The sequence below is a fragment of the Pseudodesulfovibrio hydrargyri genome, assembly GCF_001874525.1.
Lineage (GTDB): Bacteria > Desulfobacterota > Desulfovibrionia > Desulfovibrionales > Desulfovibrionaceae > Pseudodesulfovibrio > Pseudodesulfovibrio hydrargyri.
Genome location: NZ_LKAQ01000004.1, coordinates 1,467,560 through 1,525,022, shown reverse-complemented (window position 1 = coordinate 1,525,022; position 57,463 = coordinate 1,467,560). Strand labels below are relative to the sequence as shown.

The following is a 57,463-nucleotide window of genomic DNA, read 5'->3' as shown; positions in this document are numbered from 1 at the left end:
ACAGCGTTCCGGGGGTGTCCACGCCGCCTTGCCGGACGGTCACGTCTCCCTTGTAGGAAAACGAGAGGCACTCGTGGCCGTCCACCACCTTCATACCGTCATAGACGTAGGCCGGATTCGGCTCCGGAAAGATCAGCTCCATCTCCCCGGACCGCAACGCCGCGACCTGGACGGGCATCGCCCGCTCGCCGACGGCGGTCTTTCCAAGGGGCAGGGCGAGCCCCTTCAGTACGGCGCCGCCCAGGTGGAGCACATCCTCAAAAGCCACGTCGTGCTCGACCATGTCGGCGATATTCCGGCCCTTGGCGTCGGAAGTGAATGACACGGAATAGAAGGGGTAGGCTTTTCCCTTGGACTCGCCGAACAACCGCAGATTGTCCAGAACGACGTCCCAGGCAAGGCGCGAACCATCGGCCCTCCGCACCGTGTAATGCGCGTCGTAGGAGACCACCGGGGGTGTTTCCTCCTCCCCCTCCCCGGTCGCCGTCCTGGCGATTTCCATATGAATGATCGCCGCTCCATAGGAGTATTCGAGATTCACCGAGGTGTCCGCCGCCGGACCTTGCAGGCTTCCGGGGTTGTGTCCGCAGGACGGCAGAAAGATGATGAACGCGAAAAGGAGCGCGGCGATGCGGGAATTCATGGCTGATCCTTTGGATTGGAGGTAGAGGTAGCGGTTAAGCCTGGCCCGATCGTCCCGGAAACGGAGAAATGGAATTTCCGGCGACAGGCTTGAAAAACGCGCGACCCGCAACGAGCGGACCGCGCGTTTTATCGTAGGCCGTGAGTGTCGGACAGGAGCGCGGGGCTAGTCCATGATCCGGGTCAGGCTGCCCGTGGTGGTCACGCTGCCCTTCACCATTTCCATGACCACCTTGCCGTCGTACCAAAGCGGCATCATGGTCGCGAGGTCGTAGTAGCGCACCATCGACAGGCTGCCGTGATGCACCACTTCAGCCCCTTTGGCATTGGCCGTGAAGTGGGCGATATCCGCAGTGAACACACCCACCTTCATGGAATCGACCGTCTTCACCCCCTGAAAGACGAAGCCCTCGCCCTCGGGGAAATCATACTGCAGATTCGCCGCCTTGCCCTTTATCTTTACGGGCATGCACACGTCCCCGGACCTGTACGCGCCCTCGGGGATGATGAAATCGCTCTCTATGTCGGCCACGCTAAGGACGCCCGTCCCGGTATTGTCCTGAAAGCCCTGGATGTCGCGGCCGCTCGCATCGGTGGTGAACGCGAACCCGATGGCTTCCGGCATCTCCAGCGGCTGGCCCAACACCTTGAAGTCGGACATGGCGACATTCCACGCCAGCCTCGGCGACTGGGCGGCGGTGTCGATCTTCATGACGAACTCCATGAAGGGAAGCTTGACTGCCGGCTCGCCCTTTTCCGCGGGAGTGAGGGTCGCCTCGGCCTTGAGCCGAACCGAGGCGGGAACATAATGGAAAGTCATGGGCTCGGTGACCAGCTGGAGAGGAGCCTTGTCCAACGCGGTGCGCAGATCGTGCATGGCCTTCGCTTCCTGCGCCGCAGTCGACGTCGCCATGTCCTGCGCCGTCAGCTCACGCACCTTGCCGACTATTACCGTGACCATGTCCTTCATAGGGCCGTTCATGGTCAACTCGCTGTCCGCGCTCACCGGAAGCATCTCTTTGGTGCAGGTGGTGGAGACATGCATGGAGCCGGGATATTCCTTGCCGTACTGCCTGACGGTCAACTCGCTCTCGTAGGAAAACGCATAGCACTCCTTGCCGCCGACCTCCTTCACCCCGTCAAAGACATACTTGGGGGACGGTTCCGGAAAAAGAATCTGCGTATCCTTGGACTGAAAGGCCTTGACGGGCAGGGCAATGGACGGATCGCCCACCGCGACCTTTTCCAAGGGGAGCTCGAGGCCGTCCAGGATGGTCTCGCCCAGCCCCAGTTCGTCCTTGCCCGGCACCTCATGCACGACCTTGTCGGCCATGTTCCGGCCCTTGACGTCGGTCGTGAAGGACACCGAATAAAACGGCTCCGGATTCAGGGAACCGCCTGAATTCTGGTTGTCCAGGACAACGTTCCAGGCAAGACGCGAGCCGACCTTCTTGATGACGTAATGCGAGTCGAAGACCATGACCGGGATTTCCGTCCCGTCCATCCCCTTCATGCCGACCGTCACATTGACGGTCGAGCGCAGGTCGAAGGAGCCCGGCCCGTAACGCAGATCCACCGGCCCGTCGGCCTTCGGGGCGGACGTGTCGCCGAGATTGTGCTGGCAGGACGGCAGGAACAGGAAACAGGCGAAAAGGAGCACGATGAGACGTTTGTACATGGCAAACCCATTGGCTAAAGCGTTACGGCGGAGGGGCGATTCCCGGTTCGGCCGGGAAAAATCCTCCCGGGCCGAATGTGCCCGGTATGCCGCCGGACCGCGTTGAGCAAGTATTCTTTTATGTTATTCCACAATTCAATAACATTTGAACAGACTTGCATATTCCATCAATATTGGCCGAACCCGGGCCCCTGGGAGATGGTGACGCCAACCTGTTCGGCCCGTACCGCGAATGAGAAAAAATAAGCCCGGCCGGGGAGGGAACTCCCTCCCCGCCGGGCGGTTGGCCGCCGTTTTCGGCACATGCCCGCGAGCCTAGTTCGCCAGCCGGGCGAGGTCCGCCTCGCGGATTTCCTTGCGTTTGATCTTGCCGGAGATGGTCTTGGGCAATTCGTCCACGTAGTCGATGACGCGCGGGTACTTGTAGGGCGCGGTCAGTTCGCGGACGAACGCCTGGAGCTGTTTGGTCAGCTTCTCGTCGCCCACGTAGCCCGGGGCGAGCACCACCGTGGCCTTGACCAGCTGGCCGCGCACCTCGTCGGGCAGGCCGGTGACCGCGGCCTCGATGACCGCCTCGTGGGCCACCAGGGCGGACTCCACCTCGAACGGGCCGATGCGGTAGCCTGAGGATTTGATCAGGTCGTCGGTGCGGCCCATGAACCAGAGGTAGCCGTCCTCGTCGGCCCACGCCTTGTCCCCGGTGTGGTACCACCCCCTGCACTTGACGCAGGCGGTCTTTTCCGGCTCGTCCATGTAGTTGTCGAACAGGCCGAGCACCGGCGATTCGATGTTGATGCAGATCTCGCCCTCCTCGCCCTGGGGCACCTTGTTGCCCTCCTCGTCCATGAGCGCGATATCCCAGCCGGGCACGGGCTTGCCGATGGACCCGGGCCTGGGCTCCATGAACTTGAAAGTGGCCACCTGCAGGGTGGTCTCGGTCTGGCCGTAGCCCTCGTAGATGGGCATGCCCACACCCTTTTGCCAGGCGTGGAAGACCGAATCGTTGAGCAGTTCGCCCGCCGTGGTGCAGAAGCGCAGGGAGGACAGGTCGTACTGGGAAAGGTCCTCGCGCACCAGGAACCGGTAGATGGTCGGCGGGGCGCAGAAGGTGGTGATCTTGTTGTCGGCCATGACCTGGAGCAGGTCGCCGGGGTGGAACTTGCCCCGGAAGTCCCAGACGAAGATGACCGCCCCGGCCATCCACTGGCCGTAGAACTTGCCCCAGACCGACTTGCCCCAGCCCGTGTCGGACACGGTCAGGTGCACGTCGCCCTCCTCCAGGTCGTGCCACAGCGCGCCCGTGGTATAGTGGGACGCGGCGTACTTGTGGTTGTGCAGGACCATCTTGGCCAGGCCGGTGGTGCCGCTGGAAAAGAAGATGACCAAGGGGTCGCCGCCGCCCGGGGAGTCCGGTGTGCGCGGAAAGCTCGGGCCGCCCGAGGCGAGCAGCTCGCCGTAGTCGAGCCAGCCGTTTCCGGCCTCGCCCTCCACCTGGATGAGCAGATTCAGGCCCGGGCAGTCGGGCCGGGCCTGGTCCACCCGCTCCACAATGGAGTCCTCGCAGATCATGGTCGAGATGCCCGCGTAGTTGACGCGCTCACGGATGTCCTTTTTGGTCAGCAGGGACGGGGACGGGATGGGCACCGCGCCGATGCGGTGCAGGGCAAGCATGACCACCCAGTATTCCAGCCTTCGGTAGAGGATGAGCATGACCCGGTCGCCCTTCTTCACACCCTGGGAGACCAGCGCGTTGGCCAGCCGGGACGAGGACTCCTGGAAGAATCCGAAGTCCAGTTCGCGCCGGTTGTAGTCGTCGTCCACGTGGATCAACGCCGGGGCTTTGGGATCCTTGGCGTCCAGGACGTCGAAGGCGAAGTTGAAATTCTCGGGGCACTCGGGCGTGTATCGTTCGCAAAAATCTTTGTAATCGGCGTATTCTTCTTTGGTAAACATGAGTTATCTCCGTGATTCAGATCAGTTTTCGTGATTTTTTCCGCAACAAAAATCGGTCAACTTGTTCCGGGCGGGTCGGGGAATCCCCGGCCGACCCTATAGAATCACGTCGAGAAAACGGACGGACTTGCCGTCCAGGCCGCGCAGGGCATGGGGGGTCTCCGAGTCGAAATAGAGCGAGTCCCCGGGCTCGGCGATGATCGGCTCGCCGCCCAGGCGGACCTCGAGGCGGCCTTCGAGCACGTAGATGAACTCCTGGCCGCGGTGGGAGGTCTCGGTCATGTCCTCGCCGGACTTGGCCGGGACCGTGATCAGAAAGGGTTCCATCTCGCGCCCGGCGAACTTATAGCCCAGGGACTTGTAGTCGTAGTCCTTGCGCCGGTCCACGGCGAACCCCTCGTCCTTGCGCACCAGCGAATAGGATTTGAGGTGCGGCTCGCGGCCGGAGATGAGCGTGGTCAGGTCCACCCGGCAGAGCCGGGAGACGTCGAGCAGGTAGCCCACGGGAATCTCCACGGTCCCGGATTCGTAGGCCGTGACCTTTTCCTCGGGCACCCCGAGCAGGTCGGCCAGCTCTCCGGGCGTCCAGCCGACGCCCTCGCGCACGCCCACCAGACGGGGCGCGATCTCCTTGTACTGTTCCATTCCATACCTCCTGGAAGGATGATGACGCCGGGGCCGGGCTCCACCCCGGACCGGCACAGACGTCCGCCCGGCCCCTCTCCGAGCCGGGCGGACGCGTCCACATGGCCTACCCCTTGCCGCCGTCGGGGGCAAGGGGGTTCCGGGGGGACCTCCCAGCCAGAAGGTCCTCCCGGAAATTCTTCACGCGATCGTTACGCGTCGGGCCACAGCTCGGCGGCCATGTCGCGCAGCTTGTATTTCTGGATCTTGCCCGATGCGGTCATGGGGTAGGCGTCGACAAAGGTGACGTACTTGGGGATCTTGTACCGCGAGATCTTGCCCCGGCAGAAGTCGATGATGTCCTCGGCCTCGATGTCCGCGTCGCCCTTGCGGATGACGAAGGCCCCGCACTCCTCGCCGAACTTCCTGCTCGGCACGCCCGCCACCTGCACGTCCAGGACCCCGTCCATGGTGTACAGGAACTCCTCGATCTCGCGCGGATAGATGTTCTCGCCGCCCCGGATGATCATGTCCTTGAGGCGGCCGGTGATGGTCAGGTAGCCGTCCTCGTCCATGACCCCCAGGTCGCCCGAGTGCAGCCAGCCGTCCTTGTCGATGGCGGCCCTGGTGGCCTCCTCGTTATTGTAATAGCCCTTCATGACCAGGTAGCCACGGCAGCAGACCTCGCCGACCACGCCCGGAGGACACTCCTCGTGGGTCTCGGGATCCACCACCTTGACCTCCACCTCGGGCATGGCCCGGCCCACGGTCTCGGTCATGTGCCTGAGCGAGTCGCCGACAACGGTCTGGCTCATGACCGGGCTGGATTCGGTCAGCCCGTAGCAGATGGTGATCTCGCGCATGTTCATCTTGTCGATGACCCGCTTCATGACCTCCACCGGACAGGGGGAACCGGCCATGATCCCGGTGCGCAGCGACGAGTAGTCGAAGCGCGTGAACAGCGGGTGGTCGAGGATGGCGATGTACATGGTCGGCACGCCGTACACGGCGGTGCACCGCTCCTGGTCGACGGCGGCCATGACCTCCAGCGGCACGAAGTCCTCCAGGATAACCATGGTCACCCCATGGTTGACCGCGGCCATGACCCCGAGCACGCAGCCGAAGCAGTGGAACAGGGGCACGGTCAGGCAGAGCCGGTCGCCGGGCGTGAACTTCTGGTTCGCGCCGATCCAGTAGCCGTTGTTGACGATGTTGTAGTGGGTCAGCTGCACGCCCTTGGGGAACCCGGTGGTGCCCGAGGTGTACTGCATGTTGACCACGTCGAAGGGGTCGAGCTGGGCCTGGCGCTCGGCGTACTGCTCGTCCGTGACCATGGCGGCCATGGCCTGCAGCTCGGGGATGGAGTACATGCCCCGGTGCTTCTGGTGGCCCAGGTAGAAGACCCGTTTCAGGTGCGGGAACTTGTCGGTCGAAAGCTGGCCGCGCTCCTGGTCCCGCAACTCCGGGATCAGGTCGTAGGTGGTGGTCAGGTAATCGTGGTCGCGGTACTGGCCGATGAGGAACAGGTTCTCGGTCTCGGAGTGCTTGAGCAGGTACTCCAGCTCATGGGACCGGTAGTGGGTGTTGACCGTGAGCAGGACCGCCCCGATCTTGGCCGTGGCGAACTGCAGCGCCACCCAGTAGGGCACGTTGTTGGCCCACACGGCCACCTTTTCGCCCTTTTTCACGCCGAGTCCCATCAGCCCCTTGGCGATGGTGTCGGTCAGGTCGTCGAACTCCGCATAGGTCAGGCGGAAATCGCGGTCCACGTAGACCACGGCCTCGTTGTCCGGATATTTGTCGGCGGTCTCCTTGAGCAGGTTGCCGAGGGTGATTTCTCTCAGTGCGCTCATACACCCCCCTTATTCCGGGAAATACAGGACGGCGTAGATTTCGGCCTTTTCCTCTCCGCCGCAGGCCACGTTGTGGGGCACGATGGAGTTGAAATAGATGGAGTCGCCGGGTTCGAGGATCTGCTCCTCCTGCCCGTAGCGCACCCGCAGCCTGCCGGAATGGACCACGATGAACTCCTCGCCCTCGTGGGAGGACATGGCGTCGTCCCTACACGATTCGGGCAACAGCTCGACAAAGAACGGCTCCATGTGGCGGTCGGTCTTGCCCTTGCCCAGGGAATGGAAGATCAGCCCGGTCTCCTTGCCGTCCGGATGCATGACCAGCTCCTCCTCGCGCTCGGCCAGACGGGTGATCAGCGGATCGCTCGAGACCTGGTCGTCCAAAAAGGTTCCCAACCTTACGCCCAGGGCGCGGGCCATCTTGACCAGGGGCCGCAGGGAGGGGTACATGTCCTCCTCCTCCACGGCACGGATGAAGTCCTCGGACAGGGTGGTTCTGTTGGCCAGATCCTCGATGCTCAGATTCTGCTTCTCCCGATAGGCGCGAATCCTCTTCCCGATAGTACTCATGTGGTTTTCTCCGTTGTCGATGGCACAAACGCTGGCGCGGGGCCTCCTCCGATGCTGACGGAAACGTTGGGGACGGGCCGTCGTCCCTGCCTGTAGCGGATATAGGGAAGATTGTCACCATTCGGGAAAACCTTCCCACTCAACCGTTAGACCGGTTGCCATCCGCATGGGCCGAGTGTATCGTTTACTCTCGCACCATTTTTGAGAACGCGAGGCTATGCCGTGACCGCCGAAGAAATCCTGACATTGGGTCCCGCCCCCAAGAAAAAAAACGGCCGGAAGAAACGCCCCAAAATCCCCGAAGATGTTCGCGTGGAGAAGATTTCCGGCGCGTTCTCCACCGAGTCCGTGTCCCAGGTGGGCACCGGGACCACCCAGCGCAAGACCGTGCAGAAAGCCTACTGGTTCGCCGAAGAGGGCGAGCCGGACGAGGACGGCACCCGCATCATCCTGGTTCGGCCGCTGAACAGCAAGAACGTCCCCACCGGCCCCAGGGAGCCGGTCACCCTGCCCGACTTCCTCTCCCGGTTCAGCCCGGAGATCGAATTCTACCACGCCGAGGTCTTCCCGCGCATGCGCGAGCTCAAGGACACCATCGTGCGGGCCGAGGAGCAGCGCGACCAGGGGGCCTACTACTCCGCCCAGTTCGAATTCGAGGCCGCCCTGGGACTGGACGTGCAGAACGTGCGGGCCAACTTCGGCCTGGGCTTGACCTACATGGCCCGGGGCGACGCGGAAAAGGCGGACGACATCTTCAAACGCGTGGTCTCCCTGGACGCGACCTTCGCCCCGGAGCACAAGCACCTGTTCAACGAGTTCGGCATCAGCCTGCGCAAGTCCGGACTCACGGACCAGGCCGTGGAGTACTACTCCCGCGCGCTGACCATCACCGAGGACGACGAAAACCTGTTCTACAACATCGCCAGGGCCTACTACGAACGCGGTGACGAGGCCGAATGCCGGGAAAATCTGCAACGCGCCCTGGAGCTCGACCCGAACCTGGACGTCGCCCTGCAATTCATGGAATTTCTCGAAGGAAAGACGGGCTAGGCGCCATGTCCCTCGCCCTGGAACGGGTTTCCTTCGCCTATCCGGACGGCCCGTCCATTCTCGAGGACGCTTCGCTCATCCTCGTCCCCGGCGGCTACCACCTCCTGCGCGGCCCGTCCGGTGCGGGCAAGTCCACCCTGCTGCGCCTGCTCTGCCGCCTGGAAGAGGCCCGGTCCGGGACCATCACCTTCAAGGGCGCGCCCATCGACGCCATCCCCCCGGCCGAGCTGCGCCGCTGCGTGGCTTACGTGCAGCAGCTGCCCACGCTGTTGCCCGGCACGGTGCGCGACAACCTGCTCCTGCCCTTCTCGTTCAAGGCCAACGCCCGGCTGACCCCGCCGTCCGACGTGGAGATGGCCGCCCAGCTGTCCGGGTTCCTCCTGGACGGCGTGACCCTGGACTCGCGCGCGGACAAGCTCTCCGTGGGCCAGGCCCAGCGGGTCTGCCTGACCCGCTCCCTGCTCCTCTCGCCCGAGGCGGTCCTCCTGGACGAGCCCACCGCCTCCCTGGACGCCCACTCGGCCCGGGTGGTCCTGGACCGCACCCGGGGGCTGGCCCAGAGCGGCGTGACCGTGGTCATGATCTCCCACTCCGAGACCGTGCCCGAGGGCGTGACCCATTTCATCACCCTGGAGGATCGGAGGCTGGCCCTGGCATGACCCCGCACGTCATCGAGATAGGCCCGCTGCAGCTGGCCCTGTGCCTCGGCTTCGTGCTCCTGGCGGGCGCGACCTCGTTCGTCCAGAAGCTCGGCCTGGGCCGGGACCTGGCCGTGGGCACGGTGCGCACATTCGCCCAACTCTTCCTCATGGGATTTGTCCTCAAGTTCGTCTTCGAGGTGCGCCTCTCCTGGCTGGTCCTGCTCCTGTACGCCTTCATGGTGGCCGCCGCCGTGCACATCATCCGGGGCCGGGTCAAGGAGCGGGCCATCCCGTTCACCGTGCCCACCTTCCTGTCCATGCTCGTGTCCTACTCCCTGGTCACCATGGTGGTCACCGGCGTCATCGTGGGGGCCAGGCCGTGGTGGACGCCGCAGTATTTCATCCCCCTGGCGGGCATGATCGTGGGCAACTCCATGACCGCCATCTCCATCTGCCTGGACCGGCTCTTCTCGGACCTCAGGGCCCGCCGCGGCGAGGTGGAGATGAAGCTCGCGCTCGGCGCGGACTATCGGGAGGCCTCGCGGGAGATCATGGCCGGGGCCGTCCGCGCGGGCATGATCCCGTCCATCAACTCCCTCATGGCCGTGGGGCTGGTCTCCCTGCCCGGGATGATGACCGGCCAGATACTGTCCGGCACCGACCCGCTGATCGCCATCCGCTACCAGATCGTGGTCATGCTCATGCTGGTCGCCTCCACCGCCGTGGGGGCGCTGATCGTCACCAACCTGGTCCGCAAGCGGTGCTTCTCCAAGGGACAGCAACTGCTGCTCCGGTAAGCGCCTTCCTCCTGCTCGGGGAGGGAATCCCCTTCAGTCTTGAGTTGTCTGAGATATCGGCAAGTTACCGGTTTTCATCCGTGAGCCGAAGAGGGCGGCTGCGCCGCGAGAGCCGCTGCCGGACGCAAGCGTCCGAATCGCTCCATCGGCCGCCAAAAGGAATTCCTGCCGAACCCTATGCCAAACCAAACGCCATGGCCCAATCCATCCATGCGGAGCGCAGCAATCGGAAGCGGCCCCTAGAGCCCGTCTCCGGCGGCGAAGAGAGGCCGGATCGCGGCTGCGCGGCAGACCTTCGATCCGGCCAGCGAAAGCCGCCTACGGGCTCTTGGGGCCGTTTCCGCCGCGCTCGCGCCACAGCGCAGTTTTTGCTTCCTTTTTTCTGCGCCAGCAAAAAAGGAAGTCGCCGTAAAGGCGAAATCGAAAATAAGGCGGACAACCGTAAGCCCGGACGCGGATGCGCGGACAATGCAAAGAGCGCAGTCAGGCCCGCCGCAAGGCGCCCTCCTTCTCCCCGCCGCAGGCGGTCCCCCCCTACACCCCTTCGAGGTAGTCGAGCTTTCCGGTCAGGTCGGCCTCGAGCAGGGCCTGCTCGGCCCTGAGGGCCTCGGCGATGTCGGCGCGGGCGTGCATGGTCTGCATCTTGTACTTGTTGCCCAGGGCGTTGCCGCGCTCCTGATCCGAGGTCAGGGACGCCGCCCCGGTGCGCTTCCTGTGGCGCACGGCCAGATGGCCCTGATAGACCGGGAACAGGCCCGCCTCGCACAGCCGCAGGTCGTGCTCCATGTCGTCGTACTGGGACGGGGAAAGCTGGATGGCGAAGTCCCCGGATTCGAGCAGGACTCTGGTGCGGAACAGGTGGCAGCAGCCGGTGACCGACGCGCACGGACGCAGGAAGTCGAAGCCGCCGGTGTCCAGGGTCTGGACGTGCAGGCCGGTGAGCGAGAACGGATTGGGGGCCGTACGGCTCAGGTCGACGCGGGCTTCAGGGTCCATGGCCAGGTGGTTGTCCGCGCTCTGGATGCATAACGGGTTGGCGTGGTCCACCACCTTGCAGCCCCACACGCCCGCCTCGGGATAGCGCCGGACCGCCGCGCCGAGACGAAGCAGCCAGTCGGACGGCAGATCCACGTCGTCGTCGAGATAGCAGCAGAAATCGTGCTCCCGCACCGCGTCCAGGTGGAGCAGCCAGTTGCGCGCGGCGGCGGCCCCGACGTTTACCCGCAGGGGTATGACCGTGAACCGGTCCGCGCCGATCACATCGGCGAACCGCGAAGCAAAGCGGTCCAGGACCCCGGCGGTACCGTCCGTGGAGCCGTTGTCCAGGACAAAGACCGAGACGCCGGCCAGGTCCGAGGCGAGCAGCGAGGACAGAGTGGCGTCGAGTTCGTCCGCCTTGTTCCAGGAATAGAGCAGCACGGCGGTCCGGCCCGGCAGCGGGCTGCGCTCCCCGGCCGCGCCCGAGAGCGCGTCAAAGGCGCGCAGGACCAACCCCGCGTTCCACGGAGACCGGCGGGCGGCGGCCAGCAGCTCCTCCGGGGCGGGAGGTTCGGGCGGGAAAAAAAGGGTCCGGGTGCACTCTTCGGCGGCGGCCAGGACCGGGGCGGCCGCTTCGGGGGCCGAAGCTTTCAGGCAGGCGAAGACGAAGTCCGGGTCGTTCTCCACCGTGCCCGTGGTCACGGCCTGCTCGCGCCAGAACAGATTGCCGGGCTCGTCGCGCACGGCTTGATCCAGGAAGGCGCGGGTCCGCGCGAAGTCGCGTCCGTTCAGGAGATCAAGCAGCGGCGCCATGTCGGCCGGGCGCACCCAATGGGCGGCCAGGACGCGCAGCCGGGCAACGGTGTCGGGGGCCAGGAGCGTGGCGGCCGGTTCGGCGGCCAGCAGTTCGGCGGCCAGCCCGCCGTCCAGCGGATGGTCGGCGGCCAGGATGTTCAGGGCGTCCCCGGCTACCTCCGCAAGGTCCGACCGGCCCGGGCGCAGGCAGCGGGCGGCCACGTCGAGCAGATGGGCCTTGCCCATGAAGCCCAGGCGCAGCAGCGCCTTGAGGTCTTCGGGCAGGGCGCGCCAGAAGGCGGCCGGGGCGTCAGCGCGGTCCGTGCTCATGGGGAAGTTCCTCCTGGTTTCCGGAGGGTTCGTCGAAGAATCCGGCGGCCGGGTCGGGCACGGCCATGTCCTCCACGGGCAGGGGCTCGTACAGCCGCTCGCCCATGTACACGCGCATCAGGTTGCGCCCCTTGGCCTCGGGCGTGAGCAGGGTACGCACCAATCGGCGGCCCGCCAGTCCCAGGGCGAACCGCTTTGGCGGGTCCTCGGCCAGCAGGCGCATCTTTTCGGCCAGGCAGTCCGCGTCCCCGGACGCGCAGAGAAAGCCGTCGACGTTGTCGCGGACCACCTCGGGGATGCCGCCCACGCGGGTGCACACGGCGGGCAGGCCGAAATCGAACCCCTCGAGCAGGGCGTTGGGCAGGCTCTCCTTGCGCGAGGAGACGACCAGGACGTCGGCGAAGCGCAGTTCGTCCAGGACCTCGGCGTGGGGAATCTCGCCCGCGTTGCGGTAGCGCTCGCGGACCACCGGGGTGAAGACATCGTCGAATTTCGAGAGCTTGTTGTCGGGCACGCCCACGCCCACGAATTCCAGGTCCCGCGCCCCGCCTTCGCAGAGGCGGTCGGCGGCCTTGAGAAAGACGTCGAACCCCTTGATGTCCACGGAGTTGCCCACGTAGATGTAGCGCGTGCCCCGCTTCCTGCGCGGCTTCGGCTCGCCGAAATCCGGCCCGGCATAGGCGTTGTAGACCACGTTGAGACGCTTGCCGCGCACCCAGTACCGGCGCATGACCTCGGCGCACTGGGCCGAGTTGGCGATGACCCCGTCGGACAGCGCGGTCCACAGGAAAAACACGGCGTTGGGCCTGGAGATGACCCCCCGGTTGATGAACAGCCTGAACTTCGCGCCCAGCAGCCGGGCCAGCACACCCATCTTGTACGCCCGGTTGTGGAAGGTGTGGACCACGTCGATGCCCTTTTCCTCGATCAGCGCCTTGAGAAACTTCCCGGCCTCCGCGTACCGGCTGAAGCCGTCGAAATGGAGGACCTCCACGTTCTCGCCCTTCAGCGGTTCGAGGGCCCCGTTGATGGCCGTGTCCGGGGTGACCAGGGCGTAGACCTTCAACCCCATGTCGGCCATGGCCTTGACGTTGTTGACCATCTGGCGGCTGCCGCCGGACAGCTTGTTGGAGTCCGTGGCGTAGAGCACGGAGGATACTTCCGGCTTCTTGTGGAACTTCTTGAAAAATACCCGGGCCGATGCGGTTGCGCCGTACATGCGCAGCCGGGTCTGCACCCACCTGCCGTCCTTCTTGGCGGCCACGCCGAGGCGGTTGAGCCGGAACGGGTCCGTGCCCCGTGTGTTGGCGCTCCGTTCCAGGGTGAAGGCCCCGGCGAACCCCGCGTCCTTGAGCTCGGCCTCGCTGACCGGATCGAACTGGCCCCACGGCCAGCAGAAGAGCTGCTCATCATAGCCGTTCAATTCCCGGATGCGCTCCATGCTCCGCCTGAAGTCCCGACGGCAGAATTCGCGGCGTTCGGCCTCGGTTCGCTTGACGAAGCGCGGGCTCTCCCCTTGCTCGAAGCGGGGCCAGAATCCGTCGTAGACGTATCCGCTGCCCGGCTTGAAGGTCGGCCAGAAGTCGTCGTGCCCGGGGTAGATGGACCAGCCGCCCCAGTGGGTTATCCCGTCCCCGAGCCGTCCGTCCGGCGCGAGGCTCCTGAAGGCCGCCTGATGGCGGCAGCCGTGGGCGAAGACCTCCATGCCCTTGTCGAGCATGGCCCTGATTTCGGCTTCGTTGATGAACTGGGAAAAGTCGTTGTCCACGAAGGCGGCCCGGAAGGCCCGCTTCATGGGCAGCATCCCGGGCGCGGTCTCTGGCGCGCGCGCCCCACCGGGCGCGGTGAAGTCCGTGAGGGCGAAAAAGGTCCCGGTCATGTTCCGCTTTTCCAGCTCCGGAACCACGGTGGTCCAGTTGGACACGTGGCCGTCGTCGAAGGTCAGGACCAGGGACTTTTTCGGAGGCTTCATCTCCCCGCGCGTCACGGCCAGCAGATCGCGGGCCGTGATGGTCCGCCAGCCCGCGTCGGCCATGGCGTCGAGGTGCTCGCGAAACATTTCGGGCGTGTGCCCGTTCACGTCGGACACGTTGTGGTAGCAAAGGACGGGTATGGATATGCTCATCGTTTTTTCTCGTTTGCGCTCAGGCTTCCGAGAAGTAGCAGATGGGCGGGACCTGGGCAAGAAAGGAAGGCACAAGCCAGGCCCGCGCGGCAAGTGTGCGAACCCCTTGTAAACTCTCCGAGATACCGCTAATAGAAATGACCATGACGGCAAGAACTGTCCTTTTCATCGCGGAGCCGCAGTCCGTGACCGCCATCTTTCCCACCTTGCAGAAGGCCGGGTTGCAGGCGGGGTTGGCCGACAACCTCAACGGGGCGCTCGGGTTCATCAAGAAATCCCGGCCCTGCCTGGTCTTCTGCCGTCCGCGATTGCAGGGGTTCGACGCCAGGGCGTTCCTGGCCAAGGGGGCCGAGACCCCGGGCTTCCCGCCCGTGGTCATCTTCTCGGCCTCGGGCAACGCCGAACAGGCCACGGAATTCCTCGAACTCGGAGCGCGCGACTACTGGATCGAGCCCCTGGCCTGGGAAAAAATCCAGCTGGTCCTGCCCGAGGACCAACCCAAGCCGGAACCCGAACCCGAAACCTGCCCGCCCAAGGCGCACGCCGCGCCCGCGGGCAACGGCTCGCCCCAGGGCAGATTCCAGATCATCGGCCGCCACACCGCGGTGCTGCGCGTGCTCGCCCTGGCCAAGCAGGTGGCCGGGTCCAAGGCGACCGTGCTCATCTCCGGCGAGTCCGGCACCGGCAAGGAGATGTTCGCCCGCTATCTGCACCACAACTCCGACCGCGCGGACCGGCCCTTTGTGGCCATCAACTGCGCGGCCCTGCCCGAGCACCTGCTGGAGAGCGAGCTCTTCGGCCATGAAAAGGGCGCGTTCACCGGGGCCATCCAACGCAAGCTCGGCAAGTTCGAACTGGCCGACGGCGGGACCATCCTGCTGGACGAAATCACCGAGATGGACCTGGGCCTGCAGGCCAAGTTGCTGCGCGTCCTGCAGGAGTCCGAGTTCGACCGCGTGGGCGGCGTGGACACGGTCAAGGTGGACGTGCGCGTCCTGGCCACCACCAACCGGCGCATCGAGGACACGGTCAAGGAAGGCAAGTTCCGCCAGGACCTCTACTACCGGCTGAACGTCATCCCCCTGGCCCTGCCCGCGCTCAAGGACCGGGGCGACGACGTGCTCCTGCTGGCCGAATTCTTCACCAACAAGTTCACCGCCGCCTACGGGCTGGCCAGGCTCGCCTTCACGGACGAGGCCAGAAAATGGCTCATGGACTACGACTGGCCCGGCAACGTGCGCGAGTTGCAGAACCTCATGGAACGGGCCGTGCTCCTGGCGGGCCAGGGCCCCATCCGGCCCCGCCACTTCCTCATGGGCGACGAGCAGTGGACCCCGGACGACCTGTCCGCCATCGACGCGGACCAGCAGGCCGCCTGCGAGGCCGCGCCCCCTTCCACCCCGGACGAGGCCATGTCGGTCATGCCCCTGCACGAGATGGAAAAGCGGCTCATCCTCAAAAGCCTGGAAGAGACCACCGGCAACCGCACCCGCGCGGCCGAGCTCCTGGGCATCTCCGTGCGCACCCTGCGCAACAAGCTCAACGAATACAAGAAACAGGGCCTGGACGTGTAGTCCTACCTGGCCGGGGCGTAGAGACAGTCCTGGCTGAGGACGTCCATGGGCGTGTAGGTCACCTTCGGGATGGTCCCGCCGTCGGCCAGCCTGGCCAGATACCGGTAGGCCAGCCGCCCCATCTCCTCGAAATCCAGGCCGATGTTCACGTGGCCCAGCTTTTTCGCGAAGAGTTCCCGCTGCCGGGGATGCGCCCCGGCGAAGACCAGGACCTTCTCGCCCCGGCTGAGGGAGCGCCGGTAGCGTCCGACCAGCCCCTCATAGCCGTTGGCCATCTGCGCCCACCAACCCACGGAGATGATGACGCTCACCTCAGGGTCGTCGAGCAGGACCTCCAGCTGGCCCAGCGCCTGGTCGTAGTTGTCCCTACACGGGATGGGCGACCGGGCGAGCAGGGTCCATCCCGAGCCGGACAGGCCGAGGCCCAGTTGATCGCGCACTCCCCGGATGCGGTCGTTCAGGTTGGTGTCGTCCAGCCCGCCGGTCATGATGGCGACCATGCCGCCCCGGGGCCGGATCTTCTGCGCCTGCCGGGCCAGTTCCCGGCCCAGCTCCACGTTGTCCACGCCTATGTACCCGGCGCGCAGGGAGAGATAGGGTTCGGCAAAGTCCGAATCGAAGGTGACCACCGGGATGCCCGCCGCGTGCACCACCTTGAAGGAATTCTCGGCCAAAAATTCGCTGTGCAGGACCGAGACGGCCAGCCCGTCCGGCTCTTGGCGCATCACTTCCCGTATGGCCTCGTTCTGACGGCGGAAATGGGCCTTGTCCTTGCCGCCGGTCAGGATCATGCGGTCGCCGTGCGCCTCGGCCTCGGTTTTGGCCGCATTGTAGACCCGGACGAAATTCCGGTCCGACTCCGATTTGGCCACGATGACGAAGAGCCTGTCCTTGGCCGAGCACGGCGCGGCAGCGCCCAGAACCGCCGCGAAAACGAGGACGGCCGCCAACAGCCCGAGAGGACGAAAAATTGTCGGTCTTTCTATCATGCATCCAAATTACGCCCCCCAATATGCAATGCACATTATTTTCGAGAAGGAATGGACGTCCCGGATTCTTCAGCCGCGAGGACCGATCAGGGGGGCGAATGCCGGATGGAGGAGAACGCCGCCAGGCGGTTTTTACAGCACGGCCCGCAGAAGCCAGAGCGTCCCCATCCCGCTGAGGATGGTCGCCAGAATGCTGCGGGTCTTCCAGGCCGCCAGGACGGCCACCAGGGCGGCCACCGGACGGGCCAGGGAGACCGGGCCGCCGTCCGTGCCGTGCAGCAGCACGGCGGGCACGATGATGGCGGGCAGGACCGAGGCCGGGATGAAGCGCAGCATGCGGATCACGGCCTCGGGGAACGTGACCTTGTCCACGATGAGGATGAAGGAGAAGCGGATCAGGAACGTGCCCAGTCCGAGCAGCGCGCCCACCACCCAGAAGCCTGCCGTATCAGTCACGGGAGAGCCTCCTTTCGGCGGCGTACCCCAGGAGGATGCCGGTCACGGCCCCGGCCATGAGCCCGAGGTTGTAGGGCAGTCCGTCGGCGAGGAAGGCCACGGTCCCGGCGGCCACGGCGGCCAGGGCCGTGGGCCGGTCCTTGATGGCGGGCACGACCACGGCGATGAAGGTCAGGGGCACGGCGAAGCCCAGGTCCCAGGCGGGCGGAATGAAGGCGCCCACGGAAGCCCCGAGTACGGCCCCGACGGAGTAGGAGGCCCAGATGGCCAGACCCACGCCGAGGTAATAGAACGGCTTGTCGATCTCCGCGCCGTCCTCCCGGTGGAAACGGGCGATGGACAGGGCATAGGCCTGGTCCGACAGGATGAACCCGAGCAGGGCCCGGCCCGGCAGGGACATGGTCCTCAGGTGGGGAGCGATGGATGCCGAGTACATGAAGAAGCGCAGGTTGATGACCAGCCCGGTGAGCACGACCACGGCCAGGGAGGCGTGATGCTCCATGAGCTGCAGGGCCGCCAGCTGGCTGGCCCCCGCGTTGATGGCCCAGGTGAAGCCGAGCGCCCCCCACAGGGACATGCCCCCGCCCGCGCTGACCGCGCCGCAGATGAGCCCGAAGGGCACCATGCCGAGCAGGATGGGAATGGAGTCGCGCGCCCCGGACAGAAAGGATTGCCTGATGTCTTTCATTTAGATTGATCCGCCGATCAATGGCAATACAGCCCGGCCCGGCCGCCGTCAACGCATTAATTGTGCAGCCTCATTCCCGGACTGGACTTTTGCCCGCAAATGGCGGGATACTCAAGAAATGAAAACCAAGGAAACTTACAGGTGCGCCGCCTGCGGCGCGCAGTCCCCCCGCTGGCAAGGCCAGTGCCCGTCGTGCAAGGAATGGAACACCCTGGAGGCCGTGACCGTGTCGAAGAAGACCTCGGTCCCGGTGGGCGCGGCCGCGTCCCAGTCCACGCCCCAGCTCCTGGAGGACCTGGAGAGCGAACACCTCGGAGCCCGGCCGTCCGGGCTGCCTTCCCTGGACCACCTGCTCGGCAAGGGGCTGGTGCCCGGCGCGGCCATCCTGGTGGGCGGCGAGCCGGGCATCGGCAAGTCCACCCTGCTGTTGCAGCTGGCGGGCAGCCAGGCGCGGCTCGGGCACACGGCGGTCTACCTGTCCGGCGAGGAATCCCTGGCCCAGCTCAAGTCCAGGGCGGGCAGACTCGGCCTGCTCGGGCCCGGCCTGCTGGCCATGGCCACCAACAAGGTCGAGGACGGACTGGCCGTGCTCGAAGGGCCCAACCCGCCGGAACTGCTCATCGTGGACTCGGTCCAGACCCTGGCCTCTCCCCTGGCCGAAGGCATCCCCGGCTCGGTCAGCCAGGTGCGCGCCGTGTCCAGCGAACTGGTGGAAAAGACCAAGAAGTGCGGGACCACCCTCATCCTGGTGGGCCACGTGACCAAGGACGGCCAGATCGCCGGGCCCAAGCTGCTCGAGCACATGGTCGACACGGTCCTGTACCTGGAGGGCGACCGCAAACATTTCTCGCGCATCCTGCGCGTGCTCAAAAACCGGTTCGGGCCCAGCGACGAGTTGATCGTCTTCACCATGAAGGAACAGGGACTGGAGGTGGTCGAGGACCCGGCGACCTTTTTCCTGGGCGCGCGGGACCCGTCCCTGTCCGGCACGGCCATGGCCCTGGCCGTGGACGGACAGCGTCCATTCGCCGTGGAGGTCCAGGCCCTGGTGTCCAAGTCCTTTCTGACCATCCCCAGGCGCACGGCCCTCGGTTTCGACACCAACCGGCTGAACCTGCTCCTGGCCGTGCTCGAAAAGCGGCTGCGGCTGAACCTGAGCGGCCACGACATCTACGCCAAGATCACCGGCGGGCTGGCCTCCAGGGATCCCGGCCTGGACCTGGCCGTGGTGGCCGCGATCATGTCGTCCTTCTACGACCAGCCTTTGCCCGAGGCCTCGGTCTTCTGGGGCGAGATCGACCTGAACGGCCAGGTGCGCCCGGTGGCGGCCCACGACGTGCGCCTCAAACAGGCCGCGCGGCTGGGCCACGGCCCGGTCTGCCACTCGGGCACGGCCCCGACCCTGGCCGACCTGCAGCGGCTGCTCTTCGGCAAGCGCTGACGCGCATGACATTTTCACCAGAATAGTGATACCCTCTGCCAAACCGTGCCCCACGCGCACGGACACACGCCGCACCGGCACGCGCGGGAGCGTGCCGGAACACGCTTGAGCGCGGCGAACACCGACCTCAATATGGAGGAAGACATGGCTGACATTCTCGACTGGACCAACGCGGACCTCGACCAACTGGATATGGCGACCTACGAAGACAAGGCCGGCGACATGGCCGCGCGCCTGCGCGAGGAAACCGGGGCGGGCAGGCTGCCCTTCCTGACCATGCCCTACGCGGCCGAACTGAAAAAACAACTGGCCGGGCTCAAGGGGTACCTCGACGGCTTCGACCACATGCTCCTGCTCGGCATCGGCGGCTCGGCCCTGGGCGCCCGCGCCCTGCAAAAGGCCTTCCATCCCGAACAGGACCGGCCCGGCCACCGGGGCAAGTGGTTGTGGATCGCGGACAACGTGGACGCCTACGCGCTTACCGCGTTCATGGCCAAGCTTCCGCCCGAGAAGACCGTGGTGGTCACGGTCTCCAAGTCCGGCGGGACCATCGAGACCGTGGGCCAGTATTTCATCATCAAGGAGTGGATGAAGGAGCGGCTCGGCGACGAGTGGGCCAAACACATGCTCCTGGTCACCGACGAGAAGCAGGGCTTCCTGCGCGGCGAGGTAGACGCCTTCGGCATCAGGGCGCTGCCCGTGCCCGACAACCTCGGCGGACGCTACTCCGTGCTCTCGGCCGTGGGGCTGATCCCGGCCCTGTTCCTGGGCATGGACACCGACGCCCTCCTGGCCGGCGCGCGCGAGGTGGCCGACGTGCTGGCCGACCCGGCCCTAAGCGGCGAGACCCTGGCCGGGACACAGGCCTTCCGCCTGGCCGCCTGGGGCGCGGCGCTCATGGACAAGGGCTTTACGGAGATGATCTTTTTCGCCTATATCCCCTTGTGGGCCAGCTTCGGGGACTGGTTCGCCCAGCTGTGGGCCGAATCCCTCGGCAAGGAAGGCAAGGGCAGCCAGCCCGTGCCCGCCGTGGGCGTGACCGACCAGCATTCGGTGAACCAGATGTTCATGGACGGCGTGCGCAACAAGGCGTGCCTGTTCCTGACCTGCCCGTCCCTGCCCGCCGGACCGAAGTTCCCGGCCGACCTGCCCGACCAGTTCGCCTATGTCCGGGGCAAGGATTTCGGCGAGCTGATCCAGGCCGAAGGGCTCGGCACGCGCATGGCCCTGTCCTCAAGCGGCGTGCCCCTGGTGGAAATCCAGGTGGGCGCTGACGGGCCGAAACAGGCGGGCAAGCTCATCGGACTGCTCGGCGCGGCCACCATCCTGACCGGCTGGCTCATGGGCATCAACCCCCTGGACCAGCCCGCCGTGGAATTGGGCAAGCGGCTGGCCAAGGCGCGCATGGACGCGGACGGGCTGGCCGACGAGAAGGCGGACCTGAACGTATTTTTGACCGCACAACGAGATTTACGGGAGTTCTGAGTCATTGCCGAATAATCGCGAGGAAGGCAGCAGTCCGCTCCAGTTCGTCCGGGTCATCTCCTGGACCCTGCTGGTCATCATCCTGAGCTTCAGCCTGCTGCTTTCCCTTTTCATATCCAAGTACGCGGAACAGACCCTGCTCGAAAAGCAGGAGGCCTTCGCCCTGCTCCTGGCCGAGAACGTCAGCCACCAGCTGTTCACCCGCTTCGTCATCCCCACGGTGCTGAATTTCGGGGCCATCCGGCTGCGCAACGAGGACCAGGCGGGCGCCATGGACAAGGTGGTCCGCTCAACCATCCACAGTTTCCACGTCTCCAGCCTTCGCATCTACGACCGCGAAGGGAACATCACCTACTCCCTGAACAAGGACGAGGTGGGCGACGACGGCAACGCGGACTATATGGTCAACAAGACCTGGGAGACCGAAGACTTCAGCGCGGAGATCCTGTCCAAGGTCTCCAAGGTGGCCTCCCTGTTTCGGGTCGACCTCGATCCCGGCTCCATGGTCCTGCGCGCCTACTACCCCCTGCGGGTCGAGCGCAGCCTGACCGACATGGAGGCCAACCCGATCATGGGCATCCTGGAGTTCCAGCAGGACATCACCGCCGACTACCTGGCCACCCTGAACTTCGAACGGCTGATCATCGCCTTTTCCCTGGTCACCTCCCTGGTCCTCTTCTTCCTGGTCCTGACCGTGCTGCGCCGGGCCGAGCGGCTGTCCAACAGGCAGCTGCGCGAAAAGGAGCGGCTCATCTTCGAACTGCAGCAGCAGGAGAAGCTGGCCGGCATGGGCCGCATGGTCGCGGGCGTGGCCCACGAGATCCGCAACCCGCTGGGGATCATCTGCTCCAGTTCCGAGCTGATCCTGAAAAAGGCCAGGAAGGAAAACAACTCCAACGTGCGCATCCTCGAGGCCCTGCACGAGGAGGCCAAGCGGCTGTCGCGCACGGTCACCGAGTTTCTGGACTACGCCCGGCCCAAGAAACCGGCCATGCACGACGTGGACGTCAAGTCCATCCTCGACCAGGTGGCCGTGTTCATGGAGCCCGAGTGCGAGAAACTCGGCGTGACCGTGGACCGCGAGTTCGAGGGCGACATGAGCACCAAGGGGGACAAGGACCTGCTCTACCGCGCCTTCTACAACCTGGTGGCCAACTCCCTGCAGGCCATGAACGGACCGGGCGAACTGTCCATCCGGGCGGCGCGCGGCGAGGAGGGGCTGCACGTGACCCTTGTGGACACCGGGCCGGGCTTCGCGCCCGAGCACCTTGACCAGGTGCGCGACCCGTTCTTCACCACCAAGGACACCGGGACCGGCCTGGGGCTGGCCCTGGTCTCGACCATCTTCGAGAGCCACGGCGCGGAGATGGATTTGAGCAACGCCGAAGAGGGCGGCGCGCGCGTGGACGTCATCTTCCACGCCTAGGCACCGCGCAAACCACGGAGACAGTCAGCATGTCGAAAGCATGGATACAGGCCAAGCACCCGGAGTTCGTCCGGGACCTGTTCAAGTTCTTCTGCCAGGCCTGCGACCAGTTGGAGAAGCAGTTCGTCCGCTTCGACGAGGACGGCACCGTCGAGTTCGACGTGGTCAAGGACCTGGTCGGCAGCGAGATGAACAAGGGGCTCCTGTGGCGCATGAAGGACACGGCCCACCACGTCTTCCGCAACGACCCGCACGCCCAGCTGGGCGGCCAGTTCCTGGACTGGGCCCTGGGCTACATCTTCCACGAGACCCTGAAGCTCAAGGAGGACGCCTACCAGAAGCAGAACTACGCGCCGTGGTTCCACCGCCTCTACGAGGGCGACCTGAACGCCTCGGAAAAGGACGTCACCGAGCAGCTCTTCCAGGTCCTCAACCAGACCGAGGAGTCCATGCGCCGCGAGATCGACCGCATCCGGTTCATCATCGCCAAGTGCCGCCAGCTGCTCCCCTACTACCTGCGCCGCTACAGTGACAACGTCCTGCTTGCGCGGTATATTTTTTCCCAGAACGAGCTGGTCCGGGCCGTGTTCGCGAGCGAATACGCGGGGTTGGTCTTCGCCATCTACGGCCACGAGCCCGAGCGCATGTACATCCTGGCCAGCCAGTCCCTGCGCCTGGGCGGATGGGTGGACGAGGCGGCCCAGGCCGTGGACGAGGCGATCAAGCAAAACCCGGCCAGCAAAATGGTGTTGCAAGAAAAGAAAATTATTGATAATTGGGCGAATAGAGTACACACATGAACCAGCGTTTCGCTGGAAATTGTAACCTGAGTTTCATTTGAGGAGGCCTTCAATGAAGAAGCTGATTTTACTGGCAATTTCCCTGTGCGTCGTGTTCGCCTGGGGTTGTTCCAAGAAAGTCCAGACCGAACCCGAAGTGGTTGTGGTCGAGGAAAAGGAAGTCGTCGTCGAACAGCCCGCGACGCCCGTCGATCCCATGGCCGTGTACAAGGCCGAGTACGACGCGCTGCCCGTGACCCATACCGTGACCAAGGGCGAGTGCCTGTGGTGGATCTCCGAGTACAAGCACGTGTACAACGATCCCTTCATGTGGCCCATGATCTACAAGGCCAACCGCGACAAGATCAAGAATCCCGATCTGATCTATCCGGGCCAGCAGTTCGATGTGCCCCGCTACGGGTTCGACCTCGAGGAAGTGAAGGCCTCCCGCAAGGACGCCGGCGCTCCCTGGAAGGCTCTTGAGCCCGGCCAGGATGCCGTCATCCCCGCGGAGATGCGCGCCGCGCTCGGCTACAGCTTCTAAAGGCCAGCCTCACCAGCCATACAGGCCCGCCCGTCCGTTGTGGACGGGCGGGTTTTTTGTTGCCCCCGGAGAAACTCCGGATTGCGGCGCAAGAAACGGATGGTTTTACCGGGCCCGTGCGGGTATCTTGTGACCATGACCTCACGACAAACGCCATATGATCACCGCCTCCGGGCGGTCCTGGACCGCGACGCCACGGCCTCGGGGTTCGTCTATGCGGTCGCCACCACCGGCGTGTACTGCCGCCCCGGCTGCCCGTCCCGCTCGCCCAATCCTGAAAACGTGCGCTTATTCGACACCCCGGCCCAGGCCGAGCAGGCGGGTTACCGGCCGTGCAAGCGCTGCCGCCCGGACGACCCGGCCCATGGAAACGTGGACTCGGGCCGCGTGGCGGCCGCCTGCCGGGCCATCGAACGCGCCCTGGCCGAGGGCGATCCCCCCCCGTCCCTGGAGCATCTGGCCCGGGACGCGGGCTTGAGCCCGTCCCACTTCCAGCGCCTGTTCAAGAGCCGCGCCGGAATCACGCCCAAGGAATACGCCCGGGCCGTGCGCGACGAGCGGGTCCGCGACGCCCTGGCCCAAGGGCAATCCGTGACCGAGGCCATCTATGCGGCGGGCTTCGGCGCGCCGAGCCGATTCTACGAGCACGCGGGCCGGACCCTGGGCATGTCGCCCGCCGTCTACCGCAAGGGCGGCAAGGGATTGACCATCCGCTTCGCCACGGCCGAGAGCTTCCTCGGCCCGGTCCTGGCCGGGTTCACCGACCAAGGCGTCTGCGCCATCGAGTTCGGCGACGGACGTGAGGAGCTGATCCACGCCCTGCGCGAGCGCTTCCCCGAGGCGGACCTGCGCGACGCCCAGGACGAACTCGCCCCGCTGCTCAGAGAGGTGGCCGCCTTTGTCCGCCACCCGGACCAGGGGCTGGACCTGCCCCTGGACATCCGGGGCACCGCCTTCCAGCAGCGCGTCTGGCGGGAGCTTGCGCGCATCCCGGCGGGCGAGACCCGGACCTACACCGACGTTGCCCGCGCCCTCGGCAACCCCGAGGCCGTCCGGGCCGTGGCCGCGGCCTGCGCCGCCAACCCCCTGGCCGTGGCTGTCCCCTGCCACCGCGTCCTGCGCAAGTCCGGCGATCTGGCGGGCTACCGCTGGGGGCTGGACAGGAAAAAGGCCCTGCTCGACAACGAACGGACCGGGGGATAAGAGGCCCCGGACCCCCATCCCCTCCTTTTCCCAAACTTTTTATCGCCGCTTCGCGGGGCGGGGCGGACCGCACCAAGTCCCAAGGAAAGACACAAAAAGGCCCCGCCAAACAATGGCGGGGCCTACATACGCTTTTTGCTCCCCAGAGTTATCCGTGGGGCAGAGCCGACCGCGGTCTACAATCCCCCAAGCGCATCGGCGCGGGAGGAATAGAGTGGAAATATCTTGTCGTATCCGGAGACCTCGAAGACCTCCTGGATGTAGTCCTTGACGCCGCAGATGGCCACCAGGCCGGAATTCTTCTTCAACCGCTGGTAGGCCAGGACCAGGACGCGCAGCCCGGAACTGTTGATGTAGTCCAGCCCGGAAAAGTCGAACAACAGCTTGGTGGTGCCGTTCTCGAGCAGGCTCAGGACCTTCTCCTCCAGGGCCTGGGTGCCCTCGCCGTCCAGATTGCCGTCCACGGCAAGGATGACCACCCCGCCTTCGTCGATCTGATTCAATGCCATTGTCTCCCTCCGTATGCTCCCTAGCCCTGCACCGGGCAGTGGGTCTTGCTGATGTTCTTGTGCAGGGTCAGTATGTTCTTGCCGTTTTCCCGCTTGTAATGGATGCCGTGCACCATGTTCTTGACCAGGTGGATGCCCAGGCCGCCCACGGGCCTGGCGCGCTGGTCCAGGGGCAGGCCCAGTTCCGGCTCCGGGGCCTCCAGGATGTTGAAGGGCTCGGAGTCGTCCTCCACGCAAATGGTCAGTTCGTCGCCGTGAAGGGCGATGGTCACGTCGATGGGATGCTCGTCGAAGTCGGCGTAACCATAGGAAATGATGTTGGTGATCAACTCGTCCAGAACCAGGGTGAGGTGGAAGACGATCTTGGGGTGCAGGCCGTGCAGCGCCCCGAAGGCCTCCACCTTGGGGTGAAAGCGCTTGAAGCAGTTTTCCTTGTTGGTCATGCGAAAGGAGATGGAATGCCGAGCCATGGACGTATCGCCTGTACCCTTCTTGACCACGACGACGGCGATGTCGTCCTCCTGGCCGTTGCCCTGGAAGGCCTCCACCTCGGCCACCAGGGCCAGGCGGATGTCCTTTGCACTTTTATGGGCGTTCTCCCTGATGATGGCAAGCATTCTCTTCTTGCCAAACATTTCACCTTCGAGATTGTGCGCCTCCCAAACCCCGTCCGTGGCCATGACCAGGACTTCGCCCTCCGCAATCCCGGTCTCGCCGGTCTCGTAGGCGTAGTTCTCGTCCACGCCAACGGGCAGCCCCTCGCCGCGCAGTTCGCCGAACTCGTCCGTGGACGGATTGTAGCGGATGGCCGGGTCATGCCCGGCCCGGACCCATTGCACCCGGTCCGAGTCCGCATGCAGTTGCAGATAGAACAGGGTCAGGAACCGCCCGGTGCCGTCCAGATCGCGCGCGAGCACCCGGTTGATGGCGCCCATCCGCTCGTGCGGGGCCATCTCGATGTCGGACAGGGTGTGCAGCTGGCCCCTGGCCGCGGCCATGACCAGGGCCGAGGGCAGGCCGTGACCGGCCACGTCGCCCACGACCACGGCCAGACAGGCGGGCTCCCCGCGGCAGACCTGCAGGAAATCGTAGTAGTCGCCGCCGGTCTTGTCGCAGTAGAGGATGCCGCCCGAGATGTCGAACCCGGCCAGCTCGGGCTCCGCGCTCGGCAGCAGCAGCCGCTGGACCTCCTGGGCCACCTCCATGTCCCGGTTCAGGTGCATGAGCTCCTTGAGCTTGGGCCCCATGTCGTTGATGGACCGGATGAGCTCGTCCCGCTCGTCGCCGGTGCGGTGGTCGATGCGTGCGCTGAAATCCCCCTGGGTCAGCCGCTGGGCCGCCGCAACGATGCTGAACATGGGCTTGGTGATGGCCCGCGAACCGAACCAGGCGATGAACCCGGTGATGAGCAGCATGGCCCCGGAGACGACAAGGGACAGGAAGCGCATCTCGGTGAACAGATTCCGCAGGGTGGCGGCGACCTCGTTGGGCAGTTTGGCCACAACGGTCTTGGGCGCGATGACCAGGAACGACACGGTGGCGGTGGAGGCGAAGGCGCACAGGGAGGGCTCGCCCTTGAACGAGACGTCCACCACGCCGGATGCGCGGGTGTCCAGGGCGTGGAGCAGGATCTCGTAGCCCACGGGCTCGTCAAAGGTCAGCCACTCCCGCTCGACCGTGCTCGTCCAGTGGCGGCGGCCCTGCTCGTTGGGCTCCAGTTGGACCAGGACGGGCAACCCCTTGTCCGTGGGCTGCCCCTCGGGGATGCGCTCCACCAGGAAGGTGCGCACCTCGCCGCCCCAGCGGGCCTCGAGCTGCTCGTTGGGCATCATGGAATGGGTCGGGATGTCGATGGACACGGCCCCGAGGAAGCGGCCGGACGCGTCCCGCAGGGGAAAGGCCACCTTGTTGACGATGTACCGGGTGGCCGGGTCCACGGTGTGGTACCACCGGCAGGCGTCCGACGTCCGGGCCTCCAGGTACCAATCCTGGTCGCGGGCGTCGTAGCGCAACGGCAGTCTGCCGTGGCCGGGATAGGTCATCATCACCCCGGACTCAACAGCCACGTTGATCCAGAACGGCGCCTTGGGCAGGTTCCGGAAAAGGGTCTCGATGCCGGACGCGGCCTGGAGCAGGCGGCGCATCTCGGGCATGACGGCCCGCTCGTCCACGTGGGCGGGCAGGTGGAAGGTGGGGTGGTCGAAGCTGACCTGGATGAACTGCTGCCCGTTGCCCATGGTCCGCCTGGCATAGCCCTGCCGCCGGGCCGCATCGGGCGGGGTCAGGTCCGGATCGCCGAAGTCGTTGGCCAGGAACGGCTCGGGGCCGCCTGCGGGCGGGGTCCTGTTCATGGCGCCGTCCACCTCGTGGGCCACGCCGATGGTGGCCAGCCGCATACCCTCGGCACTGCGCTCCATCAGGTTGAGCAGGGTGGAGGCCGTGTATTCGAACTCGTCGGACATGATGGCCAGAAGCTCGTGCCGGGTCTGTCGGCCGGTCTTTTCGGCCACGTCGTGGGAGGCCCGGCTCATGAGCCCGCGCGATATGAAGATGGGCGTCAGGCTGAAGGCCAGGAGCACCGCAAAGAATTTGAACCTGATGGATATCTTCATACCTATTTCCGGGCACCTCGCCGCCGGTTGCGCCGCACTTGTTTTTTGACCACAGGTAGGGGGCAAATGTCCACCGCCCGGGCGCGCATTTCCATTATAATGCTTGGAAAACCGGTTCGGACCGTTTATAGACGTACTGTTCCGAACCCGAAAAACGGATGACCCATGCCGCACCCCAACGAACACAAACGCATCACCAAAACCTCCCTCTATTCCTGGGTCCTGTACAAGAGCGTCCCGCTGCAATTGACCGTGGTGGGCATCATCGTGGTCACCGTGGCCATGCGCGTGGTCCCGCTGGAAATGCAAAAAAGGATCATCAACCAGGCCATCGGCATGAAGGACGTCCCGGCCCTGTGGCGATACTGCGCCCTGTACATCGGGTCCGTGACCCTGGCCGGGGTGCTCAAGTTCGCCATCAACCTGATGCAGGTGCACATCGGGGAACGGGCGCTCAAGACCATCCGCGAGCGGCTCTACGAACACCTGCTCTCCCTGCCGGTCCAGTTCTACCGCCGCACCTCGCCCGGCAACGTCATCTCGTACCTGATCACCGAGTTCATCCCGGTGGCCTCTTTCATCGGCCAGGCCGTGGCCGTGCCCGCGGTCAACGTCCTGACCTTCCTGGCCATGGCCGGATACATGATCAACCTGAACCCGACCATCGGGCTGATCTCCATTTCCATCTATCCGATCGAACTCTTCATCCTGCCGCGCATCCAGAAATATTTCCGCCGGGCCAACCGCCGCCGCATCAAACACACCCAGGCGCTGTCCGGGCTGGTGGGCGAGGCCATCTCCGGCGTGCACGAGGTCCACTCCAACGCCTCCATCCCGCTGGAAAAGCAGCGTTTCTCCAAAGTCCTGGACAAGCTTTACAAGGCCACGGTGCTGCAGAACGGGATCAAGTTCGGGATCAAGTTCGTGAACAACTTCTTCATGAGCCTCGGGCCGTTCGTCCTCTTCCTCATCGGCGGCTGGTACGCCATCCAGGGCCGCTTCGACGTGGGCGCCATCGTGGCCTTCCTGTCCGCCTACGAAAAGCTCTACGACCCGTGGAAGGAGCTCATGGAGTTCTGGCAGGTCTACCAGGACAGTTCCGTGCGCTACAAGCAGATCATGCGCGCCTTCGACCACTCGGCCGAGTTCAGGCAGGTCGCCGAGGGGCGCGAGCCCTACCACCTGGACAACGACGTGGAGATCCGCAACCTGTCCTTCGTGGTCGGCGGCAACGTCCGCCTGTTGGACAACGTCTCCCTGACGATCAAGGGCGGAGAGCACGTGGCCCTGGTCGGCTTCTCGGGCTCGGGCAAGTCCACCCTGGCCCTGTGCGTGGCCCAGCTCTACAAGTACACGGGCGGCAGCGTGCTGCTCGGCGGCCGCGAGGTCTCGGAACTGACCAAGCAGGACATCTCCTACAACCTGGGCATGGTCGCCCAGCACCCGTTCATCTTCGACGGCACGGTCAAGGAGAACCTGCTCTACTCCTGCCGCTCCCTGGCCATGCAGGGCGGGCACTGTCCGGGCGGTGACGAGACGAACCTGGACGAGCTGATCAAGATCACCCAGCAGGTGGGGCTGTTCACCGACGTGCTGGCCTTCGCCCTGCGCTCCCGCCTAGACCCCAGGGCCGACAACCAGGTGCTCAAGGAGGCCATCCTGGCCTCGCGCAAGGAGTTCCAGGAGGGCCAGGCGGGCATGTACGCGGACGTGGCCGAGCACATCGAATTCTTCGACATGGAGTCCTACTCCCGGTACATGACCGTGGCCGAGAACATCGCCTTCGGCGCGGCCAACGAGGAGATGTTCGACCAGGAACACCTGCACGTTCACCCCCAGTTCCAGGCCTTCCTGGAGGACCACGGGCTGAGCGCGCACCTGACCGTCCTGGGCGAGACACTGGCCCGCCTGGTCACCGACGAACTCGGCCCGGAACCCTCCCACGAAGACTTCAAGGACTGTCCCATCCCCGAGGCCGAGTACGGCGACTACCAGAAGGTGGCCAACCGGCTGGATTCGGGCGAGCCCCTGTCCGAACAGGAACAGGCGCTGATCTTCAAGCTGGCCATGGGCTACATCCCGGGCATCCACAAGCAGGTGGTCCTGGACAAGGGGTTCGCCAACCGCGTGGTCCGCTCCCGCCAGGACTTCATGGACCTGGTCACCGAACGCTATCCGGGAGCCTTCACCTTCTTCACCCACGACAAGTACATCGACGCCCTGAACATCCAGGACAACATCCTGTTCGGCCGCGTGCGCACCGACGCCCAGGGGGCCGAGGAGGAGCTGAACCACCGGATCATGCAGGCCCTGATCATGCAGGGCGCGCTCGAACCCGTGGTCGAGATGGGCCTGAACTTCCAGGTGGGCTCCATGGGCGACCGCCTGTCCGGCGGGCAGCGCCAGAAGGTGGCCCTGGCCCGGACCTTCCTCAAGGTCCCGCCCGTGCTCATCCTGGACGAGGCCACGGCCGCCCTGGACAACAAGTCCCAGGCCCGGGTGCAGAACATCCTGACCTCCAACTGGAAGGGCAAGTCCACGGTCCTGGCGGTCATCCACCGCCTGGACATGCTGCCCTATTACGACAAGGTCGTGGTCCTCAAGGCGGGCCGCATCGTGGAGCAGGGTGAATACCAGGAGCTCCTGGACCGCAAGGGCGCGCTGTACACCCTGATCCACGGCAAGGAAGAGTAGCTCCCTTCCTTTTTTTCCAAGGCAAGGCCGAAGCGCTTTTTTCCGCTCCAAGACGCGGAATCGGTTGCCTTTGTGAAAAAATTTGCAACAAAATTCATCAAAAATTGATTTTTTTCTCTTTTTTTTCGCTTTACAGCCTGATTTTTTGAATGTACCCAATGGGCAACCCAATCGGGACTCTCTCCCTCTCATAGGCCCGGTCCAGGAGACGTTCTCCTGGACCGGACTCTACCAAAAGGAGGCCGCCATGCCGGAACCCGCAGAGAAGGCAACCGAACTCTTCCGCCAGATGAACAAGAACCGCCGCGACGTCTTCAAGGCGTACCAGGGGTTCACCGCCGCCATCAAGAAGGGCAGCGCCATCGAGGACAAGTACCAGTCCCTGATCCTGATCGCCTGCTCCATCCTGACCCAGTGCGACATGTGCATCTCGCTCCACGTGCAGAACGCCGTGACCCACGGCGCGACCAAGGACGAGATCATCGACGCGGGATTGCTCGCGGTGGCCATGGGCGGCTCCCCCAAGATGATGCACATGCGCTACGTCTACGAAGAGCTCGACAAGCTGTACGAATAAAAGGCGGGACGCCCCGCCGTCCCGGCATATCGGGATAGGACGGCGCACCATGCTCAAGCATGGTGCGCCGTTCTGTTTTTTGGAGGTGGGGACGCATTGGTTCGTCCGCGCATCCGCGTAGGGGATGTGGCAGGTCGCCTGCGGCGGGCTTGAAGAACTCGGGGGAATGTCCGCGCATCCGCGTCGGGGCTTTGGGTTGTCCTCCTCACATTGTTTTTCGCCTTTACGGCGACTTCCTTTTTTGCTGGCGCAGAAAAAAGGAAGCAAAAACTGCGCCTTTGGTGCGAACGCGCGGAAGCGGACCCAAGAGCCCGTAGCGGCTTTCGCTGGCCGGATAGATGTCTGCTGCGCAGACTCGATCCGACCTCGCTTCGCCGCCAAGACGGGCTCTAGGGGCCGCTTCCGATTGCTAGCCTCCGACTGTGAGGATTGGCCTGCCGCGTTTGGCTTGGCATAAGGCTGGGCAGGAACGCAGAGAGGCTTCCAAGGAGCGCCTCGGACGCCTACGTCCGACAGCGGCTCTCCCCAACTCCGCGCCGTAGCTCGTCATACAGCGCCCCGCCACCACTCTTCCCTTCACCCAAACGAGCCCTTGAACGCGGGGTTAGAAGCTGACCGCGAGGGGCGGCGGCTCTTCGAATCGTCGCGAGCGCAGCGATCCTTGATTCGGGAGCCGTCCCGAGCGGATCAGCTTCTTGCCTCCCGTTCTCCGGGCGGCCGCGCCACACTCCCAGGCCCTTTTTTTCGTCTATTTTTTTGGGCCAGCAAAAAAATGGACCCCGCCGGGAGGGCATGGAGCGAGTGCGGGGCGCAGCCCGCACAGCGGCTCTTAAGCGGTGCAACCGCGCATTTTTCTCTTCCCTTCTTTATCTTTCTCCAAAACAAGAAAGCCGCCCCAAGGGGCGGCCTTCCTTATCTCTCAATTTCGATGAGACCGTGGTGCTCGAAGCTATTTCCCGAGCAGCACAGACCCGACCTTGGCGAGGGCCGACTTGAGCACCTCATCATCCACGGCGTACGAGAAGCGGATGCACTTGTCGTCGCCGAACGCGGACCCCGGCACCAGGGCCACCCCGACCTCTTCGAGGATCTTGGTGCACATGGCCGCCGAATCCGGGGCGTCGGCTGTGTAGAACTTGTCCAGCACGGGGAAGAGGTAGAACGCCCCGTCGGGCTTGGGGCAGGGCGCGCCCCAGCCGGTGATGATCTCATAGGCGAGGTCGCGGCGGCCGACAAAGGCCTGCTTCATCTCGTCAACGACCTCCCACGGGCCGTTCAGGGCGGCCACCGCCGCGCGCTGAGCGATGGAGTTGATGTTGGACGTGGATTGGCCCTGGATCTTGGTCATGGCCTTGACCAGATCCTCGTGGGCCAGGGCGTAGCCCACGCGCCAGCCGGTCATGCAGAACGACTTGGACAGCGCGCCCACGATGGCGATGGTCTCTGGGTACAGTTCCCAGGTCTTGGCCAGGGAGGCGGGCTCGAACGGGGCGTAGACCAGCCGGTCGTAGACCTCGTCCGAGATGAGGAAGATGCCGTTCCTGCGCGCCCATTCGGCGATGGCCTCCATCTGGGCCTGGGTGTAGCAGCAGCCCGTGGGGTTGGACGGCGAGTTGAGGATGAGCACCCTGGTCCTGTCCGTGCGCGCGGCCTCCAGCCCTTCCAGGGTGACCAGGTAGCCGTCGTCCGCGGAGGTGGGCACGAACACGGACTCGCCGTCGGCCAGCTGGACCATGGCCGGGTAGCTGACCCAGTACGGGGCCGGGATGAGCACCTCGTCGCCGGGGTTCACCAGGGCCATGAGCAGGTTGTACAGGACCTGCTTGCCCCCGTTGCAGACGATGGCGTTGGCCGCCCCGGCCTTGGCGCCGTAGAAGCGGCCGTAGTACCCGGCCACGGCCTCGCGCAGCTCGGGGATGCCGGGCACGGCGGTGTAGCGGGTGAAGCCGTCGTCCAGGGCGGCCTTGGCCGCCTCGCAGACGTTGATGGGAGTGCAGAAGTCGGGCTGCCCCACGGCCAGGCTGACGATCTCGCGTCCCTGGGCCTGCAGCTCCTGCGCCTTGGTGTTCACCGCCAGAGTCGCGGACGGCTTGATCCTCGCCAGACGTTCGGAAATTCGCATGGAAAAGCTCACTTTATAGTATGATTGATGTACAGCACCGCTGGTTTGCCAATAGACTAAAAAAAAACGGAGGTAAATCGCGTTTTTCCCCTATGGGGAAAAAAGTTGCCGGAGGCCCTGATCCGTCCCGGGGCTCACGACACGGCCATGACCGCGAGACCGCCAACCCGGAGAAGAAAATCCTGGCCGCATCCGCCCCTACCGGCGACAAAATCGTCCCCTCCGACAAGACAATTTTGAAATAGTATTGATTCTCATATGAGCACCTGGGCCGGGAACTCACGGACCATGCGGGTTCCCGGTTTTTCGTTCGTCCAACCGAATTTTGGCTGGCGTTTTCAGGGCGGTTTCTGTAGTCTAGACATTCTCTAGCGCCAGTATTCATCGCCGGTGCGACCATCAATAATTTTTAAGTATTTTAATCAGTTACAAAGGTCTACTCATGCCAGAACTCAAAATGCCCGCCAATCTTCCGGACCCGATCGTCAATGAAAACGCAAAGATAGTTTTGCAGCGCAGATACCAGCGCAAGGACCTCGACGGGGTGGTCTACGAGACGGTCAAGGAGCTGTTCTGGAGGGTGGCCTCGGCCATTGCGAAGGAAGAGGCAAAGTACGAAAAATCCACCACCAAGCCCGCCAAGCTGGCCCGGGATTTCTACGACCTGATGACCTCCTACCGTTTCCTGCCCAACTCCCCCACCCTGATGAACGCGGGCACCGATCTCGGCCAGCTGGCCGCCTGCTTCGTCCTGCCCGTGGAGGACGACATCGAGGGCATCTTCGACGCGGTCAAACACGCGGCCATGATCCACAAGTCCGGCGGCGGCACGGGCTTCGCCTTCTCCCGCCTGCGGGCCAAGGACTCGGTGGTCGGCTCCACCGGCGGTGTGGCCTCGGGCCCCCTGTCCTTCCTCAAGATCTTCAACTGCGCCACCGAGCAGATCAAGCAGGGCGGCACCCGGCGCGGGGCCAACATGGGCATCCTGCGCATCGACCACCCGGACATCATGGAGTTCATCAAGGCCAAGGAGCGTGACGGCGACCTGAACAACTTCAACCTGTCCGTGGGCCTGACCGAGGCCTTCATGCAGGCCGTGCACGACAAGGCGGACTTCGAGCTCATCGCGCCCAACACCGGCAAGGCCGTGGGCACGCTCAACGCCCGCGAGGTCTTCAACATCCTGGTCCAGAAGGCCTGGGAGTCCGGCGATCCCGGCATCGTCTTCCTGGACCGCATCAACCGCGACAACCCGACCCCGGCGATGGGCGAGATCGAGTCCACCAACCCGTGCGGCGAACAACCCCTGCTGCCCTACGAGGCCTGCAACCTGGGCTCCATCAACCTCGGCCTGTGCTTTGCCAAGGGCAAGAACGGCAAGGACTCCGAGATCGACTGGGACGAACTCAAGCGGATCATCCACCTGTCCGTGCGCTTCCTGGACAACGTCATCGACGCCTCGGTCTACCCCCTGCCCCAGATCTCCGACACGGTGCGCAAGAACCGCAAGATCGGCCTGGGCGTCATGGGCTGGGCCGACCTGCTCTACCAGCTGAACATCCCCTACAACTCCCAGACCGCCGTGGACATGGCCGAACGGGTCATGAAGTTCGTCCAGGCCGAGGCCCGCAGCGCCTCCAAGCAGCTGGCGGCCGAGCGCGGCCAGTTCACGACCTACCCCGAGTCCACCTTCGGCGCGGCCAACCTGGGCCCGTACCGCAACGCCACGACCACGACCATCGCGCCCACCGGCACCCTGTCCATCATCGCGGGCTGCTCGTCCGGCGTGGAGCCGCTCTTCGCTCTCAGCTTCGTGCGCAACGTCATGGACAACGACAAGCTGGTCGAGACCAACCCGTATTTCGAGGCCGCCCTCAAGGATGCCGACGCCTTTTCCGGCAAACTCATGGAGGAGATCGCCAAGGTCGGGTCCATCAAGAAGATGGACCACCTGCCCGAGCACCTGCGCTCGGTCTTCGTGACCTCCATGGACGTGGAGCCCATCTGGCACCTCAAGATGCAGGCCGCCTTCCAGAAGTACACGGACAACGCGGTCTCCAAGACCGTCAACCTGCCGGGTTCCGCGACCAAGGAAGACATCTGGGACATCTACTGGAAGGCCTACGAGTACGGCTGCAAGGGCGTGACCGTGTACCGCGACGGATCCAAGACCTCCCAGGTCCTGTGCACCGGCGACGCCGAAAAGAAAAAGGAGGAGGCCGCCAAGGGCAAGTCCATCGTCAAGGACCGTCCGGACGTCATCTACGGCTTCACCCAGAAGATTCCCACCGGCCTGGGCATGCTCTTCCTGACCGTCAACGAGGTCAACAACAAGCCGTTCGAGGTCTTCGCCACCATCGGCAAGTCCGGCGGATCCATCACGGCCAAGGCCGAGGCCATAGGCCGCCTGGTCTCCCTGGCCCTGCGCTCCGGCGTGGAAGTCCGAGAGATCGTCCAGCAGCTCAAGGGCATCGGCGGCGAAAACCCGAAATTCATGAAAAAGCACCTGGTCAAGTCCATCCCGGACGCCATCGCCTACGTGTTCGAGTCCCGCTACCTGAGCGGCGATCACGTGGACGGCGAAGTGGCCTCCCTCAACCGTGAGCTCTGCCCCGAATGCGGCGAGCCCCTGGTCTTCGAGGAAGGCTGCCACATGTGCAAGTCCTGCGCCTACACCAAGTGCGGCGGCTGACGCCGCCCCGGGGAATGCGGATCACCGGATGCGAGAGTCCGCAGCCATGCGGCACTGTGACAAACAAGGAGCTGATACCATGACTCTGACGGCAAGTAACCTGCCCGCATTCGGTCTGTTGGCGGCGCTGGCGGTCTTCGCAGTGATTCTGCTGGCCCATCCGCGCGCGGCGTCCGCCTGCAGCCGGGCCACCTATCTCGGCCCCGGAAACATCGTCATAACGACCCGCTCGAACGATTGGGTGGGCTCGCAGCACTCGAACCTCTGGATCTATCCCCGGGGGATCGAACGGGACGGCGCCGCCGGTGCCGACTCCCTTCGCTGGACGTCGAAATACGGCAGCGTGACCGTGGCCGGCTGGGACCTGACCACCATCGACGGCATGAACGAGGCCGGCCTGGTGGCCAACGTCCTCTATCTGGCCGAATCCGATTACGGAAAGCCGGTCCCCGGCAAGAAGGCCCTGTCCCTGGCGGCCTGGGGCCAATACGTCCTGGACAGCTTCGCCACCGTGACCGAGGCGGTGGAGGAACTGCGCAAGGCGGCGTTCTACATCGCCGCGCCCGGCACCCCGGACGGGCACGCCGGGACCGCGCACCTGTCGATCACCGACCCGAGCGGCGATTCGGCCATATTCGAATACCTCGACGGCCGCCTGGTCATCCATCACGGCCGCCGGTGCCAGGTCATGACCAACTCGCCCACCTACGACCAGCAGCTCGCCCTGACCGCCTACTGGGACGCCATCGGCGGGACCACCATGCTCCCCGGCACCAACCGGGCGAGCGACCGCTTCGTCCGGGCCTCCTTCTACATCAAGGCGATCCCGCAAACCGCCGACATCAACGAAGCGCTGGCCAGCGCGTTCGGCGTGATCCGCAACGTGTCCGTGCCCCTGGGCATCACCACGCCGGGCCAGCCCAACATCAGCTCGACGCAATGGCGCGCGGTCTCGGACCAGAAAAACAAGGTCTACTACTTCGAGTCGCCGCGCAGCCCCTACCTCGTCTGGATTCCCCTGGCCGAGATCGACTTCTCGCCCAAGGCCCCGACGCAAAAAATCAGCCTGACCCAAGGCTCCGTCCTGCTGGTCGACGGCAAACCGTTTTCCGGCGACGCCGCCCGGCTGGGCACCCCGGCGAAACCGTTCGCGTTCCTCGAAGCCGGAGCCCGGTAGAATCCGACTGCCACGAAAAAAAGCCCTGCCGCCGGACAACCAACCGTCCGGCGGCAGGGCTCATTGTTTCCAAAGCCTCTGAGCAAGAGGGGACGGCAACCCCGATGGAGAAAACCAACACGCCCCGCCTACCGCACATACCCCCACTCAACCAAGCGGTTGTATGCGTGTTGAGCCTGATCGCCCTTGTTCACCTTCTGCAGGAATTTATAATACAAATCAGCCGCTTCTCGCCGATGGTCCAGGCCTTCCTGGGCGTATCCCTTGTAGAAGCCCACGTAGGGGTTGCCGGGCAGGGCCTTGTCGTAGGCCTCGAAGCTGGCCAGGGCCTTGTCGTACTGTTTGGCCTTGAGCTGGAGCACGCCGGCCACCTGGCTGGCCTGGGGTTCGCCGGGGTAGACCTCGCTGGCGTGCTCGGCATAGGGCAGGGCAGCGCCGTATTTTTCCTGGGTGATCAGGATCTTGGACATAAGCAACAGGCCGGTATAGTCGTTGGGGGCCAGCTTCAGGGCCCGGCCCATCTTGTCCTCGGCCTCGGTGTACTTCTTCTCGCCGCCGAGCTTTTCCGCGTCCTGCATGTCCCGGATGGCCGGGCCGAGCTTGCGCAGGTCCACGGTGTTGTCCATGTAGCGCTCGCGGTAGAAGGCGTATTTCTTGGCCCCGTAATACTTCTTGTTCACGGCCTGGCGGGCCGTGGCCAGCCGCTCGGAACTCATGGGGTGGGTGGCGAACATGACCTCGATGGCGCTCGGCTCGCGCGAGTGCTGCTCGTTGAGCATCTCCATGAGCCCGACCATGCCTTCGGGGTTGTAGTCGGCGCGGGTCATGTATTCCAGGCCCAGGGCGTCGGCCTGGCGCTCGTCGTCGCGGCTGTAGGAGGCCAGGAGCAGCCCGGCCCCGAGACCTCCCAGGCCGCCCGCCACCGTGCCCCAGGCACCTCCGTACTTGGCCCCGATGGCCGCCCCGCCCAAGGTGCTCAGCCCGCCGATGACCATCTGCGAGCTCATGCGCGAGGCCGTGTGCCGCGCGTTGACGTGGCCGATCTCGTGGCCGAGCAGCGCGGCCATCTCGGCCTCGTTGTCCACGTTGAGCAGGATGCCGCGCGTGCAGGCCACGGTCCCGCCGGGAAAGGCGTAGGCGTTGACGTAGTTGGCGTTGACCACGTGGAAGTTGTAGGGCATCTGCGGCCGGTGGGAGACGTCCGCCAGGGACCGTCCCACGCCGGACACGTACTTGTTCAGCGAGGTGTCCAGGGTGGTTCCGTAGTCGTTGGACAATTGCTGGGGCGAGGCCTCCTTGTCCATCTTGATCTCCTGCTCCTCGCTGACCAGCATGAACTGGCTCTGGCCGGTGACCGGATTCTTGGCGCACCCGGCCAGCCCGGCCGCGGCCACGGTCATTGCCCCGGCCCTGAGAAATTCCCGCCGCGACGGGCGTGGACGTATATGCATCGGTTTCATGGTCGGCTCCCTGTATTGGTCTGGCCCAGCGTAGCCCAAACCCGCGCGCCTGTTCAACCCTGGACACGGACCTGGGCGGCCGGAACAGGCGATATTGACACCCTATCCGGGTTGGGACATCATTACTCTAGCATAGCCAATTAACTACATTTTCGTAGGACAAAAATGCATAAATTCCTGATTGTGAAAGTGGGCGGCACCTTCGCCGACTACGCGGCCGAGCGCGGTGATTTCGAGGACTGGACAGCGCGGGGCATGGCCCTTGCGGACGGCTCGTGGGAGTGCGTCAACGCGCAGGCCGGGGAATTCCCGCCCGATCCGGCGGGCTACGCGGGCGCGGTGATCACCGGCTCCCACGACATGGTCACGGACGCGCTCCCCTGGATCACGGACGCGGCGGCCTGGGTGCGCCGGGCGGTCCGGGCCGGGCTGCCCGTGCTGGGGATCTGTTTCGGGCACCAGCTCATGGCCGACGCCCTGGGCGGCCGGGCCGACTACCACCCGAGCGGGGTGGAGATCGGCACGGCGGACATCACCCGCACCCGCGCCTCCGCGGACGACCCGCTGTTTCGCGGGCTGCCCGAGGTCTTCCCGGGCCATGTGACCCACTCCCAGACCGCGCTGAAGCTGCCCGAGGGCGCGACGCTGGTGGCCACGGGCTCCCACGACCCGCACCAGGCCTTCCGCGTGGGCGAATCCGCCTGGGGCGTGCAGTTCCACCCCGAGTTCGACGCGCCCGCCATCCGCGAATACATCCGCCGCCGCGAGGCCGACCTCGAAGCGGCGGGCCGCGACGTGGCCGCCATCCGGGACACGGTGCGCGACACGCCGCAATCAGCCTCCCTGCTCCGGCTGTTCGCGGATTATTGCCGGTCCCGCTAGCTAATTGCCGTCCAGCTCGCGCCAGTGCTCCTCGGCGTGCAGTTCGCGCAGGGCCTTTTCCAACCGCGGCACGATGTCCGCGTTGTTCCTGTGGAGATAGTGGTAGAACGGCTCCCGGTACACGAGCGGCTCCAGCTGGCGGATGCCGCCATACCGCCCGGGGTGGGCGGCGATGGCTTTCTCCGCGCCGCTCCGGCTGCACAGGACGATGTCGATGCGCCCCTCCAGGAGCATGCTGAACAGGGCGTCGTACGACGTGACCTGTTCCAGAAAACGCCCCTTCATGATCTTGTCGGCCCAGACGATCCCGTACAGGGAGCCCACCTTCATGCCCTTGAGCATCCCTTCGCGGTACCCGCCGACATCATCCCGCCCCGCGAGCACGTAGGCCGCGCCGCAAAAATCCATGAGCTTGACGTTCACCCGGACCATGGCAGGGAAACGGCTTTCCAGACCGGCGACGCGCCCGGCGTCCCCGTCCAGCGCCCCTTCCGCCGCCAGATACAACGAGCGCTTCTCGGGCATGGGCACAAACTCCACCGGCAGCCCGGCCCGTTCGTAGACCGCCGCCAAGCGATTTTTGGCCTCCACGGAAACCAGCGCGCCGGGATTGTAGCCGATGCGGTACGGACTCCGGGCCGGACACGACAGCGCGAACGCCAGGCACAGTGCGGCCACGGCGGCGACGGACAGGACGAATCCGGTCATGGCGCCGAAACGGGGCGTGGTGTGCGGGACGGACCTCATTGCCGCATTCCGTACCACGAATCCGCCGGACCGGGCAAAGGGTTCCTGGCGATGCCCGTGCGCGGCGCCGGTCAGTTCCCGTCATCCTCCCGCCAGTGGCCCTCGGCGCGCAGTTCGCGCAGGGCCTTTTCCAGTCTCGGCACGATGTCCGCGCACGCAATGTTGACGTAGTGGTAGAAAGGCACGTGATACACGGGCGGGTCCAGTCCGCGAATCCGGGCGTAGCGCGCCCTGTCGGCGCGGAAGACGTCCTCGGCGCTGAGCCGGCTCGCCAGGGCCAGATCGATGCGTCCCTCCAGGAGCATCCCGAACAGGGTCTCGTAGTTGTTGACCTGCTCCAGACGGTGCCCGTCCATGACCTTCTCGGCCCAGAGCACGCCGCGCACCGCCCCGGCCCGCAGGGTCGCGAGCAATTCCGGCCGGTAGTCCCCCATCCGCTGTCCCTTGACCACGTAGGCCACCCCGACCAGGTCCAAGAGCTTGACGTCCACCCGCACCAGGGTGGGGAACTTCCTTTCCAGGCCGGGGATGCGCCCGACGTCGCCGTCGATGACCCCGTCCACGGCCTGGACCAGGGACCGCTTCTGCGGCAGGGGCACGAACTCCACCGCCAATCCGGCCCGCTCGTAGGCCGCCTCCAGCCTGTCCCTGGCCTCCACGTGAATCCGGGCGCTCGGGGTGTAGCCGATGCGGTACGGCCCGCGCGCAAGACCCGGCGCCACGGACGACAGGCACCACGCCGCGACGGCGAACAGGACGAAACGGGCCACGGACCCGAAACGCGGCCTATGGAACAGGACGGTTCTCATTGCCATGGACCATAACACAAATCCGCCGAATCGGGAAAGGGAAGCCGCCTCCCGCTGCCGTCCGCGGCCAAAGACCGCCCGGCTTGCCCAATCGCCCGGGTCCGGGTACACAGAAGCCAATGAAGCGCGTCCTCATCCCCCTGCTCGCCGCCTGCCTGCTCATCCTGCTCGGCTACGCCATGAGCCAGCCCAACCGGGTGGCCTTCTGGAACAGCCTGGAGGTCACGGTCACGGCCTACAACTCCACCCGCGCCCAGACCGACGGCAACCCGCACCGCGCGGCCTGGAACAATCGCCTCAAGCCCGGCATGAAGGCCATCGCGGTCTCCCGCGACCTGATAAAACTCGGCCTGGACAACCGGACCGAGGTCTGGATCGAGGGCTTCGACGGCCCCTACCTGGTCCTGGACAAGATGAACCGGCGCTACCGGCGGCGCATCGACATCTACCTCGGCCGGGACGTCCGCGCGGCCCGCGAGTTCGGCCGCCGCAAGACGCGGATTTACTGGCGCTAGCGTCACTGCCGGGCCGACAAGACAGTGCGGCGGCCCATCCCGAAGGACGAACCGCCGCACCCGCTGTTCGCTGTAGGAAAAGACCTACGATTCCTTGTAGCCGCCTAAGTCCGGCGCGGTCTTGGTCGGCACGAACTCCACGATCTCGTACTCGGCCACGCCCTCTATAAGGAACGGGTCCTCTTGGATAATCTCCTCCACCTCGGCCCGCGACCCGGCCCGGGCGATGATCACCCCGCCCGTGCGCGGCTCCCGCCTCCCGGAAAACAGGAACGTCCCGGCGGCGTAGTGCTTTTCAAGATATTCGACATGCGGCGGAATGAGCCGGTCGATCTCGGAGAGGGGCTTCACATACGTCAGATGGAGAATGAACATGGGGTAACTTCCTGCTTGGGTTGATGAGCCGGAACATATAGACTTGTTTCCCGAAAAAGAAAAGAAGGAGCCGCCGGTCCCGCTTTTCCTTGCCGGAAAGCCATGCCGGCCCGGGATGCCCGTGGCGCTGCGGTGCCGCAAGACCGCATCATATGGAACAAATGCTCATTTGGACACCGCCTCGTCTGTCTTGATTAATATTAAGAATTATGAAAAAGGCTTTCCTATTCGAAGTCGTTTCCCGCCATTTCCCAACCAACTCAGGAGTTCTCATGAAGAAGTTTCTCCCGCTCTTGCTCTTGGCCGTTCTGCTCGGCGCGTGCGGAACGCATCGCCATGACATGGAGTTTTCGGCCGGGAAAACGGCCATCCCTGCCTCCGCCAAATACCGCGTTGAGCCCGCAGAGGATGACACGGGCTTTACCTTCGATGAAAAGGAGGAATCCATCGACATAGGGAAGGCCATGACCGACGCGCTTATCCTCAAGCTGCGGGAGGAAAACCTGTACGCGGAAAATTCCGTGGGAAGCTTTGCCGTCAAACCCACGGTCACGGGATACGAGCCGGGCAACGCTTTCGGCCGCTGGCTCATGCCCGGAGTGGGCTCGACCAAGGTCGAGGTCTCAAGCGCTGTACTGGACCCGGAACAACAGACCATAGGCAGTATCAAGACAAGGAACACCGTTGACGGCGGCGGCGCTTTTACCGTCGGGGCCTGGAAAACCGTTTTCGAGGACGCCGCCGAGGAAGTGGTCAAGGAACTCAAGGAGTCCATGGGCTTGATCGCCGAATCCAAATAGCCCTCTCGGCCGCCCGATACAACCGACTCAAGCAGAACGGCCGCTCCCCCTTCCCGGGCGAGCGGCCGTTTTCTGTTGCAGAACAGTCCGACAAGAAGCCTACACCAGGAACTTGCCGGTCACCGACTCGGGGTTGGCGATGATCTCCTCGGGGGTGCCGGAGGCCACGATCCGGCCGCCGTGTTCGCCGCCGCCCGGGCCGAGGTCGATGACGTGGTCCGAGGCCATGATCACGTCGGTGTTGTGTTCGATGACGATAACCGTGGCGTTCTTGTCCACGAGCTGGTGCAGCACGCGGATGAGTTTGCCTACCTCGTGCATGTGCAGGCCGGTGGTGGGCTCGTCCAGGATGTAGAGCGCGCCGGGCAGGGAGCGCTTGCCCAACTCGCGGGATATCTTGATGCGCTGGGCCTCGCCGCCGGACAGGGTGGTGGCGGGCTGGCCGAGGCGGACGTATTCCAGCCCCACGTCGGCGAGCACGTCGAGCTTGCGCATGAGCGCCGGGTGGTTGGCGAAGAACTCTCTCGCCTGGCGCACGGTCATGTTGAGCACGTCGGCGATGTTCTTGCCCCGGTATTCGACCTCCAGCGTCTGGGCGTTGTAGCGCTTGCCCTTGCAGGTTTCGCAGGTCACGTAGACGTCGGGCAGAAAGTGCATCTCGACGCGGATCTGGCCGTCGCCCTTGCACGCCTCGCAGCGCCCGCCCTTGACGTTGAAGGAGAACCGGCCCGGCTGGTAGCCGCGCGTGCGCGACTCCTTGGCCCCGGCGAATATCTTGCGGATCTCGTCGAATATCTTGGTGTAGGTGGCCGGGTTGGAGCGCGGGGTGCGGCCGATGGGCGACTGGTCGATGGAGATGACCTTCTCGATCTTGTCGATCCCCTGGATGCCGCCGATCTTGCCGGGGTCGTTGGCCTTCTGGCCCTGGCGCAGGAGCAGGTGCTTGTACAGGGAATCCATGACCAGGGACGACTTGCCCGAGCCGGACACGCCGGTCACGCAGGTCATGACCCCGAGCGGGATGTCCACGTCCAGGTCCTTGAGGTTGTTGGTCTGGACCTTCTTGAGGGATATGTGCCCCGTGGGTTTGCGACGGGTCTTAGGCGGAGCGATGAACAGGTCGCCGCGCAGGTACTTGCCGGTCAGGGAATCGGCCTTGAGCAGCTGGTCCACCGGGCCCTGAAAGACGATCTCGCCGCCGAGCCAGCCCGAGGACGGACCGATCTCGATGACGTGGTCCGCCTCGCGTATGGTCGGCTCGTCGTGCTCGACCACGAGCACGGTGTTGCCGCGCCTTTGCAGCGAGCGCAGGGTGTCGATCAGGCGCTGGTTGTCGCGCGGGTGCAGGCCGATGGACGGCTCGTCGAGCACGTAGGTCACGCCGACCAGGCCGGAGCCCAGCTGGGAGGCCAGGCGGATGCGCTGGGCCTCGCCGCCCGAGAGCGTGGCCATGTTCCGGCCCAGCGACAGATATTCCAACCCCACGTTGACCATGAACCCGAGGCGGTGGGTCAGCTCCTTGAGGAGCGGCTCGGAGATGAGCGTGTCGTGGCCGGAGAATTCGAGGCCCTCGAGCCATTCCAGGGCGCGCTGGATGGACATGGAGGTGAACTCGACCATGTTCTTGTCGGCCACGCGCACGGCCAGGGCCTCGGGCTTGAGGCGCGCGCCTTCGCAGGACGGACATGGTTTGGACTGCTGGAACCGGGCGGTCCAGTGGTCCCAGACGCCCGCCTGCTCGCGGCCGTATTCCAGGATGGGCACCACGCCGGGCCAGCCCGTGGTCCGGTCGCCGAAGAAGAGCGCCTCCCAGGCCTTGTCCGAAAACCGGTCCAGGGGCGTGTCCAGGGTGAAATCGTGCCGCTGGCCGAGCTTCTTGAGCTGCGGCCCGTACTGGCGCTGGCGGGTGGCGTTGTTCCAGGGGATCACGCCGCCCTCGTTGAGGGACAACCCCTTGTTGGGCGCGATCAGGTCGGGCTCGAAATACTCCACGGAACCGATGCCGTTGCAGGTCGGGCAGGCCCCCTGGGGCGAGTTGAAGGAAAAGAGCTGCGGGGTCAGGCGCGGCATGGATATCTTGCACGACGGGCAGGTGGACAGGGTGGACATGAAGGTGTCGCCCGGGTTGTCGCCGCCGACCACCGAGACGATCATGCGCTCGTCGCCCTTTTCCAGGGCCAGTTCCACGGAGTCGGCCAGCCGCTTCTTGATGCCGTCCTTGATGACCAGCCGGTCCACCACCAGGTCGATGGTGTGCTTCTTGTTCTTCTCGAGCTCGGGCACCTCGTCCAGGGAGTACAGCTCGCCGCCCACGCGCACGCGCACAAAGCCGTCCTTCTTGAGCTTGGCGAAGAGGTCCTTGTGCGTGCCCTTCTGGTGCTCGACCAGCGGGGCCAGGAGCATGAACTTGGTGCCCTGCTCCATGGCCAGGACGGTCTGAACGATCTCGTCCGTGGTCTGGGCCTCGATGGGCTTGCCGCAGGACGGACAGTAGAACTTGCCCAGCCGGGCGAAGAACACGCGCAGGAAGTCGTAGACCTCGGTCACGGTGCCCACCGTGGAGCGCGGGTTGCGCGTGGCGGTCTGCTGCTCCAGGGAAATGGCCGGAGAGAGCCCCTCGACCTTGTCCACGTCCGGCTTGTCCATCTGGGGCAGGAACTGGCGCGCGTAGGCGGAAAGCGATTCAACGTAGCGGCGCTGGCCCTCGGCATAGACGATGTCGAACGCCAGCGTGGACTTGCCCGACCCGGACGGGCCGCAGACCACCACCAGCTTTTCGCGGGGGATGTCCAGGGTCAGGTCCTTGAGGTTGTGGTGACGGGCGCCTTCTATATGAATGGATTTGGAGTCGGTCGTGTTCATCGGGGGAGAGTAACCATTCCTGGAAGCAAGGCAAGCGCCAAGAAGGAAACAATCGAGGCCGGGGCGAAAGTCGCGTCCCTGGTTGACGCGCCGCCGCTTCCCGGACAATATGTCCACCATGTCAGAACCCAACACCCTCGGCGCGCTGCTCGATCTCGTGGCGCGGCTGGAAGACGCGGCCCTCGGCTTTTACGCGGAGCTGCGGGAGCGCTGCCCGGACAGCCCGGAGGCGGCCGAACTTCTGTCGGCCATCATGGACGACGAACGGCTCCATGCCCGCACGGTCCGGGACATCTCCGCCTCCCTGCCCGAGTTCAGCCGCCAAACGGCCGTGCCGTCCGACATCATCGAACGGATGGAGCAGACCCTGGAATTCGTCCAAAGCCGGGACGAGGAGCTGTTCGCCTCTCCGGACGCCACCTGCGCGGCCATCGAGCGGATCGAGTCCATGGAATTCGACGTGGTCCTGTCCCTGGTGAACGTCCCGGAGGTCGAGTTCGACTTCACGGGCCAGTACGTGCGCAACCAGGCCGTGGACCACACCAACAAGGTCTACCGGTTGCTCCGCTCCCTGGGCTGATTCCTCTGTACGCGGACGCCCTTTTGCAGAAGCTTTACAGCCCCCAACGCAGCGCGTATAGGCCCTAATTAAGAGAGACTGCCAAACCCGTCGCGAGACGGGGACGGAAAGCCACGGGCCTCACGCAGGCAGCCGGGTTGCCGACGCTCCTTCCGACACCCCGCGCCCCTCGCCCGACCACGGCTTCCCCAAGGAGAACGCATGGGCAACACCCCTTCCGCCGGAAACGGCGAACATAAAGCCAACAACGGCAACGGCCAGGGCATGGTCAAGGTCTCGCCCTACATGGTCATCCCCTCCCGCGTGGGCGGCTTTTCCCTGTACCTGAAACAGGGCGGCAAGCTCGTCCTGTACGCGGAAAAGGGCGAGCTGTTCACCGACGAGCACAAGCAGCGCCTCGGCCTGCTCGGTGTGGACCACCTCTACGTCCGGGCCGCGGACTACGTCCATTTCACCCGCTACGTGCAGGAAAACATTCTCGATCTCATGGACGACGAGGCCATTCCGGTGGGCGAGCGCGCCCGGATATGGAGCGACGCCACCGTGTCCCTGGCCCGCGAGGCGTTCGACCGCTCCCTGCCCAAGCCCGTGGACAAGCGCCGCTTCCAGCGCATCCGCTCGCTCATCGCCGACTCGTTGCGCTTCCTGTCCCGGGACGACGCCCTCAAGGAACTCTCCCGGTTCATCCGCGAGGGCGAGGAGATATTCCAGCACGGCATCGGGGTCATGGTCCTGACAGTGACCACCCTGTGCTCGTTCATGAAGGAGGACTCGGACCTGCTGGTGGCCGTGGGCATGGGGGCCATCCTCCACGACATCGGCAAGCTGGAGCTGCCCCAGGATATATTCAACAAGAAATTCGATACCCTGAGCCGGGCGGACAGGGACCTGGTCAAGTCCCATCCGGCCCTGGGCGTGGGCGTGTGCTCGGCCCTGCCCCTGCCCCAGGAAACGCTGCAGTGCATCCTCTTCCACCACGAGCGCGAGGACGGCCTGGGCTACCCGTCCGGGTCCACCGGCAACATGCTGCCCTCCTACGTCAAGGCGCTCATTTTGTGCAACGAGTACGACACCCTGACGCGCGGCCGGGAAGGCCGCAAGTTGACCCCGTTCGAGGCCCTGGCAAGGATCAAGTCCATGCGCAGCGCATACGACATGGACATGCTCCGGCGGCTGATCGAGGTCCTGGCCAAGGCGGACTTGACCTCGTAGGCCTGCGGCTCGCTTTGAAAGGATAAAGAAGGCCCCCGAAAACCCATTTGCCTTTTCATCCGGTGGAGGCTAGACAGCCTCCATGGCATCCCCGTCCCGCCGCAGGCCCCGGAAAAGGGTCTGCCCCCCTCCCCCGCAGTGGTCCGGGCGGACCTACGTGCGCATCGACCCGAGCGACATCGGGCTCTTCCGCTTCCTGCTGGAAGGCTACGACAACCTCGGCGTGTTCACCGTGGTCAACAAGTTCAAGGGGATTCTCCTGCTCCGCTACAGCCCGCACCTGGCCCGCGAGATGCGCGTCTTCCTCAAGGCGGCGGCCACCGAGATGAAGGTGGAGATACTGCCCGCGCCCCTGAAGGATTCCTGATTCCGGCGGATGGCCCGTCTTCGGAATCCGCTCTATTTCAGACCGATTATTCCGCGCTGCCCGATCGTCTTGATGAACGCGGTCACCGCCAGTTCCGACTCCCGGGGCTGGACCTGGTACGTCTCGGCGAACGCCTCGGCGATGTCGCGCACGGACCGCTCGCCGTCGATATGGCGCCAGACGAATGTGCCCATCTCGTCGAGCTCCACGGTCTTGGTCATGGGGCTGCCGTCCCACAGGCCGACCTTGTCGGCCAACCGGCCGAACCACGGCTTGACGGCCAGGGGATAGGCGAGCCGGACCAGGCCCTCCGGCAGCTCGGTGACGGCCACGGCCTCGTTGCGCATCGGGACCATGCGCAGGGCCTCGGCGCGGGATATGGTCGGCTCAGGCCGTTTCTTCCGGAACAAGGGTGAAGCTCCCGCAGATGTCGTTGAACGTGGAATCGGCTAGGGGCGCGACGCCCTCGGCCGTGACCGCCAGCACGGCGTTGCCTTCGTCCGGGGTCCAGGCCCGGCCGCAGGTCTTGATCTCCCGGCGCAGGGCCTTGCGCAACAGCGAGGTCCTGGCGGTTCCCCGCCAATCGACCCGGCCCGGGCCGTTGTCCATGGCCGCGAGCGTGGGCGGCGCGTGGGCCAGCCTTTCGCGGCACCACGCCTCCAGAGTGGTCCCCTTGAGCAGGACCGAGGCCGGGGCGAAGCGTTCGAAATCGAGATGCGTGCCCGGCCCCTTGCCCGTGTCCGCGCGCCCGCCGCGTTTGCCCGAGGCGGGCCGCCACCAGGCCACCCGGTAGTGGCCGGGCCTAAACGAAAAGGTGTCCAGCGCGAAGTCGGCGGGCACCCGCGCGGCCAGACCGAACATGGCCCACGGCACGGTCTTGCCCCCGGTGTGGTCGCGCAGGGTGGCCAGGACACCGGCGGCCCTGGGCTCGTCCTCTTCGCCCCGGATGAAAAACTGGATCAGGCAGGCCAGCCCGGTGCCGGGATGGTGCAGGGCCGCGCCCAGCCCCCGGCTCCCGTCGGCCTTCCATAGAAAGCTTTTGGCCCGTAAGCCGGACTCGGCCAGCCGGTCCACGGCCCGCGCCCAGGCCTCCGGGATCTCGGCCGCGTCCGCCGCGCGGACCACGGCCCCTTTGTTGCCCTTGGTCAGTTTCCTGAGATGCTTGTCAAAGGAGAAGGAGCCCTGCACGCGGTTCCACTTCAATTCGCAGACCGGGCCGAGACCGTCCGCCAGGAAGAGCCCGTCGCGCTCGATGGCCGAGGGCTCCCAGCCGGAAGGCGCGGCCAGCCCGATGCCGTTCCAGGCGAAATCGGCCATGCTAGTGGGGCACGTAGGCGTCCAGGGAACCGATTCTGGTCATGCCCATCTTGCCCTTGGTCCCATCGTGCTTGGCCTTGTAGCACTTGTATTCCTCGTCCATCAGAGACTCGTCGGTCATCTTGATGGACACGCCGGGCCGGATTTCCTTGTCGCGGCTCCACATGAGCACCAGCGAGATGCGCCCGCCCTTGCCGTCCGTGAAACGCCACTCCCAGGCGATGACGTTCTTGAAGGTGTCGCCCAGGTACTTGTCCGGCTTGCCGAAATCCGCCTCGTAGCGGTCGTAGAGCCGGTTGAACAGCCCCTGGCCGTGGTCGTTGAACTTGAGCTTGATGCGCACCAGCCGGTCGCCGCCCACGCAGTTGCCGAAGGCCAGACTGCCGCCGCGCACGCCCGGCAGGTTCTCGGCCTTGATCAGGGACTCGGACAAAAACGGCGCGTCCGACACCGGGATGGCCTCCCCCTCGCGGCAATAGTCCTCGTAGTGCTCCACCGAATCGCCCAGGGTGAACCCGGCCAGGGAGGTGGGGAACCCCTCGGCGGCCAGGGCGGGCGTCGCGAAGAGGGCCGCCAGGGCCAGAAGCAGGAAACATGCTCTTCTCATATTTATCGCCTACGTTTGTTTTTTTTACGCTTGTCCGCGCTGTGTTCACCACTTATGATTAAACAAGATCAGGCCGATTGGCAAAGGAATAGGCGACAAACAGGGAAGGGTGGATGCGAACAGAACCGGCCATGCCCGCATGGCGACCGTTCCTGTACTACGCGCTGGCCGTGGCCGGCGGCGCGGTGTACGGCGGACAGGTCTGACCGTTCATGGCCTGGCTCCCGGTCTGGGAGCTCGGATTGGTCATTTTGATCCCCATGACCGCGGCCTGGGGCGTGCGGCCCTACGTCCAACGCCGGATGGTCGAGCGGGCCCGCCCGTTGCGCCGCCCCCTGCGCCAGCTGCAAATGGAACTCTGCCTGTTCGTCGCCGCCGGGGTCGCGGCCGGAATCATCCTCTTCGTCGTCTACCATTACCCGCTCCAGGACAGCGGCCTCAAGCTGGTCCTGGGTCTCTTCACCGTGGGGCTCTTCGCCGGGCTGGACCTGGGCTTGGCCCGCGAGCGCCGGGTCATCCGCAACGCCCTGGCGGGCGACGCCAGCTACGCCCCGCCCTCCCGGCTCATCTCCATGACCCGCAAATTCTCCGTGGTGGCCGTGCTCGTCATGATCCTGAGCACGGTCATCATCCTGCTGGTCATCATCCGCGACATCGGCTGGCTGGCCACCCAGGACCTGAACCTCGAGACCCTGGACATGATCGGCCGCTCTGTCCTGGTGGAGATCCTCTTCGTCATGGGCTTTCTCATGGTCATGCTCGTCAACCTGGTGGTCTCCTACGCCCGGAACATGCGCATGGTCCTGGACACCCAGACCGGGGTCCTGGAAAACGTCAGCCGGGGCGACCTGTCCCGGCGCGTGCCCGTGACCACGTCCGACGAGATGGGGGTCATCGCCGGGCACACCAACACCATGATCGACCGGCTGCGGGAGGGCGTGCGCATGCGCGAGGGGCTGCGCATCGCCCAGGAGGTCCAGCAGCACTTCCTGCCCAAGGAGGCCCCGGCCATGCCCGGCCTGGACATCGCGGGCGCAAGCCTGTTCTCGGACGAGACCGGCGGCGACTTCTTCGACTTCATCGAATGCGACCCGGACAACTGCGGCAGGCTGGCCGTGGCCGTGGGCGACGTCTCGGGCCACGGCATCGGCGCGGCCCTGCTCATGACCGCGGGCCGGGCCGTCATCCGCCAGAACGCGGCCACGCCGGGCCCGGCCGCCGAGAGCATCCGCCGGGCCAACCTGCACCTGAGCCGCGACATCGGCGACACCGGGCGGTTCATGACCCTGTTCTTCATGGTCGCGGACCCGGCCGAGGGAACCCTCACCTGGGTCAACGCGGGCCAGCAGCCCGCGCAGCTGTACGACCCGGCCACGGACTCTTTCAGCGAGCTCAAGGGCGTGGATATTCCGCTCGGCGTGGAGCCCGGCTGGGACTACCACGAACAGTCCATGGAACTGCCCGGGCCGGGCCGGATCCTGTGCGTCACCACGGACGGAATATGGGAGGCGCGCGGCCCGGACGGGAGCATGTTCGGCCGCGAGCGGTTGCGCCGGATCATCCGGGACAACCGGGACGGGAGCGCGCGGGAGATTTTGTCGGCCGTCAGCGGACGGGTGGTCGAATTCTCCGGGCCCGATGGGCGCGAGGACGACCTGACCCTGGTCGTGATCAAGGGCGTGGCGCACTAACCGCTGCGAGCCGGGCCCCTTTTCGACGGATGTGTGATATCCGTATAGTGATTCCTGTTTTCACTTGTTTCCGACAGCCCGAATCGATATGATGAGAATGAACGAATCCAGCACGTTCGAACTGAAAGGAAGTCCATGAACAAACCGGAACGACTCATCTCGCTGCCGTTCTCGAAGTCTCTCGAGATCAGCTACAAGAGCCTGAAGGTCCGTTTTTTTCGCTCCATGATCACGGTGTCCAGCCTGGTACTGGCCGTCTCGTTCCTGAGTTTCGTGCTGGTCAACCTGGACATCGCCACGGGCATGCTCCTGCACGGCGGCCGGGAGGCGGCCCGGGCCCTGTCCCTGGCGGGCTACGACGTGGACATGGCCCAGGGGGCCGTGGCCATGTCGGCCAAGGAGCGCTGGATCGTCATCCTGTCCCTGCTGGTCTGCACCGTGGGCATCGTCAACGCCCAGCTGATGTCCGTGACCGAGCGGTTCTCCGAGATCGGAGTCATGAAATGCCTGGGCGCCCTGGATTCCATGATCCTGCGCCTGTTTCTGATGGAAGCGGCCATGCAGGGGCTGGCCGGGGCGTTCGCGGGCGCGCTCCTGGGCTGCCTGTTTTCCCTGCTGACCGGGGCCGTGCGCTTCGGCTTCGCGTCCCTGGCAAGCCTGCCGGCCGTCTCCCTGCTCGGCTCCGTGGGGCTGGCCACCCTGGCGGGCTGCGGCCTGAGCCTGCTGGGCGTGCTCTACCCCGCCTGGCTGGCGGCGCGGATGGACCCGATCAAGGCCATTCGGGCGGAACATTGAGGATATTTGAATGAGTGACGAAAAACGCACCATCGTCCGCGTCATCGGCGTGAAGAAGACCTTCACCATGGGCAAGGTCGAGCTCGAGGCCCTCAAGGGCGTGGACCTCGAGATATTCGCCGGGGAATACATCTCCATCATGGGGCCGTCCGGCTCGGGCAAGTCCACCCTGTTCAACATGATCGGCGGCCTGGACAAGCCCACCGAAGGCAAGGTCTTCATCGACGAGGTGGACATCTCCCAGCTGGACGCCTTCGAACTGGCCTGGTTGCGCAACCGCAAGATCGGCTACATCTTCCAGACCTTCAACCTCATCCCGGTGATGACCGCCCTGGAGAACGTCACCCTGCCCATGACGTTCGCGGGCATGAACGCGGACGACGCCCAGGACAAGGGCATCGAACTGCTCAAGCTGGTCGGGTTGGGCGAGCGCTTCCAGCACAAGCCGCTGGAGCTGTCCGGCGGCCAGCAGCAGCGCGTGGCCGTGGCCCGCTCTCTGGCCAACGACCCATCCATCGTCCTGGCCGACGAGCCCACCGGCAATCTGGACCTGTCCACGGGCGAGGAGATCATCGAATTGTTGCAGATGCTCTCCCAGGAACGCGGGGTCACGGTCATCTCGGCCACCCACGACTACAAGATGCTCAACGTGTCCGACCGCGTGGTCTGGGTGCGCGACGGCCAGGTGGACCGCATTGAGCGGCGCGAGGAACTGGACATCTCCATCGGCGGCATCGGCGAAAAGCTGACCGGCCACAGGGAACCCGGAGCGTAGACCATGATCCTCCGGCGCGGCCCGCATCCTTCCGCCGCTTCCGCGGCCGTGGTCCTGGCCCTTGGCCTGGTCCTGGCGGCCGCCTGCCCGGCCCTGGCCGACGGCGCGGCGCTCCTGCGTTCGCTCAGCGCCCTGGGCGACCGCTCGCCGGGCAGCCCGGGCCTGGCCCGGGCCGCGGACATGGTCGAGAACGAATTCAAGCGGCTGTTCCCGGACGGAACCATGGGCCGCCAGTCCTTCCACCTGCCCGTGCAGGTCCAGGAGGGCGCGGCCCTCAAAATCGCGGCCACCGGGCACGCGGAGCCCCTGCGCCAGCTGCGGGCCAACGCCCTGTCCCCCGGGGCCGTGGCCCCGCCCGGCATCGACGGCCCCCTGCTCTACGCCGGAAACGGGCGCGTGGCCGGCTTCAACGGCCTGCCGGTCCAGGGCTCCGTGGTCCTCATGGACATGGACTCGGGCAAGAACTGGAACAACGCGGCCATGCTCGGCGCGCGCGCCCTGGTCTTCGTGGGCGCGGGCGGCGACGGCGGCGCGGCCCCGAGGGCCCGCTTCGAGGACAAGTTCGAGCTGACCCCGGTGGACTTTCCCATCTTCTGGATTTCCCGCGAGCGGGCCGAGGCCCTGTTCGGCGAGGAGCTTGTAGCGGGCGGGCCACGCGAACTGGGCCAAGTCTCCCTGACCTCCAAGGGCAAGTGGCGCAACGAACGGCTGGAGAACATTTACTGCCGCATCCCGGGGACCGACCCCGAGCTCGCCGCGCAGACCGTCATCGTGGAGGCGCCCTACGACTCCACCGCCCTGGTGGAGGGCCACTCCCCGGGCGCGGACGAGGGCGCGTCCCTGGCCGCGCTCATGGACCTGGCCGCCGACCTGGCCGCGCACCGGCCCAAGCGCTCGGTGCTCTTCCTGGCCACGGCGGGCAAATCCTCGGCCCAGGCGGGCATGCGCGAATTCACCTGGGCCCTGGTGACCAAGGGCAAGGACCTCAAGGAGCGGCGCGACGAGCTCAGGCGGCTGGTCAAGGACACCGAACGCGCTTTGACCCTGCTGCGTTCGCCCGAGCCCCTTTCCCCGTCCAACCTGGCCGACCCGGCGGACGCGGCCCTGCTCAAGCGGGCGCTCAAGGCCGTGGTCCGCAACCGCGAGGACGACATCACCGGCGAACTCATGCGCCTACGCCTGCTGGCCGGGCCGCCGGAAGGGGCGCGCGCCGAAACGGGCACAGCCGACCAGACGCGCATCCAGACCCTGGCCGACGAGCGCATTCGACTGAAGCGGCTGACCTGGATCAGCTCAACGGTGGACGACTATCCCCTGCCTCCCGAGGAACGGGTGGTCCTCAGGCGGTTCTTCCGCGCCGCCGAAACGCTGCGCGCCCAGGTGCTGTCCGACGGTTCGGGCCAGCTCGGGGACATCGCCTCGGCGCGGGCCGTTCGCGACGCCCTGGGCGAGACCAGCATCGCGGCCCACGTCTCCCTGTTCCTCTCCTCCCACGGCGACGGCCTGGGCGGATTCGGCCAGGGATTCCTCGTGGACCTCAAGCCCGACGTCAACCGGACCGGCTTCTTCCGGCCCCTGGACACGGTCATGAAAGGCGCGGTGGAACGGCTGAAGCAGACCGATCCGGCCACGGCAAGGCTGTTCCGCGACACGCTCAGGCCCGGCAAGCGCGCCTGGCAGAGCTATCTGCCCGACCGGCCCGAGTTGGGCGGCGAGCCCATGGCCCTGGCCGGGCTGCCCGGCTTCACCCTGGCCACGGTCCACGACGTGCGCCCGGCCTGGGGCACCCCTTACGACCGTCCCGGCCGCGTGGACTTCGAGTTCCTGGCCCGCCAGTTCCGGCTGGTCCGCTCCCTGGTCGCGGCCCTGACCGACCAGCCCATCGCGGACGCGGGCAAGCGGGACAAGAACAACTTCGTCACCCTGGAGGGACGGGCCAACCTCCTGCGCAAGGGCGAGATATTCCCGGACCGTCCGGGCACCGGCCTGGTCGTCCTGGCCTTCCAGTGGCAGACGCGCAACTACGGCATGGTCGACACCCAGGGCAACTTCCGCATCCCCGGCCTGGCCGGCAAGAAGGTCAGCTACCACAAGGCGGTGATCGAGGCCTTCCGGTTCAACGACGAGACCGGCCTGGCCGAGTGGGCCATCGACAAGCCCAAAACCGGCAAGGACGCCTACCGCGTCAAGCTGTCCCGGGCCGTGCAGGCCACGGACCTGATCCTGTTCGCCTGCACCCAGACCACCCTGTTCGACATGTTCGACCCCCGGACCTTCAAGTACCTGTACCGCCCGACCCTCATCGACGGCCGCACCGAGGCCCCGCCCGTGAGCTACTGGTACAGCCGCCTGGACACCCGCTCGTCCTCCCTGGGCACCCTGTTCCTCGAGCCGGACACCCCGGTCAAGCTGACCCTGTCCGACACGGTCCTGGACAAGAAGGTCCTGCTGCTCCACGCGGACGGGGAACATCCCGACGGGCTGGGCTACATCGCCCGCAAATGGCCGGTCATCCCCATGACCGAATTCAGGGCGGCCCGCGACATGTGGGCCCTGCTCGGCCCGCGCATCGACAACCTCGAGGACAAGGGCATCGTCAACGACCGCATCCGCCTGCTGCGCAAGGCGGGCGACCGGGAACTGGCCGACGCCGTGCGCTACCGGGACGCCCGGCGGTGGGACAAGTTCGTCGAGGCCTCCCGCGCCTCCCTGTCCAAGGCCAGCCGGGTGTACAACGACGTGGACAAGACCCAGCGCGACGTGCTCTTCGGAGTGCTCTTCTACGTGGCCCTGTTCGTGCCCTTCGCCTACTGCATGGAGCGGCTCTTCTTCTCGTTCGTGGACATCAAAAAACGGATCGGGGCCTTCCTCGGCTTCCTGGTCCTGATCATCGGGATCATCTACCTGGTGCACCCGGCCTTCCAGCTGACCTATTCGCCGCTGGTGGTCATCCTGGCGTTCTTCATCCTGGCCCTGTCGCTGCTGGTCTCGATGATCATCTTCTTCCGGTTCGAGCGCGAGATGGTCGAGCTGCAAAAGCGCTCCTCCCACGTCAAGCTGACCGGCATCAGCCCCATGGCCGCCTTCGGCGCGGCCTTCGTGCTCGGCGTGGGCAACCTGAAGCGGCGGCCGGTGCGCACCTTCCTGACCTTCGCCACGCTGGTCATCCTGACCTTCACGATCATGAACTTCACCACGGTCAAGTCCGTGCGCCAAGCGGGATGGGCCCGGTTCAACGACCACGCCTCCTACGACGGGCTCATGGTCAAGTACCTCAACTGGCAGGACATCCCGGTGGAAGCCCTGTCGGTCATGCGCAACGCCTTTGCCGGGACCGGGGCCGTGGCCCCGCGCGTCTGGTACGACACCGGGTTCACTTCCGACAAATCCCGCGCCCCGCTCATCCCGGTGGTCCGCGACGGGCTGGAGGCCCAGGGGCGCGGCCTGATCGGCCTGTCCTGGCGCGAGCCGCAGGTCAGCGGGCTCGACCGCATCCTGGTCAAGGGACGCTGGTTCAGGGAGGGAGAGCGCATGGCCGTCATGCTGCCCCAGCGCATGGCCGAGCGGATCGGGGCCGATCCGGACGATCCGAAACGGAACAAGGTCGTTCTCTGGGGGCTGCCCCTGACCCTGGTCGGCGTGTTCGGCGACGAGGGGCTGCGCGACCACCCGGACCTGGACGGCGAGCCCATGACCCCCATCGTCTTCCCCAACCAGGCGGCCACCCAGCTCTCCGAGGTGGAGGCCGAGGCCATCGAGAACGGCGAGGACGTCATGGCCACCGAGTCCCGCTACCAGCACATCCCCGGGTTCGAAACCGTGGTCATCCCGGCCGAGGAACTGCTGGCCCTGTCCGCCGGGCGGCTCAAGGGCATCGCCGTGCACCCGGACGCCGGGCACCGCGTGAGCGACGATCTGGGCGACCGTTTCGGCCTGCTCCTGTTCAAGGGCGGGTCCGAAGGGACCTCCCTCTATTTCGCCTCGGACGCGGTCAACTATTCGGGCGTGGCCAACATCCTGATCCCCCTGGCCATTTCCATCCTGATCGTGCTCAACACCATGATCGGTTCGGTCTACGAGCGCCGCCCCGAGATCGCGGTCTACACCTCGGTGGGGCTGGCCCCGCCGCACGTGGCCTTCCTGTTCATCGCCGAATCCCTGGCCTTTGCGGTCATCTCCGTGGTGGTCGGCTACGTCCTGGCCCAGACGTCCAGCGCCTTCCTGGCCGGGACGCCGCTGTGGGCGGGCATGACCGCCAACTACTCGTCCACCGCGGGCGTGGCCGCCATGGTCCTGGTCATCGGCGTGGTCCTGGTCTCGGCCATCTACCCGGCGCGGGTGGCGGCCAACATCGCCATCCCGGACGTGAACAAGTCCTGGACCATGCCCGAGGCCGAAGGCGACCGCATGACCGTCATCCTGCCGTTCCTGATCAAGATGGCCGAGATGAAGTCCGCGGGCGGGTTCCTGCGCCAATACTACCTGGCCCACCACGACGTGTCCCACGGGACGTTCTGCACCGACGACATGCGCTGCAACTTCCTGGACCTGGAAGAGCAGGAAGCGTCCTCGGGCCTGGCCTCCGGCGCGGGGCAGGACATCCCCCTGACCGACGACCTATGCTTCTCCATGGACCTGCGCGTCTGGCTGGCCCCCTTCGACTTC

The 57,463-nt window shown here is 65.4% G+C and carries 46 protein-coding genes and 1 riboswitch (2 of these 47 cut by a window edge); of the genes, 24 read left to right on the top strand and 22 right to left on the bottom strand.

Annotation, left to right across the window (positions count from 1 at the left end):
- From BerOc1_RS19130 to BerOc1_RS11445, 6 genes are all read right to left on the bottom strand, one after another.
- On the bottom strand, window positions 1-643 hold the start of the coding sequence (locus BerOc1_RS19130; protein ID WP_071545831.1) for a hypothetical protein. It extends 842 nt beyond the left edge of the window; 643 of the gene's 1,485 nt are visible here — the first part of the coding sequence; the start codon lies at window positions 641-643; its stop codon lies off the left edge, out of view.
- A gap of 165 nt (window positions 644-808) precedes the next feature.
- Window positions 809-2,320 (bottom strand): hypothetical protein, encoded by a 1,512-nt coding sequence (locus tag BerOc1_RS11465; RefSeq protein ID WP_071545830.1) that lies wholly within the window; start codon window positions 2,318-2,320, stop codon window positions 809-811.
- A gap of 315 nt (window positions 2,321-2,635) precedes the next feature.
- Window positions 2,636-4,273: an AMP-binding protein gene (locus BerOc1_RS11460; protein WP_071545829.1), complete on the bottom strand. Its 1,638-nt coding sequence runs from the start codon at window positions 4,271-4,273 to the stop codon at window positions 2,636-2,638.
- Window positions 4,274-4,369: 96 nt separating this feature from the next.
- Window positions 4,370-4,918 carry a helix-turn-helix domain-containing protein gene (locus tag BerOc1_RS11455; protein ID WP_071545828.1) on the bottom strand — a complete coding sequence of 183 codons (549 nt, stop codon included), beginning with the start codon at window positions 4,916-4,918 and terminating at the stop codon, window positions 4,370-4,372.
- Window positions 4,919-5,109: 191 nt separating this feature from the next.
- Window positions 5,110-6,750 (bottom strand): AMP-binding protein, encoded by a 1,641-nt coding sequence (locus BerOc1_RS11450; RefSeq protein WP_071545827.1) that lies wholly within the window; start codon window positions 6,748-6,750, stop codon window positions 5,110-5,112.
- Window positions 6,751-6,759: 9 nt separating this feature from the next.
- Window positions 6,760-7,320 carry a helix-turn-helix domain-containing protein gene (locus BerOc1_RS11445; protein ID WP_071545826.1) on the bottom strand — a complete coding sequence of 187 codons (561 nt, stop codon included), beginning with the start codon at window positions 7,318-7,320 and terminating at the stop codon, window positions 6,760-6,762.
- Between the two features lie 312 nt (window positions 7,321-7,632).
- Between BerOc1_RS11445 and BerOc1_RS11440 the strand changes: the two genes are divergently transcribed.
- The 3 genes from BerOc1_RS11440 to BerOc1_RS11430 are packed head-to-tail and all read left to right on the top strand — an operon-like array spanning window position 7,633 to window position 9,808.
- On the top strand, window positions 7,633-8,370 hold the full coding sequence (locus BerOc1_RS11440) for a tetratricopeptide repeat protein (protein ID WP_242652964.1): 738 nt from the start codon (window positions 7,633-7,635) through the stop codon (window positions 8,368-8,370).
- Window positions 8,371-8,375: 5 nt separating this feature from the next.
- A complete protein-coding gene (locus BerOc1_RS11435) occupies window positions 8,376-9,029 on the top strand; it encodes an ABC transporter ATP-binding protein (protein ID WP_071545825.1) in 654 nt (217 codons plus the stop codon).
- Window positions 9,026-9,808 (top strand): ABC transporter permease, encoded by a 783-nt coding sequence (locus tag BerOc1_RS11430; RefSeq protein WP_071545824.1) that lies wholly within the window; start codon window positions 9,026-9,028, stop codon window positions 9,806-9,808. The genes BerOc1_RS11435 and BerOc1_RS11430 overlap by 4 nt, the downstream gene beginning before the upstream one ends.
- A gap of 534 nt (window positions 9,809-10,342) precedes the next feature.
- Here the strand turns inward: BerOc1_RS11430 and BerOc1_RS11425 are convergent.
- Together BerOc1_RS11425 and BerOc1_RS11420 are read right to left on the bottom strand one after the other, a co-directional pair.
- A complete protein-coding gene (locus BerOc1_RS11425) occupies window positions 10,343-11,911 on the bottom strand; it encodes a glycosyltransferase family A protein (RefSeq protein ID WP_071545823.1) in 1,569 nt (522 codons plus the stop codon).
- A complete protein-coding gene (locus BerOc1_RS11420) occupies window positions 11,892-14,036 on the bottom strand; it encodes a glycosyltransferase (protein ID WP_071545822.1) in 2,145 nt (714 codons plus the stop codon). The genes BerOc1_RS11425 and BerOc1_RS11420 overlap by 20 nt, the downstream gene beginning before the upstream one ends.
- A 143-nt stretch (window positions 14,037-14,179) precedes the next feature.
- On the opposite strand from BerOc1_RS11420, the gene BerOc1_RS11415 reads away from it, so the two are divergent.
- Window positions 14,180-15,610, top strand: coding sequence for a sigma-54 dependent transcriptional regulator (locus BerOc1_RS11415; RefSeq protein WP_071545821.1), 1,431 nt, complete (start codon window positions 14,180-14,182; stop codon window positions 15,608-15,610).
- A 2-nt stretch (window positions 15,611-15,612) separates the two neighbouring features.
- Here BerOc1_RS11415 and BerOc1_RS11410 read toward each other — a convergent pair whose 3' ends face one another.
- From BerOc1_RS11410 to BerOc1_RS11400, 3 genes are all read right to left on the bottom strand, one after another.
- Entirely contained in the window at window positions 15,613-16,599 is a 987-nt protein-coding gene (locus tag BerOc1_RS11410) for a substrate-binding domain-containing protein (RefSeq protein ID WP_084641426.1), read from the bottom strand.
- 132 nt (window positions 16,600-16,731) lie between these two features.
- A complete protein-coding gene (locus BerOc1_RS11405) occupies window positions 16,732-17,055 on the bottom strand; it encodes an AzlD domain-containing protein (RefSeq protein WP_071545819.1) in 324 nt (107 codons plus the stop codon).
- A complete protein-coding gene (locus BerOc1_RS11400) occupies window positions 17,048-17,743 on the bottom strand; it encodes an AzlC family ABC transporter permease (RefSeq protein WP_071545818.1) in 696 nt (231 codons plus the stop codon). The genes BerOc1_RS11405 and BerOc1_RS11400 overlap by 8 nt, the downstream gene beginning before the upstream one ends.
- Window positions 17,744-17,861: 118 nt before the next feature.
- Between BerOc1_RS11400 and radA the strand changes: the two genes are divergently transcribed.
- From radA to ada, 6 genes are all read left to right on the top strand, one after another.
- The gene (radA, locus tag BerOc1_RS11395) at window positions 17,862-19,184 is read left to right on the top strand and encodes a DNA repair protein RadA (RefSeq protein WP_071545817.1); all 1,323 of its coding nucleotides are present in this window, start codon (window positions 17,862-17,864) and stop codon (window positions 19,182-19,184) included.
- 144 nt (window positions 19,185-19,328) lie between these two features.
- Entirely contained in the window at window positions 19,329-20,669 is a 1,341-nt protein-coding gene (locus BerOc1_RS11390; protein WP_071547093.1) for a phosphoglucose isomerase-related protein, read from the top strand.
- Window positions 20,670-20,673: 4 nt separating this feature from the next.
- On the top strand, window positions 20,674-22,095 hold the full coding sequence (locus BerOc1_RS11385) for a sensor histidine kinase (protein ID WP_071545816.1): 1,422 nt from the start codon (window positions 20,674-20,676) through the stop codon (window positions 22,093-22,095).
- A gap of 29 nt (window positions 22,096-22,124) precedes the next feature.
- A complete protein-coding gene (locus BerOc1_RS11380; RefSeq protein ID WP_071545815.1) occupies window positions 22,125-22,895 on the top strand; it encodes a hypothetical protein in 771 nt (256 codons plus the stop codon).
- Window positions 22,896-22,947: 52 nt separating this feature from the next.
- Window positions 22,948-23,418: a LysM peptidoglycan-binding domain-containing protein gene (locus BerOc1_RS11375; protein ID WP_071545814.1), complete on the top strand. Its 471-nt coding sequence runs from the start codon at window positions 22,948-22,950 to the stop codon at window positions 23,416-23,418.
- Between the two features lie 135 nt (window positions 23,419-23,553).
- Window positions 23,554-24,621 carry a bifunctional DNA-binding transcriptional regulator/O6-methylguanine-DNA methyltransferase Ada gene (gene ada, locus BerOc1_RS11370; RefSeq protein ID WP_071545813.1) on the top strand — a complete coding sequence of 356 codons (1,068 nt, stop codon included), beginning with the start codon at window positions 23,554-23,556 and terminating at the stop codon, window positions 24,619-24,621.
- 176 nt (window positions 24,622-24,797) lie between these two features.
- On the opposite strand, the gene BerOc1_RS11365 is transcribed toward ada, so the two are convergent.
- Window positions 24,798-25,130, bottom strand: a complete 333-nt coding sequence (locus tag BerOc1_RS11365; RefSeq protein WP_071545812.1) for an STAS domain-containing protein — start codon at window positions 25,128-25,130, stop codon at window positions 24,798-24,800.
- A gap of 20 nt (window positions 25,131-25,150) precedes the next feature.
- A complete protein-coding gene (locus BerOc1_RS11360; RefSeq protein ID WP_071545811.1) occupies window positions 25,151-27,742 on the bottom strand; it encodes a SpoIIE family protein phosphatase in 2,592 nt (863 codons plus the stop codon).
- Window positions 27,743-27,907: 165 nt separating this feature from the next.
- Between BerOc1_RS11360 and BerOc1_RS11355 the strand changes: the two genes are divergently transcribed.
- Both BerOc1_RS11355 and BerOc1_RS11350 read left to right on the top strand, forming a co-directional pair.
- Entirely contained in the window at window positions 27,908-30,436 is a 2,529-nt protein-coding gene (locus BerOc1_RS11355; RefSeq protein ID WP_071545810.1) for an ABC transporter transmembrane domain-containing protein, read from the top strand.
- Between the two features lie 247 nt (window positions 30,437-30,683).
- On the top strand, window positions 30,684-31,013 hold the full coding sequence (locus tag BerOc1_RS11350) for a carboxymuconolactone decarboxylase family protein (protein ID WP_071545809.1): 330 nt from the start codon (window positions 30,684-30,686) through the stop codon (window positions 31,011-31,013).
- 949 nt (window positions 31,014-31,962) lie between these two features.
- On the opposite strand, the gene BerOc1_RS11345 is transcribed toward BerOc1_RS11350, so the two are convergent.
- Window positions 31,963-33,135: a pyridoxal phosphate-dependent aminotransferase gene (locus tag BerOc1_RS11345; protein WP_071545808.1), complete on the bottom strand. Its 1,173-nt coding sequence runs from the start codon at window positions 33,133-33,135 to the stop codon at window positions 31,963-31,965.
- A gap of 442 nt (window positions 33,136-33,577) precedes the next feature.
- Here BerOc1_RS11345 and BerOc1_RS11340 point away from each other — a divergent pair, with 442 nt between their 5' ends.
- Window positions 33,578-35,827, top strand: coding sequence for a vitamin B12-dependent ribonucleotide reductase (locus tag BerOc1_RS11340; RefSeq protein ID WP_071545807.1), 2,250 nt, complete (start codon window positions 33,578-33,580; stop codon window positions 35,825-35,827).
- Window positions 35,828-35,906: 79 nt separating this feature from the next.
- Window positions 35,907-37,004: a linear amide C-N hydrolase gene (locus tag BerOc1_RS11335; protein ID WP_084641423.1), complete on the top strand. Its 1,098-nt coding sequence runs from the start codon at window positions 35,907-35,909 to the stop codon at window positions 37,002-37,004.
- Between the two features lie 128 nt (window positions 37,005-37,132).
- Here the strand turns inward: BerOc1_RS11335 and BerOc1_RS11330 are convergent, their stop codons facing one another.
- The gene (locus BerOc1_RS11330) at window positions 37,133-38,464 is read right to left on the bottom strand and encodes a M48 family metalloprotease (RefSeq protein WP_071545806.1); all 1,332 of its coding nucleotides are present in this window, start codon (window positions 38,462-38,464) and stop codon (window positions 37,133-37,135) included.
- Between the two features lie 165 nt (window positions 38,465-38,629).
- Between BerOc1_RS11330 and BerOc1_RS11325 the strand changes: the two genes are divergently transcribed.
- A complete protein-coding gene (locus BerOc1_RS11325; protein WP_071545805.1) occupies window positions 38,630-39,346 on the top strand; it encodes a glutamine amidotransferase in 717 nt (238 codons plus the stop codon).
- Here BerOc1_RS11325 and BerOc1_RS11320 read toward each other — a convergent pair whose 3' ends face one another.
- The gene (locus BerOc1_RS11320; protein ID WP_071545804.1) at window positions 39,347-40,093 is read right to left on the bottom strand and encodes a substrate-binding periplasmic protein; all 747 of its coding nucleotides are present in this window, start codon (window positions 40,091-40,093) and stop codon (window positions 39,347-39,349) included.
- 71 nt (window positions 40,094-40,164) lie between these two features.
- Entirely contained in the window at window positions 40,165-40,908 is a 744-nt protein-coding gene (locus BerOc1_RS11315; RefSeq protein ID WP_129586526.1) for a substrate-binding periplasmic protein, read from the bottom strand.
- 113 nt (window positions 40,909-41,021) lie between these two features.
- On the opposite strand from BerOc1_RS11315, the gene BerOc1_RS11310 reads away from it, so the two are divergent.
- Entirely contained in the window at window positions 41,022-41,417 is a 396-nt protein-coding gene (locus BerOc1_RS11310; RefSeq protein WP_071545802.1) for an RlpA-like double-psi beta-barrel domain-containing protein, read from the top strand.
- Between the two features lie 84 nt (window positions 41,418-41,501).
- On the opposite strand, the gene BerOc1_RS11305 is transcribed toward BerOc1_RS11310, so the two are convergent.
- The gene (locus BerOc1_RS11305) at window positions 41,502-41,792 is read right to left on the bottom strand and encodes a YciI family protein (protein WP_071545801.1); all 291 of its coding nucleotides are present in this window, start codon (window positions 41,790-41,792) and stop codon (window positions 41,502-41,504) included.
- A 272-nt stretch (window positions 41,793-42,064) separates the two neighbouring features.
- Here BerOc1_RS11305 and BerOc1_RS11300 point away from each other — a divergent pair, with 272 nt between their 5' ends.
- Window positions 42,065-42,592: a DUF4410 domain-containing protein gene (locus BerOc1_RS11300; protein ID WP_071545800.1), complete on the top strand. Its 528-nt coding sequence runs from the start codon at window positions 42,065-42,067 to the stop codon at window positions 42,590-42,592.
- Between the two features lie 99 nt (window positions 42,593-42,691).
- Here the strand turns inward: BerOc1_RS11300 and uvrA are convergent, their stop codons facing one another.
- Window positions 42,692-45,454, bottom strand: coding sequence for an excinuclease ABC subunit UvrA (gene uvrA, locus BerOc1_RS11295; RefSeq protein ID WP_071545799.1), 2,763 nt, complete (start codon window positions 45,452-45,454; stop codon window positions 42,692-42,694).
- 109 nt (window positions 45,455-45,563) lie between these two features.
- On the opposite strand from uvrA, the gene BerOc1_RS11290 reads away from it, so the two are divergent.
- From BerOc1_RS11290 to BerOc1_RS11280, 3 genes are all read left to right on the top strand, one after another.
- Complete coding sequence (locus BerOc1_RS11290; RefSeq protein ID WP_165610815.1) at window positions 45,564-46,034, top strand: ferritin family protein; 471 nt, start codon at window positions 45,564-45,566, stop codon at window positions 46,032-46,034.
- A 70-nt stretch (window positions 46,035-46,104) separates the two neighbouring features.
- Window positions 46,105-46,179: riboswitch (cyclic di-GMP riboswitch) on the top strand.
- Window positions 46,180-46,235: 56 nt separating this feature from the next.
- Window positions 46,236-47,246 (top strand): HD-GYP domain-containing protein, encoded by a 1,011-nt coding sequence (locus BerOc1_RS11285; RefSeq protein ID WP_084641417.1) that lies wholly within the window; start codon window positions 46,236-46,238, stop codon window positions 47,244-47,246.
- Window positions 47,247-47,328: 82 nt separating this feature from the next.
- Entirely contained in the window at window positions 47,329-47,613 is a 285-nt protein-coding gene (locus tag BerOc1_RS11280; RefSeq protein WP_071545797.1) for a DUF4911 domain-containing protein, read from the top strand.
- Window positions 47,614-47,645: 32 nt separating this feature from the next.
- Here BerOc1_RS11280 and BerOc1_RS11275 read toward each other — a convergent pair whose 3' ends face one another.
- The 3 genes from BerOc1_RS11275 to BerOc1_RS11265 are packed head-to-tail and all read right to left on the bottom strand — an operon-like array spanning window position 47,646 to window position 49,537.
- Window positions 47,646-48,023: a PqqD family protein gene (locus BerOc1_RS11275; protein ID WP_084641414.1), complete on the bottom strand. Its 378-nt coding sequence runs from the start codon at window positions 48,021-48,023 to the stop codon at window positions 47,646-47,648.
- On the bottom strand, window positions 48,001-48,930 hold the full coding sequence (locus BerOc1_RS11270) for a hypothetical protein (RefSeq protein WP_071545796.1): 930 nt from the start codon (window positions 48,928-48,930) through the stop codon (window positions 48,001-48,003). The genes BerOc1_RS11275 and BerOc1_RS11270 overlap by 23 nt, the downstream gene beginning before the upstream one ends.
- A 1-nt stretch (window position 48,931) precedes the next feature.
- Window positions 48,932-49,537: a hypothetical protein gene (locus BerOc1_RS11265; protein WP_071545795.1), complete on the bottom strand. Its 606-nt coding sequence runs from the start codon at window positions 49,535-49,537 to the stop codon at window positions 48,932-48,934.
- A 212-nt stretch (window positions 49,538-49,749) separates the two neighbouring features.
- Here BerOc1_RS11265 and BerOc1_RS11260 point away from each other — a divergent pair, with 212 nt between their 5' ends.
- From BerOc1_RS11260 to BerOc1_RS11245, 4 genes are all read left to right on the top strand, one after another.
- Entirely contained in the window at window positions 49,750-51,228 is a 1,479-nt protein-coding gene (locus tag BerOc1_RS11260; protein ID WP_242652963.1) for a PP2C family protein-serine/threonine phosphatase, read from the top strand.
- Between the two features lie 135 nt (window positions 51,229-51,363).
- On the top strand, window positions 51,364-52,023 hold the full coding sequence (locus BerOc1_RS11255; RefSeq protein WP_071545794.1) for an ABC transporter permease: 660 nt from the start codon (window positions 51,364-51,366) through the stop codon (window positions 52,021-52,023).
- A gap of 10 nt (window positions 52,024-52,033) precedes the next feature.
- Complete coding sequence (locus BerOc1_RS11250; RefSeq protein WP_071545793.1) at window positions 52,034-52,798, top strand: ABC transporter ATP-binding protein; 765 nt, start codon at window positions 52,034-52,036, stop codon at window positions 52,796-52,798.
- Between the two features lie 3 nt (window positions 52,799-52,801).
- Window positions 52,802-57,463, top strand: partial view of an FtsX-like permease family protein gene (locus BerOc1_RS11245; RefSeq protein WP_129586524.1) — the 5' portion only. Its footprint extends 261 nt past the window's final position; 4,662 of the gene's 4,923 nt are visible here — the first part of the coding sequence; the start codon lies at window positions 52,802-52,804; the stop codon falls past the right edge of the window.

Bases quoted from the DNA above. Each gene is read 5' to 3' on its own strand.
- BerOc1_RS11255 (WP_071545794.1), top strand. From the start codon at position 51,364: ATGAACAAACCGGAACGACTCATCTCGCTGCCGTTCTCGAAGTCTCTC.
- BerOc1_RS11375 (WP_071545814.1), top strand. From the start codon at position 22,948: ATGAAGAAGCTGATTTTACTGGCAATTTCCCTGTGCGTCGTGTTCGCC.
- BerOc1_RS11270 (WP_071545796.1), bottom strand. From the start codon at position 48,930: ATGGCCGATTTCGCCTGGAACGGCATCGGGCTGGCCGCGCCTTCCGGC.
- BerOc1_RS11425 (WP_071545823.1), bottom strand. From the start codon at position 11,911: ATGAGCACGGACCGCGCTGACGCCCCGGCCGCCTTCTGGCGCGCCCTG.
- BerOc1_RS11250 (WP_071545793.1), top strand. From the start codon at position 52,034: ATGAGTGACGAAAAACGCACCATCGTCCGCGTCATCGGCGTGAAGAAG.
- uvrA (WP_071545799.1), bottom strand. From the start codon at position 45,454: ATGAACACGACCGACTCCAAATCCATTCATATAGAAGGCGCCCGTCAC.
- BerOc1_RS11420 (WP_071545822.1), bottom strand. From the start codon at position 14,036: ATGAGCATATCCATACCCGTCCTTTGCTACCACAACGTGTCCGACGTG.
- BerOc1_RS11280 (WP_071545797.1), top strand. From the start codon at position 47,329: ATGGCATCCCCGTCCCGCCGCAGGCCCCGGAAAAGGGTCTGCCCCCCT.
- BerOc1_RS11435 (WP_071545825.1), top strand. From the start codon at position 8,376: ATGTCCCTCGCCCTGGAACGGGTTTCCTTCGCCTATCCGGACGGCCCG.
- BerOc1_RS11455 (WP_071545828.1), bottom strand. From the start codon at position 4,918: ATGGAACAGTACAAGGAGATCGCGCCCCGTCTGGTGGGCGTGCGCGAG.
- BerOc1_RS11415 (WP_071545821.1), top strand. From the start codon at position 14,180: ATGACGGCAAGAACTGTCCTTTTCATCGCGGAGCCGCAGTCCGTGACC.
- radA (WP_071545817.1), top strand. From the start codon at position 17,862: ATGAAAACCAAGGAAACTTACAGGTGCGCCGCCTGCGGCGCGCAGTCC.
- BerOc1_RS11360 (WP_071545811.1), bottom strand. From the start codon at position 27,742: ATGAAGATATCCATCAGGTTCAAATTCTTTGCGGTGCTCCTGGCCTTC.
- BerOc1_RS11445 (WP_071545826.1), bottom strand. From the start codon at position 7,320: ATGAGTACTATCGGGAAGAGGATTCGCGCCTATCGGGAGAAGCAGAAT.
- BerOc1_RS11355 (WP_071545810.1), top strand. From the start codon at position 27,908: ATGCCGCACCCCAACGAACACAAACGCATCACCAAAACCTCCCTCTAT.
- BerOc1_RS11450 (WP_071545827.1), bottom strand. From the start codon at position 6,750: ATGAGCGCACTGAGAGAAATCACCCTCGGCAACCTGCTCAAGGAGACC.
- BerOc1_RS11265 (WP_071545795.1), bottom strand. From the start codon at position 49,537: ATGAGAAGAGCATGTTTCCTGCTTCTGGCCCTGGCGGCCCTCTTCGCG.
- BerOc1_RS11430 (WP_071545824.1), top strand. From the start codon at position 9,026: ATGACCCCGCACGTCATCGAGATAGGCCCGCTGCAGCTGGCCCTGTGC.
- BerOc1_RS11350 (WP_071545809.1), top strand. From the start codon at position 30,684: ATGCCGGAACCCGCAGAGAAGGCAACCGAACTCTTCCGCCAGATGAAC.
- BerOc1_RS11315 (WP_129586526.1), bottom strand. From the start codon at position 40,908: ATGGCAATGAGAACCGTCCTGTTCCATAGGCCGCGTTTCGGGTCCGTG.
- BerOc1_RS11390 (WP_071547093.1), top strand. From the start codon at position 19,329: ATGGCTGACATTCTCGACTGGACCAACGCGGACCTCGACCAACTGGAT.
- BerOc1_RS11460 (WP_071545829.1), bottom strand. From the start codon at position 4,273: ATGTTTACCAAAGAAGAATACGCCGATTACAAAGATTTTTGCGAACGA.
- BerOc1_RS11345 (WP_071545808.1), bottom strand. From the start codon at position 33,135: ATGCGAATTTCCGAACGTCTGGCGAGGATCAAGCCGTCCGCGACTCTG.
- BerOc1_RS11260 (WP_242652963.1), top strand. From the start codon at position 49,750: ATGGCCTGGCTCCCGGTCTGGGAGCTCGGATTGGTCATTTTGATCCCC.
- BerOc1_RS11320 (WP_071545804.1), bottom strand. From the start codon at position 40,093: ATGAGGTCCGTCCCGCACACCACGCCCCGTTTCGGCGCCATGACCGGA.
- BerOc1_RS11340 (WP_071545807.1), top strand. From the start codon at position 33,578: ATGCCAGAACTCAAAATGCCCGCCAATCTTCCGGACCCGATCGTCAAT.
- BerOc1_RS11285 (WP_084641417.1), top strand. From the start codon at position 46,236: ATGGGCAACACCCCTTCCGCCGGAAACGGCGAACATAAAGCCAACAAC.
- BerOc1_RS11305 (WP_071545801.1), bottom strand. From the start codon at position 41,792: ATGTTCATTCTCCATCTGACGTATGTGAAGCCCCTCTCCGAGATCGAC.
- BerOc1_RS11325 (WP_071545805.1), top strand. From the start codon at position 38,630: ATGCATAAATTCCTGATTGTGAAAGTGGGCGGCACCTTCGCCGACTAC.
- BerOc1_RS11310 (WP_071545802.1), top strand. From the start codon at position 41,022: ATGAAGCGCGTCCTCATCCCCCTGCTCGCCGCCTGCCTGCTCATCCTG.
- BerOc1_RS11465 (WP_071545830.1), bottom strand. From the start codon at position 2,320: ATGTACAAACGTCTCATCGTGCTCCTTTTCGCCTGTTTCCTGTTCCTG.
- ada (WP_071545813.1), top strand. From the start codon at position 23,554: ATGACCTCACGACAAACGCCATATGATCACCGCCTCCGGGCGGTCCTG.
- BerOc1_RS11335 (WP_084641423.1), top strand. From the start codon at position 35,907: ATGACTCTGACGGCAAGTAACCTGCCCGCATTCGGTCTGTTGGCGGCG.
- BerOc1_RS11410 (WP_084641426.1), bottom strand. From the start codon at position 16,599: ATGATAGAAAGACCGACAATTTTTCGTCCTCTCGGGCTGTTGGCGGCC.
- BerOc1_RS11365 (WP_071545812.1), bottom strand. From the start codon at position 25,130: ATGGCATTGAATCAGATCGACGAAGGCGGGGTGGTCATCCTTGCCGTG.
- BerOc1_RS11300 (WP_071545800.1), top strand. From the start codon at position 42,065: ATGAAGAAGTTTCTCCCGCTCTTGCTCTTGGCCGTTCTGCTCGGCGCG.
- BerOc1_RS11380 (WP_071545815.1), top strand. From the start codon at position 22,125: ATGTCGAAAGCATGGATACAGGCCAAGCACCCGGAGTTCGTCCGGGAC.
- BerOc1_RS11330 (WP_071545806.1), bottom strand. From the start codon at position 38,464: ATGAAACCGATGCATATACGTCCACGCCCGTCGCGGCGGGAATTTCTC.
- BerOc1_RS11400 (WP_071545818.1), bottom strand. From the start codon at position 17,743: ATGAAAGACATCAGGCAATCCTTTCTGTCCGGGGCGCGCGACTCCATT.
- BerOc1_RS11290 (WP_165610815.1), top strand. From the start codon at position 45,564: ATGTCCACCATGTCAGAACCCAACACCCTCGGCGCGCTGCTCGATCTC.